Annotated in this window: 52 protein-coding genes (2 of these 52 cut by a window edge); 31 read left to right on the top strand and 21 right to left on the bottom strand. The window is 60.8% G+C overall.

The window, feature by feature from the left end; all coding sequences use genetic code 11:
- The 10 genes from CRN80_RS30110 to pcaC all read left to right on the top strand — a co-directional run.
- Positions 1-395, top strand: the 3' portion of a protein-coding gene (locus tag CRN80_RS30110; RefSeq protein ID WP_098952518.1) for an MFS transporter. 946 nt of this gene lie to the left of the window's left edge; 395 of the gene's 1,341 nt are visible here — the last part of the coding sequence; its start codon lies off the left edge, out of view; it ends in the stop codon at positions 393-395.
- Between the two features lie 248 nt (positions 396-643).
- Positions 644-1,501, top strand: coding sequence for a CoA transferase subunit A (locus CRN80_RS30105; protein WP_014717292.1), 858 nt, complete (start codon positions 644-646; stop codon positions 1,499-1,501).
- A complete protein-coding gene (locus CRN80_RS30100) occupies positions 1,501-2,280 on the top strand; it encodes a CoA-transferase subunit beta (RefSeq protein WP_003189301.1) in 780 nt (259 codons plus the stop codon). The genes CRN80_RS30105 and CRN80_RS30100 overlap by 1 nt, the downstream gene beginning before the upstream one ends.
- Positions 2,277-3,479 (top strand): 3-oxoadipyl-CoA thiolase, encoded by a 1,203-nt coding sequence (pcaF, locus tag CRN80_RS30095; protein ID WP_169855585.1) that lies wholly within the window; start codon positions 2,277-2,279, stop codon positions 3,477-3,479. The genes CRN80_RS30100 and pcaF overlap by 4 nt, the downstream gene beginning before the upstream one ends.
- Positions 3,480-3,500: 21 nt before the next feature.
- Positions 3,501-4,205 carry a protocatechuate 3,4-dioxygenase subunit beta gene (pcaH, locus tag CRN80_RS30090; RefSeq protein ID WP_032893118.1) on the top strand — a complete coding sequence of 235 codons (705 nt, stop codon included), beginning with the start codon at positions 3,501-3,503 and terminating at the stop codon, positions 4,203-4,205.
- Position 4,206: 1 nt separating this feature from the next.
- Complete coding sequence (gene pcaG, locus CRN80_RS30085) at positions 4,207-4,773, top strand: protocatechuate 3,4-dioxygenase subunit alpha (RefSeq protein ID WP_098952516.1); 567 nt, start codon at positions 4,207-4,209, stop codon at positions 4,771-4,773.
- A 211-nt stretch (positions 4,774-4,984) separates the two neighbouring features.
- Positions 4,985-6,280: an MFS family transporter gene (locus CRN80_RS30080; protein WP_003189310.1), complete on the top strand. Its 1,296-nt coding sequence runs from the start codon at positions 4,985-4,987 to the stop codon at positions 6,278-6,280.
- Between the two features lie 10 nt (positions 6,281-6,290).
- Positions 6,291-7,655, top strand: a complete 1,365-nt coding sequence (locus CRN80_RS30075) for a 3-carboxy-cis,cis-muconate cycloisomerase (RefSeq protein ID WP_098952514.1) — start codon at positions 6,291-6,293, stop codon at positions 7,653-7,655.
- A gap of 10 nt (positions 7,656-7,665) precedes the next feature.
- Positions 7,666-8,457, top strand: coding sequence for a 3-oxoadipate enol-lactonase (pcaD, locus tag CRN80_RS30070; protein WP_098952513.1), 792 nt, complete (start codon positions 7,666-7,668; stop codon positions 8,455-8,457).
- Positions 8,458-8,467: 10 nt separating this feature from the next.
- Positions 8,468-8,863, top strand: a complete 396-nt coding sequence (pcaC, locus tag CRN80_RS30065; RefSeq protein WP_098952511.1) for a 4-carboxymuconolactone decarboxylase — start codon at positions 8,468-8,470, stop codon at positions 8,861-8,863.
- 131 nt (positions 8,864-8,994) lie between these two features.
- Here pcaC and CRN80_RS30060 read toward each other — a convergent pair whose 3' ends face one another.
- The 5 genes from CRN80_RS30060 to CRN80_RS30040 form a co-directional block, all read right to left on the bottom strand.
- Positions 8,995-9,894, bottom strand: coding sequence for a polysaccharide deacetylase family protein (locus CRN80_RS30060; protein ID WP_098952509.1), 900 nt, complete (start codon positions 9,892-9,894; stop codon positions 8,995-8,997).
- An 82-nt stretch (positions 9,895-9,976) separates the two neighbouring features.
- Entirely contained in the window at positions 9,977-11,227 is a 1,251-nt protein-coding gene (locus tag CRN80_RS30055) for an OprD family porin (RefSeq protein ID WP_098952507.1), read from the bottom strand.
- Positions 11,228-11,409: 182 nt separating this feature from the next.
- A complete protein-coding gene (gene adeC / locus CRN80_RS30050; protein WP_003189337.1) occupies positions 11,410-12,867 on the bottom strand; it encodes an AdeC/AdeK/OprM family multidrug efflux complex outer membrane factor in 1,458 nt (485 codons plus the stop codon).
- Positions 12,864-16,025 (bottom strand): efflux RND transporter permease subunit, encoded by a 3,162-nt coding sequence (locus tag CRN80_RS30045; protein WP_098952505.1) that lies wholly within the window; start codon positions 16,023-16,025, stop codon positions 12,864-12,866. Before CRN80_RS30045 ends, adeC begins: the two co-directional genes overlap by 4 nt.
- Before the next feature lie 3 nt (positions 16,026-16,028).
- A complete protein-coding gene (locus CRN80_RS30040; RefSeq protein WP_032893110.1) occupies positions 16,029-17,177 on the bottom strand; it encodes an efflux RND transporter periplasmic adaptor subunit in 1,149 nt (382 codons plus the stop codon).
- 265 nt (positions 17,178-17,442) lie between these two features.
- On the opposite strand from CRN80_RS30040, the gene CRN80_RS30035 reads away from it, so the two are divergent.
- Positions 17,443-18,075 carry a TetR family transcriptional regulator gene (locus tag CRN80_RS30035; protein WP_032893109.1) on the top strand — a complete coding sequence of 211 codons (633 nt, stop codon included), beginning with the start codon at positions 17,443-17,445 and terminating at the stop codon, positions 18,073-18,075.
- 1,385 nt (positions 18,076-19,460) lie between these two features.
- Here CRN80_RS30035 and CRN80_RS30025 read toward each other — a convergent pair.
- From CRN80_RS30025 to CRN80_RS30010, 4 genes are all read right to left on the bottom strand, one after another.
- A complete protein-coding gene (locus CRN80_RS30025; protein WP_138183594.1) occupies positions 19,461-20,456 on the bottom strand; it encodes a hypothetical protein in 996 nt (331 codons plus the stop codon).
- Between the two features lie 330 nt (positions 20,457-20,786).
- Positions 20,787-21,842, bottom strand: coding sequence for an alkene reductase (locus CRN80_RS30020; RefSeq protein WP_034134945.1), 1,056 nt, complete (start codon positions 21,840-21,842; stop codon positions 20,787-20,789).
- A gap of 28 nt (positions 21,843-21,870) precedes the next feature.
- Complete coding sequence (locus CRN80_RS30015; RefSeq protein WP_098952501.1) at positions 21,871-23,037, bottom strand: MFS transporter; 1,167 nt, start codon at positions 23,035-23,037, stop codon at positions 21,871-21,873.
- Positions 23,038-23,055: 18 nt separating this feature from the next.
- Positions 23,056-23,367, bottom strand: coding sequence for a helix-turn-helix transcriptional regulator (locus CRN80_RS30010; protein ID WP_054899009.1), 312 nt, complete (start codon positions 23,365-23,367; stop codon positions 23,056-23,058).
- Between the two features lie 155 nt (positions 23,368-23,522).
- On the opposite strand from CRN80_RS30010, the gene CRN80_RS30005 reads away from it, so the two are divergent.
- Entirely contained in the window at positions 23,523-24,101 is a 579-nt protein-coding gene (locus CRN80_RS30005; protein ID WP_032893105.1) for an ACP phosphodiesterase, read from the top strand.
- A gap of 120 nt (positions 24,102-24,221) precedes the next feature.
- Here CRN80_RS30005 and CRN80_RS30000 read toward each other — a convergent pair whose 3' ends face one another.
- Both CRN80_RS30000 and olsB read right to left on the bottom strand, forming a co-directional pair.
- Positions 24,222-25,013: a lysophospholipid acyltransferase family protein gene (locus tag CRN80_RS30000; protein ID WP_032893104.1), complete on the bottom strand. Its 792-nt coding sequence runs from the start codon at positions 25,011-25,013 to the stop codon at positions 24,222-24,224.
- On the bottom strand, positions 25,013-25,768 hold the full coding sequence (gene olsB / locus CRN80_RS29995; RefSeq protein WP_003189352.1) for an L-ornithine N(alpha)-acyltransferase: 756 nt from the start codon (positions 25,766-25,768) through the stop codon (positions 25,013-25,015). Before olsB ends, CRN80_RS30000 begins: the two co-directional genes overlap by 1 nt.
- A gap of 184 nt (positions 25,769-25,952) precedes the next feature.
- Here olsB and CRN80_RS29990 point away from each other — a divergent pair, with 184 nt between their 5' ends.
- Positions 25,953-27,026, top strand: a complete 1,074-nt coding sequence (locus CRN80_RS29990) for a serine hydrolase (RefSeq protein WP_098952499.1) — start codon at positions 25,953-25,955, stop codon at positions 27,024-27,026.
- Positions 27,023-27,337 (top strand): amidase, encoded by a 315-nt coding sequence (locus tag CRN80_RS29985; RefSeq protein ID WP_098952497.1) that lies wholly within the window; start codon positions 27,023-27,025, stop codon positions 27,335-27,337. The genes CRN80_RS29990 and CRN80_RS29985 overlap by 4 nt, the downstream gene beginning before the upstream one ends.
- A gap of 126 nt (positions 27,338-27,463) precedes the next feature.
- On the opposite strand, the gene CRN80_RS29980 is transcribed toward CRN80_RS29985, so the two are convergent.
- Both CRN80_RS29980 and CRN80_RS29975 read right to left on the bottom strand, forming a co-directional pair.
- On the bottom strand, positions 27,464-27,853 hold the full coding sequence (locus CRN80_RS29980) for a hypothetical protein (RefSeq protein WP_032893101.1): 390 nt from the start codon (positions 27,851-27,853) through the stop codon (positions 27,464-27,466).
- Positions 27,850-29,268: a PAAR domain-containing protein gene (locus CRN80_RS29975; RefSeq protein ID WP_098952495.1), complete on the bottom strand. Its 1,419-nt coding sequence runs from the start codon at positions 29,266-29,268 to the stop codon at positions 27,850-27,852. Before CRN80_RS29975 ends, CRN80_RS29980 begins: the two co-directional genes overlap by 4 nt.
- 443 nt (positions 29,269-29,711) lie before the next feature.
- Here CRN80_RS29975 and CRN80_RS29970 point away from each other — a divergent pair, with 443 nt between their 5' ends.
- The 6 genes from CRN80_RS29970 (at position 29,712) to CRN80_RS29945 (ending at position 36,543) form a co-directional block, all read left to right on the top strand.
- Positions 29,712-30,890: a M20 aminoacylase family protein gene (locus CRN80_RS29970; protein WP_098952493.1), complete on the top strand. Its 1,179-nt coding sequence runs from the start codon at positions 29,712-29,714 to the stop codon at positions 30,888-30,890.
- A gap of 169 nt (positions 30,891-31,059) precedes the next feature.
- Positions 31,060-32,370 carry a citrate-proton symporter gene (locus CRN80_RS29965; protein WP_098952492.1) on the top strand — a complete coding sequence of 437 codons (1,311 nt, stop codon included), beginning with the start codon at positions 31,060-31,062 and terminating at the stop codon, positions 32,368-32,370.
- Positions 32,367-33,809 (top strand): amidase, encoded by a 1,443-nt coding sequence (locus tag CRN80_RS29960; RefSeq protein WP_098952490.1) that lies wholly within the window; start codon positions 32,367-32,369, stop codon positions 33,807-33,809. Before CRN80_RS29965 ends, CRN80_RS29960 begins: the two co-directional genes overlap by 4 nt.
- Positions 33,810-33,874: 65 nt before the next feature.
- Entirely contained in the window at positions 33,875-34,633 is a 759-nt protein-coding gene (locus CRN80_RS29955) for a helix-turn-helix domain-containing protein (RefSeq protein WP_098952488.1), read from the top strand.
- Between the two features lie 172 nt (positions 34,634-34,805).
- Positions 34,806-35,384 (top strand): YceI family protein, encoded by a 579-nt coding sequence (locus CRN80_RS29950; RefSeq protein WP_044272720.1) that lies wholly within the window; start codon positions 34,806-34,808, stop codon positions 35,382-35,384.
- A gap of 1 nt (position 35,385) precedes the next feature.
- A complete protein-coding gene (locus CRN80_RS29945; protein WP_032893094.1) occupies positions 35,386-36,543 on the top strand; it encodes a phosphatidylserine/phosphatidylglycerophosphate/cardiolipin synthase family protein in 1,158 nt (385 codons plus the stop codon).
- A 115-nt stretch (positions 36,544-36,658) separates the two neighbouring features.
- Here the strand turns inward: CRN80_RS29945 and bglX are convergent, their stop codons facing one another.
- Entirely contained in the window at positions 36,659-38,950 is a 2,292-nt protein-coding gene (bglX, locus tag CRN80_RS29940; protein WP_032893093.1) for a beta-glucosidase BglX, read from the bottom strand.
- 242 nt (positions 38,951-39,192) lie between these two features.
- On the opposite strand from bglX, the gene CRN80_RS29935 reads away from it, so the two are divergent.
- The 4 genes from CRN80_RS29935 (at position 39,193) to CRN80_RS29920 (ending at position 42,624) form a co-directional block, all read left to right on the top strand.
- Positions 39,193-39,804 (top strand): LemA family protein, encoded by a 612-nt coding sequence (locus CRN80_RS29935; RefSeq protein ID WP_014717327.1) that lies wholly within the window; start codon positions 39,193-39,195, stop codon positions 39,802-39,804.
- Positions 39,805-39,822: 18 nt separating this feature from the next.
- Complete coding sequence (locus CRN80_RS31995) at positions 39,823-40,551, top strand: YgcG family protein (protein ID WP_032893092.1); 729 nt, start codon at positions 39,823-39,825, stop codon at positions 40,549-40,551.
- Between the two features lie 31 nt (positions 40,552-40,582).
- A complete protein-coding gene (locus tag CRN80_RS29925; RefSeq protein ID WP_032893090.1) occupies positions 40,583-41,200 on the top strand; it encodes a TPM domain-containing protein in 618 nt (205 codons plus the stop codon).
- Positions 41,201-41,406: 206 nt separating this feature from the next.
- Entirely contained in the window at positions 41,407-42,624 is a 1,218-nt protein-coding gene (locus CRN80_RS29920) for an SAM-dependent methyltransferase (protein WP_098952486.1), read from the top strand.
- Positions 42,625-43,312: 688 nt separating this feature from the next.
- Here the strand turns inward: CRN80_RS29920 and CRN80_RS29910 are convergent.
- From CRN80_RS29910 to CRN80_RS29890, 5 genes are all read right to left on the bottom strand, one after another.
- Positions 43,313-45,871, bottom strand: a complete 2,559-nt coding sequence (locus tag CRN80_RS29910; protein ID WP_098952483.1) for a TonB-dependent receptor — start codon at positions 45,869-45,871, stop codon at positions 43,313-43,315.
- A gap of 126 nt (positions 45,872-45,997) precedes the next feature.
- Complete coding sequence (locus CRN80_RS29905; protein WP_098952482.1) at positions 45,998-46,966, bottom strand: FecR domain-containing protein; 969 nt, start codon at positions 46,964-46,966, stop codon at positions 45,998-46,000.
- Positions 46,963-47,502, bottom strand: a complete 540-nt coding sequence (locus CRN80_RS29900; RefSeq protein WP_032893085.1) for an RNA polymerase sigma factor — start codon at positions 47,500-47,502, stop codon at positions 46,963-46,965. The genes CRN80_RS29905 and CRN80_RS29900 overlap by 4 nt, the downstream gene beginning before the upstream one ends.
- Positions 47,503-47,699: 197 nt before the next feature.
- On the bottom strand, positions 47,700-48,572 hold the full coding sequence (locus CRN80_RS29895) for a dihydrodipicolinate synthase family protein (protein ID WP_047710279.1): 873 nt from the start codon (positions 48,570-48,572) through the stop codon (positions 47,700-47,702).
- A gap of 30 nt (positions 48,573-48,602) precedes the next feature.
- A complete protein-coding gene (locus CRN80_RS29890) occupies positions 48,603-49,385 on the bottom strand; it encodes an aldolase (protein ID WP_098952481.1) in 783 nt (260 codons plus the stop codon).
- Positions 49,386-49,545: 160 nt separating this feature from the next.
- On the opposite strand from CRN80_RS29890, the gene CRN80_RS29885 reads away from it, so the two are divergent.
- Entirely contained in the window at positions 49,546-50,073 is a 528-nt protein-coding gene (locus CRN80_RS29885; protein WP_032893083.1) for a helix-turn-helix domain-containing protein, read from the top strand.
- Positions 50,074-50,135: 62 nt separating this feature from the next.
- On the opposite strand, the gene CRN80_RS29880 is transcribed toward CRN80_RS29885, so the two are convergent.
- Entirely contained in the window at positions 50,136-51,152 is a 1,017-nt protein-coding gene (locus CRN80_RS29880) for a DUF4917 family protein (RefSeq protein WP_098952480.1), read from the bottom strand.
- 123 nt (positions 51,153-51,275) lie between these two features.
- Here CRN80_RS29880 and yiaY point away from each other — a divergent pair, with 123 nt between their 5' ends.
- On the top strand, positions 51,276-52,424 hold the full coding sequence (yiaY, locus tag CRN80_RS29875) for an L-threonine dehydrogenase (RefSeq protein WP_098952479.1): 1,149 nt from the start codon (positions 51,276-51,278) through the stop codon (positions 52,422-52,424).
- Between the two features lie 668 nt (positions 52,425-53,092).
- On the top strand, positions 53,093-53,767 hold the full coding sequence (locus tag CRN80_RS29865; protein WP_098952478.1) for an NAD(P)H-binding protein: 675 nt from the start codon (positions 53,093-53,095) through the stop codon (positions 53,765-53,767).
- On the opposite strand, the gene CRN80_RS29860 is transcribed toward CRN80_RS29865, so the two are convergent.
- On the bottom strand, positions 53,739-54,215 hold the full coding sequence (locus CRN80_RS29860) for a DMT family transporter (protein ID WP_044272740.1): 477 nt from the start codon (positions 54,213-54,215) through the stop codon (positions 53,739-53,741). The genes CRN80_RS29865 and CRN80_RS29860 overlap by 29 nt on opposite strands.
- Before the next feature lie 68 nt (positions 54,216-54,283).
- Between CRN80_RS29860 and CRN80_RS29855 the strand changes: the two genes are divergently transcribed.
- The 4 genes from CRN80_RS29855 to CRN80_RS29840 form a co-directional block, all read left to right on the top strand.
- Positions 54,284-55,210 carry a LysR family transcriptional regulator gene (locus tag CRN80_RS29855; protein ID WP_098952477.1) on the top strand — a complete coding sequence of 309 codons (927 nt, stop codon included), beginning with the start codon at positions 54,284-54,286 and terminating at the stop codon, positions 55,208-55,210.
- 15 nt (positions 55,211-55,225) lie between these two features.
- On the top strand, positions 55,226-55,642 hold the full coding sequence (gene fos / locus CRN80_RS29850; protein ID WP_032893073.1) for a fosfomycin resistance glutathione transferase: 417 nt from the start codon (positions 55,226-55,228) through the stop codon (positions 55,640-55,642).
- 47 nt (positions 55,643-55,689) lie between these two features.
- On the top strand, positions 55,690-56,331 hold the full coding sequence (locus CRN80_RS29845; protein ID WP_032893071.1) for a LysE family translocator: 642 nt from the start codon (positions 55,690-55,692) through the stop codon (positions 56,329-56,331).
- Between the two features lie 119 nt (positions 56,332-56,450).
- Positions 56,451-56,677, top strand: the 5' end (the start) of a protein-coding gene (locus CRN80_RS29840; RefSeq protein ID WP_003189402.1) for a DUF4142 domain-containing protein. 301 nt of this gene lie beyond the right edge of the window; the window shows 227 of its 528 coding nt (coding positions 1-227); it begins with the start codon at positions 56,451-56,453; its stop codon lies beyond the right edge, outside the window.

Here is a 56,677-nt window from a genome sequence, read left to right as displayed (position 1 = left end):
TGGGCTGGGCGATGGACCGGTTCAACCCGCACAAAGTGATCGGCACTTTCTATCTGCTGGCCGGGGTGTTTGCCTACGCGGTGGGGCAGAGCCTGGGCAACATCACGCTGTTGGCCACCCTGGTGCTGGTCGCCGGGATGTGCGTCAACGGTGCGCAATCGGCGATGCCGTCCCTGGCGGCACGTTTCTATCCTACTCAGGGCCGTGCCACCGGGGTGTCGTGGATGCTCGGCATCGGCCGCTTCGGCGCGATCCTGGGGGCGTGGATGGGCGCTACCTTGCTGGGCCTGGGCTGGAACTTCGAGCAGGTGCTCACGGCGCTGGTGATTCCGGCGGCATTGGCCACGACAGCGGTGGTGATCAAGGGCATGGTCAGCCATGCCGATGCCACCTGAAACCGATCACTACCCCTGTGGGAGCTGGCTTGCCTGCGATAGCGGTGTTGAATCCACAGGTGCCATCGCAGGTAAGCCAGCTCCCACATTGCCCCTGTTCTTGCAGATGATTAGTTAAGTAACAATCGGTTCGATAATCGAACACTCAGTCGATTATCGGATTGTTTGGCCCATTTCCCCGGCTTAATCTTCAAGCACTTCGGCGCCACCTCAGCGCCTTTTTCGATCAACACCGGGAGCCCAACCCCATGGCTGAAATCCTCACCCTGCGTGATGCGGTCAAGCGCTTCGTGAACGACGGCGATACCGTCGCCCTCGAAGGCTTCACCCACCTGATCCCTACGGCCGCAGGCCATGAAATCATTCGTCAGGGCAAGAAAGACCTGACACTGGTGCGCATGACGCCTGACCTGATCTACGACCAGTTGATCGGTGCCGGCTGTGCACGCAAGTTGATTTTCTCCTGGGGCGGCAACCCGGGTGTGGGTTCCCTGCATCGCCTGCGTGACGCGGTAGAGAAACAATGGCCGCAAGCGCTGGAGATCGAAGAGCACAGCCACGCCGACCTGGCCAATGCCTACGTTGCCGGTGCCTCCGGCCTGCCGTTCGCCGTGTTGCGTGCCTACGCAGGTTCCGACTTGCCCAAGGTCAACCCGCTGATCAAGACCGTCACCTGCCCCTTCACCGGCGAAGTGCTGGCGGCGGTGCCATCGGTGCGCCCGGACATCACCGTGATTCACGCGCAGAAAGCCGACCGCAAAGGCAACGTGCTGCTCTGGGGCATTCTGGGGGTGCAAAAGGAAGCGGCGCTGGCGGCCAAGCGCTGCATTGTCACCGTCGAGGAAATCGTCGACGACCTGAATGCGCCGATGAACAGCTGCGTGCTGCCGACCTGGGCGCTGACAGCGGTGTGCCACGTACCCGGTGGTGCGCATCCGTCCTACGCGCACGGCTACAACGAGCGGGATAACCGCTTCTACCAGGCGTGGGACCCGATTGCCCGTGACCGTGGGACCTTTACCGCCTGGATCGACGAATACATCCATGGCACTGCCGACTTCAGTGAATTCCAGGCCAAGCTGGCCGCCGCGCAGGAGGCTAAGTAATGGCTTACTCCACCAATGAAATGATGACCGTCGCCGCCGCACGCCGCCTCAAGAACGGCTCGGTGTGCTTCGTCGGCATCGGCCTGCCATCGAAGGCCGCCAACCTGGCGCGCCTGACATCGTCGCCGGATGTGGTGCTGATCTACGAGTCGGGCCCGATTGGGGCCAAGCCCAGCGTATTGCCGCTGTCCATCGGTGATGGCGAGCTGGCGGAGACCGCCGACACAGTGGTGCCCACCGGTGAGATCTTTCGCTACTGGCTGCAGGGCGGGCGTATTGATGTCGGTTTTCTCGGCGCGGCCCAGGTCGACCGTTTCGGCAATATCAACACCACCGTGGTCGGTGATTATCACCAGCCCAAAGTGCGTTTGCCGGGTGCCGGTGGCGCGCCGGAAATCGCCGGTTCCGCCAAGAGCGTGCTGATCATTCTGAAGCAGTCGTCCCGTTCGTTCGTCGACAAACTCGATTTCATCACCTCTGTGGGGCACGGCGAAGGTGGCGACTCACGCAAGCGTCTGGGCCTGCCCGGCGCCGGCCCGGTGGGCATCATTACCGACCTGTGCATCATGGAACCGGAGGAGGGCAGCCATGAGTTCGTGGTCACTGCGCTGCATCCTGGCGTGACCCGCGAGCAAGTGGTCGCCGCCACCGGCTGGGCGATTCGCTTTGCCGACCAGGTGAGCACCACCGCTGAACCCACCGAGACCGAACTGACCGCCCTGCGTGACCTCGAAGCGCGCACGGCCGCTGCCCACGGCCAAGCACCGGGAGAAGCCTGATGCGCGAGGTTTATATCTGTGATGCCATTCGCACGCCTATCGGCCGTTTCGGCGGTGGCCTGTCCACGGTGCGTGCCGACGACCTGGCGGCGCTGCCGATCAAGGCGTTGATCGAGCGCAACCCGTCGGTGGACTGGAGCGCCGTGGACGAAGTCTTCCTCGGCTGCGCCAACCAGGCCGGTGAAGATAACCGCAACGTGGCACGCATGGCGTTGCTGCTGGCGGGGCTGCCGGAAAGTATTCCTGGTGTGACCCTCAACCGCCTGTGCGCCTCGGGCATGGATGCCATCGGCACCGCCTTTCGTGCGATTGCCAGCGGTGAAATGGAGCTGGCGATTGCCGGTGGCGTCGAGTCGATGTCCCGCGCACCGTTTGTGATGGGCAAGGCCGACGCGGCGTTCTCGCGCAACATGAAGTTGGAAGACACCACCATTGGCTGGCGCTTTATCAACCCGCTGATGAAGGCCCAGTACGGCGTGGATGCCATGCCGCAGACCGCCGATAACGTGGCCGATGACTACCAGGTTTCCCGCGCCGACCAGGACGCTTTCGCCCTGCGCAGCCAGCAACGCACCGCCGCCGCCCAGGCCGCCGGGTTCTTTGCCGAAGAAATCGTACCGGTGCGGGTCGCCCATAAAAAAGGCGAAACCCTGGTGGAACACGATGAACACCCACGGGACACCACCCTGGAAGCCTTGGCCAAGCTCAAGCCGGTCAACGGCGCAGACAAGACCGTCACCGCCGGCAATGCCTCGGGCGTCAACGACGGCGCCGCCGCGCTGATCCTCGCCAGCGCCGAGGCCGTCAAGCAACACGGCCTCACCGCCCGCGCCCGTGTGCTGGGCATGGCCAGTGCCGGTGTCGCCCCGCGGGTGATGGGCATCGGCCCGGTGCCGGCGGTACGCAAGCTGGTGGAGCGCCTGGGGTTGGCGGTCACTGACTTTGACGTGATCGAACTCAACGAAGCCTTCGCCAGCCAAGGCCTGGCGGTGCTGCGCGAACTGGGCATTGCCGACGATGCGCCGCAGGTCAACCCGAACGGCGGCGCCATTGCCCTCGGCCATCCCCTGGGGATGAGTGGTGCGCGGTTGGTGCTGACGGCCCTGCACCAATTGGAAAAAACCGGCGGCCGCAAAGGCCTGGCGACCATGTGCGTGGGCGTCGGCCAAGGCCTGGCCCTGGCGATTGAACGCGTCTGATAACTAAAAGAGGATTGCTCCATGAGTGACAAGCCCGGTTACCGGCGCCCGCAAGCGGGCACCCAACCTGATTACCTGCACCCGGCCTACCAGTCGACGAACCTGCGTTCGCCGTCCCAGCCTTTGGTGTTCCTGCCCCATTCCTTGTCGGAAATCACCGGCCCGACCATCGGCGCCGAACGTATCAACGACAAGGACAACGACCTGACGGCCCAGCATGACGGCGAGCCGCAAGGCGAGCGCATCATCATCCATGGCCGTGTGCTGGACGAAAACGGCCTGCCGGTGCCGGGCATTCTTGTGGAGATCTGGCAGGCCAATGCCGCCGGCCGCTACAACCACAAGCGTGACCTGCACGATGCGCCGCTGGACCCGAATTTCACCGGCACCGGGCGCACCGTCACCGACGCCGACGGCTGGTACCAGTTCCAGACCATAAAACCCGGCGCCTACCCGTGGGGCAACCACCACAACGCCTGGCGCCCGGCGCATATCCACTTTTCGCTGTTTGGCCCCAGTGTGCTGACGCGCTTGGTGACGCAAATGTATTTCCCGGGCGACCCGTTGCTGGAGTACGACCCGATCTACAACTGCGTGCCGGACACCAGCGCCAAGCAACGCTTGATCGCCAGTTTCGACCTGGAAAAAACCATTCCTTCCTATGCCCTCGGTTACCGTTGGGACATCGTCCTGCGCGGCCGCGACGCCACGCCGATGGAGAAATGAGATGACACTCAACGCGACCACGTCCCACACCGTCGGGCCGTATTACCACATTGGCCTGACCTGGCTGAACCGTGAAGACCTGACCGTCACCGCCACCCTTGGCGAACGGGTGGCGATCAGCGGGCAAGTGGTGGACGGCAACGGTGATGTCGTCAACGACGCCATGCTGGAAGTCTGGCAGGCCAACGCCGCCGGCAAATATGCCCACCCCGAAGACGAGCAGGACAAAGCGCTCGACCCGAACTTCGAAGGCTTCGGCCGCGTGCCGGTGGATGCCGAAGGGCGTTTTCGCTTTACCACCATCAAGCCGGGCAGTGTGCCGGGGCTCAAGGGCACCACCCAGGCGCCGCACTTGGTGGTGCTGGTGTTTGCCCGTGGGTTGGTGAAGCACTTGCTGACGCGGATTTATTTTGACGGTGAGGCCTTGAACGGCGATGACCCGTTGCTGGCGTGTGTACCGGCGGAACGTCGTAGCACCCTGATTGCCAAGGCGGATGCGGACGGGGTTTATCAGTGGAATGTGATTTTGCAGGGAACAGATAAGGAAACGGTGTTCTTCGACTACTGAGTTGACGATCGTTCCCACGCTCTGCGTGGTAATGCATCCCGTGACGCTGCGCGTCACCCACGAACGGCAGGACGCGGAGCGTCCCATGCGGCATTCCCACGCAGAGCGTGGGAACGATCATCCAGGCTCCACCTATCCAAAAGTCTGCTTGCGGAACAGGGTTGTTGCAAAGTATGTCTAGGCTATAACCGTTCCCACTGAGTAAAAAAACATGACAACAAAAACCAGCCACTACACCGGAGAAGAACGCAGCAAACGGATCTTTGCGATTGTCGGTGCGTCCTCCGGCAACCTGGTCGAATGGTTCGACTTCTACGTCTATGCCTTTTGCGCGATTTATTTTGCCCCGGCGTTTTTCCCCTCGGATGACCCTACGGTGCAGTTGCTCAACACCGCCGGTGTGTTTGCCGCCGGGTTCCTGATGCGCCCGATTGGCGGCTGGTTGTTTGGCCGGGTGGCCGACAAGCACGGGCGTAAGAACTCGATGATGATCTCGGTGCTGATGATGTGCGGCGGTTCCCTGGTCATCGCCTTCCTGCCCACCTATAACGACATCGGTGCCTGGGCCCCGGCGTTGCTGTTGGTGGCGCGACTGTTCCAGGGCTTGTCGGTGGGCGGCGAGTACGGCACCACGGCCACCTACATGAGTGAAGTCGCGCTCAAGGGCCAGCGTGGCTTCTTCGCCTCGTTCCAGTACGTGACCCTGATCGGCGGCCAGTTGCTGGCGGTGCTGGTGGTGGTGATCCTGCAACAGGTCCTCACCGAAGAAGAACTGCGCGCCTGGGGCTGGCGCATTCCGTTTGTGATCGGTGCCATAGCTGCCGTGATCTCCCTGCTGCTGCGTCGGACCCTCAAAGAAACCACCAGCAAGGAAATGCGCGAAGACAAGGACGCCGGCAGTATCGTCGCGCTGTTTCGCGACCACGGCAAAGCCTTCATCACGGTGCTGGGCTACACCGCCGGCGGCTCGCTGATTTTCTACACCTTCACCACCTACATGCAGAAGTACCTGGTGAACACCGTGGGCATGCACGCCAAGACCTCGAGCTACATCATGACCGGCGCGCTGTTTCTGTACATGTGCATGCAGCCGTTGTTCGGCATGTTGGCCGACAAGATTGGCCGGCGTAATTCGATGCTCTGGTTTGCTGGCCTTGGCACGCTGTTCACGGTGCCGATCCTGCTGACTTTGAAAACCGTGACCAGCCCGTTTCTGGCCTTTGTGCTGATCACCCTGGCCTTGGCGATTGTCAGCTTCTACACCTCCATCAGCGGCCTGGTCAAAGCGGAGATGTTCCCGCCCCAGGTGCGTGCCTTGGGCGTGGGCCTGGCGTATGCGGTGGCTAACGCGGTGTTTGGTGGTTCGGCAGAAGTGGTTGCGCTGAGCCTCAAATCCATCGGTATGGAAAACACCTTTTATTGGTACGTCACCGCGATGATGGCGGTGGCGTTCCTGTTCAGCTTGCGCCTGCCGAAACAGGCGGCGTACCTGCATCACGATCTGTAAGGGATGAGTTATGACGTTGCGCACGAGCAATCAACTGTTCGACGCTTATTTCACCGCTGACAGCATGGCCGAGGTGTTCTGTGACCAAGGGCGCTTGCAGGGCATGCTGGATTTCGAAGCCGCACTGGCCCGGGCGCAGGCGCGGGTCGGGTTGATTCCCCAGGCCGCCGTCGCACCGATTGCCCAGGCGTGCCTGGCGTCGCTGTATGACGTGGATGCCCTTGGCAGCGCAATTGCCACGGCGGGCAACTCAGCGATTCCATTGGTGAAGGCGTTGGGCAAGTTGATCGCCAGTGAAGACGCCGACGCCGAGCGTTATGTGCACCTGGGCGCAACCAGCCAGGACGTGATGGACACTGGCCTGGTGCTGCAACTGCGCCGTGGCGTGGAACTGATCGAGGCCGACCTGGCTCGCCTGGGGGATGTGTTGGCCGCCCAGGCCCAGCGATATGCCAGCGTGCCGTTGGCCGGGCGCACCTGGTTGCAGCACGCGACGCCGGTCACCCTGGGAATGAAAATCGCCGGTTGGCTGGGCGCGGTGACGCGCAGTCGCCAGCGCCTGGCCGAATTGAAGCCGCGCCTGCTGGTGCTGCAATTTGGCGGCGCATCAGGCACGTTGGCGGCGCTCGGCGAACACGCCATGCCGGTGGCCGAAGCCTTGGCCGCCGAGTTGCAACTGGGTTTGCCGGAACAACCCTGGCACACCCAGCGTGACCGTCTGGTGGAGTTTGCCAGCCTGCTAGGCCTGATCGTCGGCAGCCTCGGCAAATTGGGCCGCGATATCAGCCTGTTGATGCAGACCGAAGCGGCGGAGGTGTTCGAGCCTTCGGCGCCGGGCAAGGGCGGTTCGTCCACGATGCCGCACAAGCGCAATCCAGTGGGCGCCGCGGTGCTGATCAGCGCAGCCACCCGTGTACCGGGCCTGGTGGCAACGATGTTCAGCGCCATGCCTCAAGAGCACGAACGCAGCCTGGGCTTGTGGCACGCCGAATGGGAAACCTTGCCGGAGATTTGCCGCTTGGTGTCCGGTGCCTTGCACCAGGCAATTCTGGTCAGTGAAGGGCTGGAGGTGAATGCCGAACGTATGGCACACAACCTCGACCTGACTCAGGGCCTGGTACTGGCCGAAGCGGTGAGTATCGTGCTCGCCCAACGCTTGGGCCGCGACACCGCGCACCATCTGCTGGAACAGTGCTGCAAACGTGCGGTCGCCGAGCAGCGCCATTTGCGTGCGGTGCTGGCGGATGAACCGCAGGTCACCGCCGAGCTGTCGGCGGCTGAACTGGACCGCCTGCTCGACCCGGCCCACTACCTGGGCCAGGCGTCCACCTGGGTTACGCGTGCAGTGACCGAACATTTTGCTTTGACTGCCTGAGGAGAACGCTGTGGCTTTTGTACAACTCGCCGAGGGCGAACTGCATTACCAACTCGAGGGGCCTGCCGACGCACCGGTATTGGTGCTGTCCAATTCCCTGGGTACCGACCTGCATATGTGGGATATCCAGATTCCGGCCTTTACCGAGCATTTTCGTGTGCTGCGCTTTGACACCCGCGGCCACGGCCAATCCCTGGTGACCGAGGGGCCTTACAGCATCGAGCAACTGGGTGCAGACGTGATCGCCCTGCTGGATGCGCTGGACATCCAGAAGGCGCATTTTTGCGGGCTGTCCATGGGCGGCTTGATTGGCCAATGGCTGGGCATTCATGCCGGCGAGCGTCTGCAACGCCTGGTGGTGTGTAACACCGCGGCCAAGATCGGCACGCCCGAGGTATGGAACCCGCGTATCGAAATGGTCCTGCGTGATGGCGCAGATGCGATGGTAGCGCTGCGCGATGCGTCGATTGCGCGCTGGTTCACCGCAGATTACGCCGCCGCCCACCCGCACCAGGCCAAGCAGATCACCGACATGCTCGCGGCCACGTCGCCCGAGGGCTATGCCGCCAACTGCGGCGCCGTGCGCGATGCAGATTTTCGTGAGCAACTGGCGTCGATCAAGGTGCCGACCCTGGTGATTGCCGGCACCGAAGACGCGGTGACGCCGCCAGCCGGTGGCCACTTTATCCAGAGTAATGTGCAGGGCGCCGAGTATGCCGAGTTCCATGCGGCGCACCTGTCCAATGTGCAAGCCGGTGCCGCGTTCAGCGACCGGGTGATCGAATTTTTGCTGGCCCGCTGAGGAGCTGTTTGTGGACGAAAAACAACGTTACGCCGAGGGCCTGCAGGTACGCCGCGAAGTACTGGGCGATGCCCATGTCGATCGCAGCCTCAATGCCCTTACCGAGTTCAACAGCGAGTTCCAGGAAATGATCACCCGCCACGCCTGGGGTGACATCTGGACCCGCCCGGGTCTGCCTCGGCATACCCGCAGCCTGATCACCATCGCGATGCTGATCGGCATGAACCGCAGTGAAGAACTGAAACTGCACCTGCGTGCTGCCGCCAGCAACGGCGTAACCCGCGCCGAGATCAAGGAAGTGCTGATGCAGAGTGCGATCTACTGCGGGATCCCGGCAGCGAATGCGACGTTTCACCTGGCGGAGTCAGTGTGGGATGAGTTGGGCGTGGAGTCTCGCGAGCCCTGAGCTGGAATACGATCTAAATGTGGGAGCGGGCTTGCTCGCGAATACGGTGGGTCAGCTACACATCTGTGGACTGACCCATCGCATTCGCGAGCAAGCCCGCTCCCACAGGGGATCTGCACCTGACTCAGGTATCAGTGGGAATCAGCATCCCACAGCCAATTCCACACCCCCGGCAGATGCACCGGCTCGTTCACAGCCTTGACCGTACGGGCCAGCGCTGCACGTTCCAGCGCGGCATGGTCGGTATAGAACGGCTCTGCCGCGGTCTTCAATCCGTTGACCCGCGCGCTGTCCATCAGGATCTGCAAGTACTCCTGCATATGCCGCGCGGTGTAGCGGTTGATGTCATGGAAGGTCACCACAACCGGTATCACGCCCTCCACCGTCGGCAGCTCACCCACGGCAATACGCTCGCGCACCACCGACAATTGTCGATACAGGTTGGCCCGCCGACGCGGGCTGGCGTTGAAACCCCAGATCTTGCCGTCATTGGCACTCAAATCCGTCAACAGTACCTGCATGCCGTGGCGTTGGTAGGCGGCGAAGGTACGCTTGTCGTAGTTCCAGAAGGGCGGACGCACCAGTACGGGGGGAGCGCCCGTGATGGCGGCAATGTCCGCAGCACCTTCGGTAAGGGTGTGTTCCAGGGTGGCATCGTTCAGCCAGCGATGGTTGGTGTGAAACGCCGTGGCGGTGTGGAAGGCCAGTACATGGCCAGCGGCGAATTCACGCTCCATGGTCTTGCGCCCCCGGGAACTGCCGCCTGAGCGAGCGGCCTCGGTCTGCAGGAAAAACACCGCCTTGATCCCCGGCAGCACCGGGTTATTGGCCAGGTCGGCCACTACCGAGCGGCTCGGGTTGTTGTAGCCGGAGGCGCTAGGGCCGTCATCGAAGGTCAGCAAAAAGCGGATAGGCGCCTGGGTTTGCAGGCGCTGTTCGGTTTGAGGCGTCAGGGCGATGGGCGCGTTGATACAGCCCCCCAGGCTCAAGGCCAGGGCAAACAGTGCGATTGCTGTAGCGAAGGATTTCATGCCGTGCAGGGCCCGAGTAAAGGCCGCTGCTGGGGGGATCAGCAGCGGCAGGCGCGCACCATACAGTAAGTGCTATACCGGGTTACAGCAGACTGATCGGATAGCTGACGATCAACCGGTTCTCATCGAACTCGTTGTTACTGTAATCCCTGCGCATGCTCGAATTGCGCCAGCGCACGTTGAGGTTTTTCAGCGTGCCGCTCTGCACTGTGTAGCCCACTTCGGTCTCGCGGCCCCACTCCTTGCCGTCGGTGATAGTGCCGGTGTGCACGTTGCTGCCGCTGATATAGCGGTTCATCAACGTCAGGCCCGGTACGCCGAGGGCGGCGAAGTTGTAGTCGTGGCGAACCTGCCAGGATTTTTCCTGTGCGTTGTCGTAGCTGGAGTTGTAGCTGTCGTTGGCCAGGGTGCCGCCGCTGGTGCCGTTGACGCGCATCCAGGCGCTGTCGCCGGTGAGTTTTTGCAGGCCGACGTAGAAGGTGTTGCCACCGTACCTGGCCGAAAACAGGCCGGACCAGGTTTTGTTGTCCAGGTCGCCGGCGCGGGCACTGCCGTCGTCCTTGCCGTAGAAAAAGCCCAGGTTGGCGCCCAGGGTCCAGTCGCCCACAGGCTGGCTGTGGATCAGATTGACGAACTGCTGGCTGTAGATGTCCTTGAGCTGGGCATTCCACACGCCGATTTGGGTGCGTTTGTCGTTGAATGCGTATTCGGCGCCCTGGAAGTTGAAGCGGTCGGAGGTGAAGGCGGTTTTGCCGACCATCGACATGTCGCTCATGCTGCCGTCGTCCCGCGGGCTGTTGGCGCGGAACTGGCCGCCATAGAGGGTCAGGCCGTCGATTTCCTTGGAGGTTATCTGCCCGCCACGCAGGGTTTGCGGCAGGGAGCGGCCATCGTCGGAGCGCAGGATCGGCAGCACCGGCATCCATTCGCCCACCTTCAGCTCGGTCTTGGAAAAGCGCGCCTTGAATGCCACGCCCAGCCGGCCAAACTCATCGGCTGGCCGGCCGTCATGGTCCAGCGGCAGCAACTGCGTGCCGCCCGTGCCACGGCCGCCATCGAGCTTGAGCGAGTACAAGCCCAGCACGTCCACACCAAAACCGACTGTGCCCTGGGTGAAACCGGACTTGGCGTCGAGGATGAAACTTTGTGTCCACTCCTGCGCGCCACCCTGGGCTTTGGTCGGGTTGGTGAAGTTGCGGTTGAAGAAGAAGTTACGCAGGTTGAGGTTGGCGCTGGCGTCTTCGAGAAAGCCGTGCTCCTGGGCGAAAACGGGCAGGGCAGAACTGGCGACAGCAGCCGCCAGCAGCAGCTGGCGCGGTTGGAAAGTGCTCATGGTGTGGACCTGTTGTTATTGGGTTTATGCAGGTGACGGCCATGGTGCGCGGCGGTGCGGGGGCGATGAAAGTGGGGGAGGGCGGGTTGTGGGCGATGATCGAACGTAACTTGTGAGGGCAATAACGCAGGCATAAAAAAACCGCTTCCGGTAAGGGAAGCGGTTTTTTCACACCCGCGCTATCAGAACAACTTCAACGGCGGTGCTTGTTCTTTCAACGGCTCGTTCTTCGCGGTCTGCTCGTTCCAGCCACCGCCGAGGGCCTTGTACAGGTTGACCTCGCTGGTGAGCTGCGCCAGGCGGTCGGTGATCAGCGATTGCTGGGCACTGAACAGTTGGCGCTGGGCGTCGAGGAAGGTCAGGTTGCTGTCGACACCAATGCGGTAGCGACGCTCGGCCAGGCGGTAGTAATCCTGGTTAGCCTCGACGAAGCCGCGCTGGGCATCCAGTTGCTGCTTGTAGGTCGCACGCGCGGCGAGGCCGTCGGAGACTTCCTGGAAGCCGGTCTGGATGGCCTTCTCGTAGTTGGCCACGTTGATCTCTTTCTGGATCTTCGAGTAGTCCAGGCTTGCGCGCAGGCTACCGGCGTTGAAGATCGGGATGTTGATCTGCGGGGCAAACGCCCAGGTCCCCGAACCGCCTTTGAACAGGCCGCCCAGGGTAGGGCTGGCGGTACCGGCGCTGGCGGTCAGGCTGATGCTCGGGAAGAACGCCGCACGGGCCGCGCCGATATTGGCGTTGGCCGCCTTGAGGTTGTACTCGGCCTGCACAATGTCGGGACGACGTTGCAACAGGTCCGATGGCAACCCGGCCGGCACTTCGCTGAGCAGGTCATCGGACAGCGGCTTGCTGGCGATATTCGCTGGCAGGCCGGTGCCCAGCAGCAGGGTCAGGCTGTTTTCGTCCTGGGCCACCTGGCGGGTGTAACGCGCCAGTTGCACACGGGCGTTTTCTACCGAGGTGCGTGCCTGGCTGAGGTCGAGGGCCGAGGCCACGCCGACTTCATTGCTGCGCGAGGTGAGCTTGTAGCTTTGCTCGAACGCGGCCAGGGTGTCCTGGGTCAGCTTGAGCAGCTCCTTGTCGGCCTGCCAGGTCAGGTAGGCATTCGCCACGCTGGCCACCAGGCTGATTTGGGTGCTGCGGCGCGCTTCTTCAGTGGCGAAGTACTTTTGCAGCGCTTCTTCACTGAGGCTGCGCACGCGGCCGAACAGGTCCAGCTCATACGAACTGATGCCCAGGCCCGCCGAGTACTGGCTGGCGATGGTCGATTCGCCGGTCTGCGACAGCTTGGCCGGGGTGCGCGAACGGCTGCCGTTACCGGTGGCCGATACCGCCGGGAACAGGTCGGCACGCTGGATCTGGTATTGCGCTGCATAGGCGTCGATGTTCAGCGCCGCGACACGCAGGTCACGGTTGTTCACCAACGCGGTCTGGATCAGTTGTTGCAGGGCAGGGTCATGGAAAAACTGCTTCCAGCCTTGCTCGGCAGCGGCCTGGCTCGGCGCCTGGGCCGACGAATACGCCGGCCCCTGCGGGAACTGCGCGGCCACCGGCGCTTCGGGACGCTGATAGTCAGGTATCAGCGAGCAGCCACTGAGCACGAAGGCGGTGACGGCTAGGGAAAGTAGCGACTTGCTCATTGGCCAGCCTCTTTAGGAGTTTCAGTAGTGTCTTTCTTTTTGCGTTCGCCAGCGGAGGACACGGTTGCGTAGAACAGTGGCACCCAGAAGATCGCCAGGACAGTAGCCGTGATCATACCGCCGATAACGCCGGTACCGATTGCGTGCTGGCTGCCTGAGCCGGCGCCGGTGGAGATTGCCAGCGGCAGTACGCCGAGCATGAACGCCAACGAGGTCATGATGATCGGGCGCAGACGCATGCGGGACGCTTCGATAGCCGCCTCGACGATGCCTTTGCCTTGCTCATGCAGTTCCTTGGCGAATTCCACGATGAGAATGGCGTTTTTCGCCGCCAGGCCCACCGTCACCAACAGGCCCACCTGGAAGAACACGTCGTTGGACAAGCCGCGCATGCTGGTGGCGATCAGTGCACCGATCACACCCAAAGGTACAACCAGAATCACCGCGATCGGGATCGACCAGCTTTCGTACAGTGCTGCCAGGCACAGGAACACGACCAGCAGCGACAGTGCGTACAGTGCTGGCGCCTGGGAACCGGAAAGGCGTTCTTCGTACGACAGGCCTGTCCAGGCGTAACCGACACCGGCCGGCAGCTCTTTGGCAATGCGTTCGACTTCGGCCATCGCATCACCGGTACTGTAGCCCGGTGCCGGGGTACCGAGGATTTCCATCGCTGCTACACCGTTGTATCGCGAAAGCTTGGGCGAACCGTAGATCCACTGGCCCGACGAGATAGCCGACAGCGGCACCATCTTCCCGTCGTTGCTGCGCACGAACCATTTGTCCAGGTCTTCGGGCGACATGCGGCTGGCGGCGTCACCTTGTACATACACCTTCTTCACGCGACCACGGTCGATGAAGTCGTTGATGTAGCTACCACCCAAGGCAATGGCCAGGGTCTGCTGGATATCGGCGAGGCTGATGCCCTGGGCACTGGCCTTCTCGTCGTCAACGGTCAGCTCGTACTGCGGCTCATCGTTCACGCCGTTAGGACGTACGCCGGCCAGCACCTTGCTTTGTGCCGCCGCGCCCAGGAACTGGTTACGTGCAGCCATCAGCTTGTCGTGGCCGACGCCACCCTGGTCTTGCAGGAACACGTCAAAACCGGTGGCGTTACCCAGCTCCAGTACCGAAGGCGGCACGATGGCAAATACCATGGCGTCTTTGAAGGCCCCGAAGAAGTAACCCTGGGCACGCTTGGCCACTTCGAACACCGATTGGGTCGAGTCACGCTCATCCCACGGCTTGAGCATCACGAACGCGAGCCCCGAGCTCTGGCCACGGCCAGCAAAGTTGAAGCCGTTCACGGTAAACACCGACTTCACCGCCTTGCCTTCGCCTGGCTCGCCTTCCTTGTCGTTCAGCAGGAAGGCGCGCATGTCGTCGACGACTTTTTGCGTACGTTCAGCCGAAGCGCCGACCGGTGTCTGCACCTGTGCGAAGATCACACCCTGGTCTTCCTCAGGCAGGAACGCGCTTGGAATACGGGTGAACATCCAGATCATGCCGACCAGGATCAGCGCATACACCAGGAACGCCGGGATCTTGTGTTTGATCATGCCGCCCACGCCGCGCTCGTACTTGAGTACGCCACGGTCGAAGGTGCGGTTGAACCAGCCGAAGAAGCCGCGCTTGGGTTGGCCGTGTTTTTCCGGATCAATCGGCTTGAGCATGGTGGCGCACAAGGCCGGGGTAAAGATCAGGGCTACGAGTACCGACAACGCCATCGCCGAAACAATGGTGATGGAGAACTGCCGGTAGATCACGCCGGTGGAACCGCCGAAGAACGCCATCGGCAGCAGTACCGCCGAGAGTACCAGGGCAATACCCACCAGGGCGCCCTGGATCTGGCCCATGGACTTGATCGTTGCTTCCTTGGGTGACAGGTGCTCCTCGGCCATTACGCGTTCGACGTTTTCCACCACGACGATGGCATCGTCCACCAGCAAGCCGATGGCCAGGATCATGCCGAACATGGTCAGGGTGTTGATGGTGAAGCCGCACGCCGCCAGGATCCCGAAGGTACCCAGCAATACCACCGGTACGGTCATGGTGGTGATGATGGTGGCGCGGAAGTTCTGCAAGAACAGGAACATCACCAGGAACACCAGCACGATCGCTTCGACCAGGGTGTGAACCACACCGGAGATCGATTCGGTCACCACCGGGGTGGTGTCATAGGGCACCACCGCCTTCATGCCAGGCGGGAAGAACGGTTCCAGGGACTTGACTGTTTCGCGGATGGCCTTGCCGGTGTCCAGTGCGTTGGCACCGGCCGCCAGCTTGATCGCCATACCCGAAGCCGGCTTGCCGTTGAACTGTGCACTGATGCTGTAGTTCTGGCCGCCCAGTTCGATACGCGCGACGTCACCCAGGCGAACCTGGGAGCCGTCGGTGTTCACCTTCATCAGGATCTTGGCGAATTCCTCGGTGCTTTGCAGGCGCGTCTTGCCGATGATCGTGGCGTTCAGTTGGGTACCAGGCAGGGCAGGCAGGCCGCCCAATTGGCCGGTGGCCACCTGCACGTTCTGGGCCTTGATAGCATTGCTGACGTCCACTGGCGTGAGCTGGTAGTTGTTCAGCTTGGCCGGGTCGAGCCAGATACGCATGGCGTACTGCGAACCGAACACCTGGAAGTCACCCACCCCCGCAGTACGGGAGATCGGGTCCTGGATGTTGGACACGATGTAGTTGGAGAGGTCGTCCTTGGTCATGCTGCCGTCTTCCGACACCAGACCGATCACCATCAGGAAGTTCTTCACCGACTTGGTCACACGGATACCCTGTTGCTGCACTTCTTGCGGCAGCAGTGGGGTGGCCAGGTTCAGCTTGTTCTGTACCTGAACCTGGGCGATATCCGGGTTGGTACCCTGGTTGAACGTCACGGTGATGGTCATGCTGCCGTCGGAGTTACTGTCCGAGGAGACATAACGCAGGTTGTCGATACCGTTGAGCTGTTGCTCGATGACCTGTACCACGGTGTCCTGCACGGTTTGTGCGGACGCGCCTGGGTAGGTCACCTGGATATCAATGGCTGTTGGCGCAATGGCCGGGTATTGGTTGATGGGCAACTTCAGGATCGAGAGTGCCCCGACCAGCATGATCACCAGGGCAATTACCCAGGCGAAAATGGGACGGTCGATAAAAAATTTCGACATGGATTACTCCCCTTGACCAGCAGCGGCAGCAGGCGCAGCAGCGGTACCGGCGGGTTTGGCGTTGGAGGCTTCCGTGACCTTCACCTCGGCGCCCGGCTTGACGTACTGCAAGCCTTCGGTGATGACGCGATCACCGGCATTGAGGCCTTTTTCCACCAGCCAGTAGGCACCGGCGGTACGGTTGGCAACCAGTTCGCGTTGCTCGACCTTGTTGTCCTTGTTCACGATCAGCGCCGTCGGAATGCCGCGCAGGTCGCGGGTCACGCCTTGCTGCGGAGCCAGGATGGCCTTGCTGTTCACACCGGCCAGCAACTGGGCGTGCACGAACATGCCCGGCAGCAGCACGTGGTCAGGGTTGGGGAACACGGCACGCAGGGTCACGGAACCGGTGGTCTGGTCGACCGACACTTCGGAGAATTCGAGCTTGCCGTCCTGGGCGTAGGCCGTGCCGTCTTCCAGGGTCAGCTTGACCTTGGCAGCGTTGTCGCCGGCTTTTTCCAGTTGGCCACTGGCCAGGTCGCGGCGCAGCTTGAGCATTTCAGCCGAAGATTGCGTGACGTCGACGTAGATCGGGTCCAGTTGCTGGATCACCGCCATGGCGTCGGCCTGGCCGTTGCTGACCAGTGCGCCTTCGGTCACCGCAGAACGGCCGATACGCCCGGAGATCGGCGCGTACACCTTGGTGTAGCGCACGTTGATCTGGGCGGTTTGAACGTTTGCCTCGGCCGTCATGCGGTTGGCAACGGCGGTGTCGTATTCCTGGCGGCTGACGGCTTGCTCATCGACCAATTGCTTGTAGCGATCGGTGATGGACTTGGTCTGGGTCAGGCTGGCTTGCGCGCTTTTGAGCGTGGCCTCATACACCGATGGGTCGATCTGGTAGAGCTGTTGCCCTTCCTTCACGTCGGCGCCTTCCTTGAACAGGCGCTTGAGAATGATGCCGTTGACCTGCGGCCGAACTTCCGCAATGCGGAAGGCCGTGGTGCGGCCTGGCAGCTCGGTGGTCAGGGTATAGGCTTGCGGTTGAATGGTGACCACGCCGACCTGAGGGGTTTGAGCGGGCGGTGCCGCTTCTTCCTTTTTACATCCGCTGAGCAGCGATGCCAGGGCGACGGCAGTGACCAGAGCGGTAACAGCTGGCTTAAGTTGCATGAAGATCCTCGGGTCAGGCGCGCAGAGTGCGCACAAGAAGTGTGGAAGGGTAAAAAACAAGCCGTGAGTGGATAAGTAGCTTGCTACGCAATATACTTACGTTCATGGTTGTTTGTAAACTCTTGACAGGCTTCGCGCAATGCTGACAAAGCACCGCCGCAAGCCTCGATTCTAGTACGTTCGGCGCCCATGACGGCGTCGTCCCACAATTATTCAGATGATGGTCAAGTACCATCCACAGTGTCCTGATTGAGGTTTTACTGCCATGGTTCGTCGCACCAAAGAGGAAGCTCAGGAAACGCGCAGCCAGATTCTCCAAGCCGCCGAGCAAGCCTTTTATGAGCGTGGTGTGGCGCGCACCACCCTGGCGGACATCGCCGCGCTGGCGGGCGTCACGCGCGGGGCTATCTATTGGCATTTCAGCAATAAGTCCGATTTGCTCCAGGCCTTGCTCGACACGCTGCACGAACCCCTGGACGAATTGGCCCGGGCAAGTGAAAGCGAGGATGAAGTCGACCCGCTGGGCTGTATGCGCAAGCTGCTGATTCATCTCTACCATGAAGTGGCCCTGGACCCGAAAACCCGGCGCATCAACGAGATTCTGTTTCATAAGTGCGAGTTCACCGACGAAATGTGCGACATGCGCCGCCAGCGCCAGACCCACAGCCTGGAATGCAACCTGCGTATCAGCCTGACGTTGCGTAACGCGGTCAATCGCGGGCAACTGCCTGAAAATCTCGACACCACCCGTGGGGCTGTCTGCATGCATGCCTTTATCCACGGTTTGATCGGCCAGTGGCTGCTGGTCCCCGATAGCTTTGAACTGCACCAGGACGCCGAGCGCTGGGCTGATATAGGGCTGGACATGCTGCGCCTGAGCCCCAGCCTGCGCAATTGAAACAAAATGCGTAATTGCAACCCGTTGTGTCAACAGTAAAGCCTAAAGACGGTCAATCGTCCTTCTGCCTGATTTGTGGGGTGACTTTATATACGCCATGGCGGGCGGTTGATAGGTAGCCGGCTAAGTATTTTGTAGCGATATTGTTGCCGTTCTGTGAAGCGATGTTTCTAAGGCACCAGGCGCGGTAAAAAAATATGGGAGGGGGCTCACTCCCGTGACGATCGGATAGCCGACGCTTATCTACCCGACACCCCGCACTCCAACTGTGGGAGCGGGCTTGCTCGCGAAGGCGGCCTGGCAGTCAACACAGTTGGATTGTGTACATATCCATTGCTGCGGTAACGGCTACTTAGGGTTCCGCCCTGACGGCGGCTCACTTTTGAAAAGCGCAAAAGTAAGCAAAACGCTCTTGCCCCACCACTCGGCACCTCGCTTAGGCTCGGTGTGCCCGAACGCAGGCTTGAATTCGTGGGCCGCCGCCACGCGCCATCCATGGCGCGGGGCGGCTAACCCGGCGTCCTGCCGGGTTACCCACGAATTCAAGCCTGCGTTCGGCCAGCGTGGTTTGACGGGGCGCCTAAGATCAAAAGCAGATCAAGATCAAGAGCGGCTCGCTTCGCATCGTGGATGCCGTCGATCGCTACAGAGTTGTATAGATACCTATGGCCATCGAGGGCAAGCCCCCTATCCAGTAGGTAAGCTTTTATGTCATCTGCTGAATCAGGGGATTACCAATTGTCCAAACATTCAATTGAATCTAAGTCTCTGGCTTGCGCAAGCCAGCGGCGTGAGCGCCAAATCAAACTGAAACGAGGCACTCCTAGATTAACATCCATGAAGTTCCACTTTATCAACATGCATAGCTGCTGGTCGTAGCCGGACAGGTCCATCTTCACGAGGATTTGCTGGCCAGGGTATAAGATAATATTTTGAGGTTTATTTACGATCCGTGGTTCTATTCGTCTTTCTCCTGCTTGAAGCCAAATACTTATTTTTCGAGGTGAAACCCTAATCACGGAACTAACAAGCACAGGCTTGGTTGTGGTGTTTTTCAGTCTTATCATAAAAAACTGGCATTCAACACTTTGTCTTGAGCTCGCAGAAGGCTCTACTACCATCAAAGGGCGAACTGATAACCAGGTTCTTACGGCTAGCCATGAACTCAGGCTAGCCCCCCATATTGCGGCAATAGTTTTCCAGTCTATATCCAATGTACTTCTCCTTAAGTCGGTTGTATCCTAGATCCAAGGTCGTGATTGTCTGCTTTCAAAGTCTCTTGATTTTAAAAAGTGGTTTGCTGGTAGCTCCTTTCAGCTTCAATATATTCAAAGCACGGGTCAGCAAGGGGGGGGCTAGTACCGGAATTAAGATTCGGCTTTGGCTTATGGTGCCATACGAAGGCCAGAGGCATTGTATTTTTCCCGGATAGATTTATCGATTGCATCTACGACTCGACTCGCCGCTACCTGGAGTGACTCACCGGAGACTTGATGGATCGCGTTTACGATCTCCGCCCTGAGATCTCTGCTTGCAAACAGTTGGACCGTTATAAGCAGATTGGGCATTGCGCAAAACTCGGAAATCAAACGGTGCTGAACTTTCACTTCGCGCTCCAAAACGCTCAGTCCTGTAAGTTCATTGATGACCGATTCAGCTATCACCAGATCATCGTTGGTCAATCGCTTCTTGTCTGGAATATTCTGGAGTTTGTGTAAGAAGGTATAAAGCTGCTGGGTGTATGCCATTTTTTCTAAGTCTAACCATGGGCCAAGACCCTTTAGGGTTCCGCAGTCACGGGGATACCAAGAGTTTTCAGTCACCGTCTTACCGCGGTCATCCTTCCCCTTTTTAATAATCAGGTATTCACAGTTTACTTTCAGGGTATTGCGCTTCCAGCGATCAATTAGAGCCCTAACCAGTTTCAGCGGCAGTATCGTGAGCACCCGATCTGCCTCCGCTTGTAAAAACTTTACTTCCCACAGTATGCGTTTCACGTTGCTCGTTAACTCATCCCTCGTTGCTAGCAAATTTTCAATTTTGGCGCGCCGCATAGCATCGCGCTCGTTGGCCGACAGCTGCCTGAAATCATTTTTAACCTTTTCATCGTCTAAACCGAGGTGGTTAAGAGCGCAGCAGTGACCAATAAGAACTTGCTTGTCATCGCATGTCTCGACAACGAAGCCGTGTTGGTGCGCCTGCCCACAGTTCTTGCTCTTCTTCAGAAACTGGCACTTAGCGTCAGCGCTAATCAGTTCGTAGGATCGCAGTGGGCGGCGGTATGACTGCTTTGTGAGCACATAATCTTGCTCAATTTTGAACAGATGGTTGACTTCTTCAAGGGTTTTTATTTCATTGATGGTAGAACCCGTTGAAAACATCGCAGTTACCCCGTAGTGGCAGAGTGCCGGACTGGATCTAATTTGGATCCTAATCGCTTGGGTCTGGATATGCAACCAGGCTGTTTGCGTATACAGATAATTTCCAGCGGCCATCTCTATGATGGCTACTACGGAGCCCTTGAAAAGGCACATCTAGCCGGCAGTCCTCAGCACCGAATTCCCCCAGATTGGCCCATCACGAGTTTCGGTGATCTGCTTGCTAGGCACTTTTGCAGACGTAAGTGTGCTGCTTAAAGGGCCTCTCCGAGAGACCCATTTATTTGAGCTATTGGAGGCAAGTCACCTCCCACATTGGTTTTGCGGAGCAGGTTAGATCGGCAGCGTCGGGTAGTCGATATATCCCACCGGGCCTTTGCCATAGAAGGTTTCCGGGTGCGGCTCGTTCAACGGCGCATCAGCCTTCAGCCGCGCCGGCAGGTCCGGGTTGGCGATGAAGGGAATACCAAAGGCCACCGCATCCGCCTTGCCCGCCGCCAGCCAGGCATTGGCGCTGTCTTTGGTGAAGCGCTCGTTGGCGATGTACGCACCGCCGAAGGCTTTTTTCAGCTGTGGGCCAAGGCTGTCTGCGCCTTCTTTTTCACGGGAGCAGATGAACGCGATGCCACGCTTGCCCAGTTCGCTGGCGACGTAGGTGAAGGTTTCGGCGAGGTTGTCGTCGCCCATGTCATGCGCATCAGCCCGCGGTGCCAAGTGCACGCCCACGCGGCCGGCGCCCCAGACTTCGATGGCGGCGTCGGTGACTTCCAGCAACAGGCGCGCACGGTTTTCCAGGGAGCCACCGTACTGGTCGGTGCGCTGGTTGGTGCTGCTTTGCAGGAACTGGTCGAGCAGGTAGCCGTTGGCGCCGTGGATTTCCACGCCGTCGAAACCGGCGGCCTTGGCGTTCTCGGCGCCGGTGCGGTAGGCGTCGACGATGTCGGCGATTTCAGCGGTTTCCAGGGCGCGCGGGGTAGGGTAGTCGGCCAGCGGGCGAACCAGGCTGACGTGGCCTTTAGCCTGGACTGCACTCGGGGCCACCGGGGTTTCGCCGTTCAGGTAGGACTCGTGGGAGATGCGGCCAACATGCCACAACTGCAGGAAGATCTTGCCGCCCGCGCCATGCACGGCCTTGGTGATGTTGGCCCAGCCGCGCACCTGATCGTTGGACCAGATGCCGGGGGTGTCCGGGTAGCCCACGCCCATCGGTGTCACGGAAGTGGCTTCGCTGAGGATCAGCCCGGCGGAGGCGCGTTGCACGTAGTACTCGGCCATCAGCGCATTGGGCACGCGCCCGGCATCCGCGCGGCAGCGGGTCAGCGGCGCCATGATGATGCGGTTCGACAGCTGCACGTCGCCCAGTGTGATCGGATCGAAAATAGTCGTCATGGAAAAAACACCTTCTCTTTTAAGTTGATCAGTGGGTCGCGGGGGCCAGGTCGGCATTGCCGCCCTGACGGAAAGTGATCAGGGTCACCAGCAGCGCGAGAATCGCCAGTGCGGCGGCCGCCAGGGGCACGCTGGTCAGGCCGAAGCCGTGGGCAATCACGCTGCCGCCGACCCAGGCGCCGAGTGCGTTGCCAATGTTGAAGGCACCGATGTTCAAGGTGGATACCAGGTTCGGCGCGGCCTTGCCGAAGGTCACCACGTTGATTTGCAGCGCCGGCACGGCGGCGAACGAGGCGGTGGCCCACAGGAACAGGGTGATCTCGGTTGGGATCACCGCAACGCTGGTCCAGCTCAGCAGCGTGGACACCACCGCCATGCTGATGAACACGCCGATTAAGGTGGCCGCCAGGCGCTTATCTGCCAGTTTGCCGCCGATGATGTTGCCCACGGTGAGGCCCAGGCCGATCAGCAACAGGGTCCAGGTCACGCCTTTGGGCGATACGCCGGTGACATCGCCGAGCAGCGGTGCGACATAGGTAAAGAGGGTGAACATCGACGCGGCAAACAGCGCAGTCATGCTCAGCGACAGCCAGATACCGGCACCCTTGAGGGCGGCCAGTTCGGCGCGCATGTCGAGTTTTTCTTCGTCACGCTTGGCGGGTAAAAAGCGAATAAGGCCGACCAAGGCGATCACGCCAATCACGGTCACGGCCCAGAAGGTCGAGCGCCAGCCGGCTTCCTGGCCCAGCGCCGTACCCAGGGGCACGCCCAGCACGTTAGCCAGGGTCAACCCGGTGAACATCAGCGCCACCGCCGACGCACGTTTGTTGGCCGGCACCAGGTTGGCCGCCACCACTGAACCAATCCCGAAGAAGGCGCCGTGGCACAACGCCGTTACCACACGGGCAAACATCAGCACGTTGTAGTCGCTTGCCAGGGCACAGAGCAGGTTGCCGATAATGAAAATACCCATCAACGCTACCAGCGCCGCCTTGCGTGGCAGCTTGGCGGTAGCCAGTGCCATGAACGGTGCGCCGATGGCCACGCCCAGGGCGTAGCCGGTCACCAGCCAGCCGGCGCCGGGAATCGACACACCCAGGTCCGTCGCCACATCGGGCAGCAAGCCCATGATGACGAACTCGGTGGTGCCGATGGCGAAGGCGCTCAGGGCCAGTATGAGTAGCGAGAGGGGCATGGGGCGTGTCCTTGGTGATTACGGTGCGCTGAGTTCGGTAATGAGCGCAGCGAGAAAGGCTTGGATCACTTCCTCATTGCGCTTGAAAAAGTGCCACTGCCCGGCCTTCTGGCTGCTGATCAACCCCGCCCGTTGCAAGGTGGCCAGGTGGGCCGACACGGTCGACTGGGACAAGCCGCAGCGCTGGTCGATCTGCCCGGCGCAGATGCCGTATTCGTGGTTGTGCAACTGCTCGGGGAACTGCACTTTGGGGTCTTTGAGCCAGGTGAGGATGTCTCGTCGTACTGGGTGCGCCAGGGCTTTTATTATTTCGTCGAGGTCGATGGACATGGCAGGGTGCTCGGTGTCGTAAAGCGTTATATCGCGATGAGGCGAACTTTAAATCGTCATATCCCGATATACCAATATGATTTTGATCTGAGGTCAAAGCGAATCGGTATATCGGGTTATAACGATATGTTGGTGGCAGTGGTAGACTGTGCGGCATGAATTATCTCGCACATCTGCACCTGGGCGGCCAACTTCCTGGGCAATTGCTGGGCAGCCTCTATGGCGACTTCGTCAAAGGCCGCCTGCAGGGCCAGTTCAGCCCGCAAATCGAAGCGGCGATCCAGCTGCATCGCTCCATCGACCGGTTCACCGACAGCCACCCCTTGGTGGGGGAGGCGTTGTCGCGTTTCAGCCAGACCCGCAGGCGCTATGCCGGCATCGTCCTCGATGTGTTTTTTGACCATTGCCTGGCGCGCGATTGGGCGCTGTATGCCGACCAGCCCCTGGAGCGTTTTACGTCCCAGGTGTATCGGGTGTTGGCGGCCGAACCCGCGTTGCCGGGGCGGCTGGCGCAGATCGCACCCTATATGGCAGCCGATGATTGGTTGGGCTCGTACCGCGAGTTTGCGGTGATGGACCAGGTGCTGCGGGGGATTTCGCGGCGGCTGACACAGCCTGAAGAGTTAGGGTATGCGATGCAGGAGTTGCGGGTTTTGTATGAGCCGCTGAGTGAGGACTTTCGACTGTTCTACCCAGAGTTGCAGAAGTTTGCACAATCTCAACTGACTACATGAGATCTGAATGTGGGAGCTGGCTTGCCTGCGATAGCGGCCTACCTGTTGAGAATGCTGTGGCTGACCCACCGCCATCGCAGGCAAGCCAGCTCCCACATTTTAGAGGGTGTTCACATTGCTTCAGGCGGCGAATGCTGGCCGAGCAGCCACTTGCTCAGTCTCCGGCACCGGCCCGAACAACGCCTTCTGCACCGCCTGCTGCGCCTGATACGCCAATGCCGCACGTTCCTGCCCAGCGCAAGCAATCGGCTTGAGCACATGAATCTCCACATCGCCGCGGTCATTGGAAAACAAGCGCATCAGGTGTGAGAGCAAATCATCATCGCCAATAAAGGGCGCCAGCGGGTCGACTTGGCCGTCGCGCAGATACCGAATCGCTACCGGCTGCAATGACACATCCGCATCGATCGCGCTGGCCAGCAAGCGCCCATGAAACGTGCGCAGGCCGCGCCCGTCGGTGGTGGTGCCTTCGGGGAACATCAGCAGCGGGTGCTGTTGCTCCAGATGACGGGTCATCTGCTTGCGGATCAACTGGCTGTCACCTGAACCGCGACGAATAAACAGGCTGCCCGCCTTGGCCGCCAGCCAGCCCGCCACCGGCCAGGTACGCACCTCGGCCTTGGACAAAAACGACATCGGCGCCACCATGCCCAGCAACGGGATATCCGTCCAGGACACGTGATTGCTCACCCACAGCATCGGCGTTTGCGGCAACTCGCCGTGCACCGTCACGCGAAAGGGCAGGGCGTTGGTCAGTCGCGCCATAAAAAAGCGCGACCAACGCTGGCGCCGCACCATCGAGTTAGCCACCCCCAGGCGCTCGAACAGGCCAAATACACTGGCCATGCTCAACCCCAGCCCCACCACCAACAGCACGCGGGCGATGCGCCCGTAAATGCGCAGGCGGTTCATCACATGGCCGCCTTGAAGTGGCGCGCATAACGCGGGCACAACTCGTCGCGCTTGAGCAGGATAAACACGTCGGCCACCTGGAAGTCTTCATCCCAGCACGGCTCGCCGCAGATCTTCGCGCCCAGGCGCATGTAGGCCTTGAGCAGCGGCGGCATTTCGGCGATGACGTTAGACGGCAAGTCCAGGGCCGGCAGCGGTTTTTTTGGTTCGGCGCGCAGGTGTTCGTTGCACAGGTAGCGCTCGCGCAAGCGCTGCATGATCGCGTGGGCCTGGATGCCGCCATCGTGCATCGGGATGCTCGCGCAGCCCATCAGGTAGCTGTAGCCACCTTGGTTGAGCACTTCGGCCAACTCGCCCCAGAGCACCGCGATGGTGCCGCCGTTGCGGTAGGCCGGGTCGACGCAGGTGCGGCCAATCTCCAGGATCGGGCCCTGCAAGTGCAACAGGCCATGCAGGCTGAATTCTTCTTCACTGTAGAACCGGCCCAGGGTGCTGGCCGCCTGGTGGTCGAGCAGACGGGTGGTGGCGACAAGTCGGCCGCTGTTCAAATCCCGCACGCCGATATGGCTGCAGTGAACATCATAGTCATCCATGTCCAGACCCAGTTCCGCGCCTTTCAGCTTGGCGTTGAACTCGCCGCTGAACACGTTGAACCGCAGGGCCTGGGCTTCCTGCAATGCCTGCGCGCCTACCAGGCGTTCGGCTTGCAGACGGCGTTCATTGCCTTTGTCGCTGATGCGGGCGATCTGAGTCATAGCGAGTCTCCGGGTGCCGGCCAGGTTGCGGCCAGTCGACTTTGTTGTCCAAAGTCAGGCTATGTAGCCTCGGTGTCAGCTCCATGAAGTTACGGTGACGGTTGGATGACAGGCCCCTTGTCGCAAATCTGTCACTGGCGTGGGCTAGGCTCGCGGGCTTGAATGCTCCCTTGAGTTCGCGTCCATGCTCCGAGGCCTGTTGTGCGTTGCCCTGCTGTTTGTCACCGTGAATGCCCGCGCTGAAGTCTGGCCTGAAAAGGAATGGGCCATGGGCACGCTTCTCGCCGGTCCCGCTGTCGATGCCCTGGACGCCTACGCTTTCCCACCCCGCGACGATGCCACCCGCACCGGTATTCGCACCGATGCGTTGCTGGTCATTCGGGATGGCGAAATCATTTATGAACGCTACGCCGCGCCCACCACTGCCAGCACGCCGCACCTCACCTGGTCCGTCAGCAAAAGCCTGATGGCTACCGTGCTGGGCGTGGCCTATGGGCAAGGCCGCTTCAAACTCAGCGACCCCGCTGCACGTTTCTATCCGCCGATGAAGCAGCATCCCAAGGTGAGCATGGCCGACCTGCTGCACTGGGCCTCGGGGTTGGATTGGCAGGAAGACTACGAATACGCCCCATTGAAATCTTCGGTGGTGGCGATGCTTTACACCCGTGGCCACACCGACATGGCGCAATTCGCAGCGGATACCTATGCGGTCGCCGCCCCTGGCCAGGCTTTCCGTTATTCCAGTGGCGACAGCACTATCCTGTCCGCTGCGCTCAAGGGCATGCTCGGCCACAAGGCCTACATGACCTACCCGTGGGACGCGCTGTTCCAGCCCCTGGGCATTCGCGACGCAACCTGGGAAACCGATGCCGATGAGACGTTTGTCGCGTCATCCTATGCCTACCTCACGGCCCGCGATCTGGCACGAGTAGGGCTACTGATGGCGCGAGATGGGCGCTGGGGCGAGCGGCAACTGCTGCCCCAGGACTGGGTCGCCTTCAACCGCAGGCCCTTCGACCACTACAAAGCCGGCCAGGATGAAGCCGTGCCAGGCGGCCATTGGTGGCTCAACACCGGCGCCCCCCAACCCTGGCCCGACGCACCGGCCACCACCTTTGCCGCGCTGGGGCACTGGGGCCAGGCGCTGTTTGTGTTGCCTGACGAACACTTGGTGATCGTGCGCTACGGCGATGATCGCGATGGCAGTTACCGGCATAACGAACTGCTCAAACGCGTGCTGGCGGCGGTGCGCTCATGATTCGCCGTCATCCGTTCATCAGCGTTTTACTGGTGTTGTTTATCGCACTCTTGGGCTGGGTTTGGCATGAACGCGTCAACCTGCAAGCCTTCCCAGACATCATCGCGGCGTACACCGCCAAGGAGTACTGCTCGTGCCGGTACGTGGCCAACAACCCGGCGGACTATTGCCTCGGGTATGTGAAGCAGTACGTGCCCATCAGTGCGTTTATCGATAAGCCGGAACGCAGTGAAGTGACGGCGAGTGGGTTGGGGCGTACGCATACAGCGCGATGGATGGGCAACCGCCAAGGCTGCCGCCTGACTCCTTGACACCCCCCATCACCCCTTGTGGGAGCGGGCTTGCTCGCGAATGCGGTGGGTCAGTCAACTTACGTATTGGCTGGTATTGCGCCTGATTCTTTGCTGATGTCGGGCCTCGGATGAGGCCCGTTTGGGTTACCTGAACGTCGCCAGAATGTATGCCGCCGCCAACCAAATAAAGGCCGTACAGATCAGCGTCGTAGTGATTATGAGAAGACGTTTTAGATAGGGTGGGAAGTTTTCAAAGTCCACTGGATCCAAGTTGCCATGCCGGATATGCACCTTTGGCATCAGTATCATTCCGGCTATTTGTGACATTTCCAAAAGGGACCAAATCAAACCGCGATTCCCCAGGCTGTCTCCCCAAAGATAGATATAACGGCTGTTTTTCAAAGCCTCTTTTATGGCATCCATGTGACAGTGAGTAAGATATAGGCTAAGCGCGAGACCAGTTAATCCAAAAAGGAATGGGCTGGCCAAAAGCCAAATTTCTAACCAGGCGTTCCAAGACTCATCCGTTGTCATGGCAAAGTTTTCTCGTACAGTTTTTCTCCTATCTGTTCTCCACGCGTACCGCCGATAGTCGTGCCTGCCCATGCGCCTGTGCCAACCAGAGCCGCCACACAGATAACGCCCCCTATACCTGTCGTAACACCCAGCCCCAGGCAGATCGTACTACCAGCAATACCACCGACCCACCCGCCAACAGCACCAACGCCAACCGAGCCGGCGAACTTTCCTCCTTCTGTAAACTTGATCTTTTCGCAAGCCGCGCCGGAATCGTTATTGCAAACCTGCTGTATTGCCAATGAGGCGGATACGCCGCCAAGGGCAATTCCGATGTAACCCCCTGCCTTCATGTATCTGGCCGCACGGCTGGTCGCTTCCACATGCGCCGAATAACCCGGAATCTGCCCAGGCCCACCCGCTTTGTCCCAATGATGTACCAAGCTGCGACTGGAAATGCCGAGGGCTGTTTTCAACTTGGGGTGGTCGCCCAGGGTGGTTTGGCCACGCAGTCGAGTGGAGTTCAACAGATGGGCATCCAGCTGGTTCATAAGACGCTGTCGATCCGCGAAGAACTGGGGCGATTTAAGGTGACCGTTCTGACGATAATTTTGTTGATGCAGGCGCTCGATGGCTTGGAGGGTGTCGCGCAGGTTGTTCAGGTGAGTTTCCATCACCACAGCGCTGACGCCGAGCCAGGTTGAGGTATGGCCGATAAAGCCAGCGATCTCGGCACCGTGGCGATAGAGAAAGTCAGCCTCGTCCGGCGTCAGCTCATCCAGTGATGCGCTGACGTGTTGAGCCGCCTGCATCAGTTGCGCTTCCTGATAGGTGCAGGAGGTGTTGTTCGGGTCGCTGAGCACGATCATCGAGCCGGCTTTGACGGGCCCTGTGTTGGGATTCAGCGATTGAAACTTGCGCATTACAGCCGGGTCGAGCGTCGGAAAAAGTGTGGCTTCCAGCGCCTCGCGGCTCATGCTTTTGGGCACGATGTAAAAACCCGGCTCTTCGCCTATGAGCGCTTTAAATGCGGCAAATGCGGATTGGGGCGACTCACTTGGCGAGGTGGAGGTGCGTTGAGAGGACGCTGCCCAGTGGGTTACTGGCTGGACCGGCTCAGCGGCCAGTCTGTTGGCGCTTACGACCGAGCCACCTCTGCCGTGGTACTCGCCGAATAACGCCAAAGGAATCAGCTCGGCTTTACAGGGACAGCCGCTGTAACTATCCACCGTACCGGCAACAAGCCGGCCATTGCTCTCCATGAAGGAAATGCCGCCGATGATCTTGTACGTTTGCCCATCCTTGCCGCAGGTAACTGGGTCACCTTCGCAGGCACGAAGACGGCCATTCATGTGGGTTGTTTGATCTACGCCCAGCACTTCCCCGCCGCAACTGGTTTTGTCACCTTGACAGATGAAATGACCTACGCTCATTTTTTCGCCTCTTATCCATGTTTTTTTAGCCGTGCTTTCCTGCTCGTCTCGATAAGAAAACTGACGCGTGGCGCCTTTAAATCGAGGTAAACGAGTAAGGAAAAGTCACGTAGCAAGCCAAACTCTGGAGAGGGATTTACTTAGGGTAAAGTCAGACGATTCCGTGAGTTTCGTCGTATAAATCTGATAGGTCTGCGGCGCCACTTGTGGCGAGGGAGCTTGCTCCCGGTAGCGGTGGGGCAGTTACAAATGTTTGGCTGACACTCCGCCATCGCAGGCAAGCCAGCTCCCACCTATGGATGTGTGTGGGTCCACGGAAAAAAGCTCGACCCTGAGGTTCCACAGAGTGGAACCACCTTTGATTGTCCTCACGCGCACATCGCGCTTAGCTGTCGATGTGTTGCAAACAAGAACGGGACCACCCGCCTGTGAGGAGAATCACCATGCGCCCGCACCAGCACATCCTGGATTGGCTCAGCGACGTTGCCAGCGACTTGCACGCTGTGCGTCACGATATCCATGCCCATCCCGAACTCGGCTTTGAAGAGAACCGCACCTCAGCGTTGGTCGCACAGTCACTTAAAGAGTGGGGTTACGAGGTGCACACCGGCATCGGCAAGACCGGTGTGGTCGGCGTGCTGCGCAATGGCAACAGCTCGCGCACGTTGGGGATTCGCGCCGACATGGACGCCTTGCCCATCATCGAGAACACCGGCGCGGCCTATACCAGCCAGCACGCCGGCTGCATGCATGCCTGCGGCCATGACGGCCACACCACCATGTTGCTCGGCGCCGCGCGTTACTTGGCGGCGACGCGGCAATTCGACGGTACCTTGAACCTGATTTTCCAACCCGCCGAAGAAGGCCAGGGCGGCGCCGAGGCGATGCTGGCGGACGGTTTGCTGGAACGTTTTCCCTGTGATGGGCTGTTCGGCATGCACAATATGCCGGGCTTGCCGGCGGGGCATCTGGGCTTGAGAGTGGGGCCGATGATGGCCTCTCAGGATCTGCTTACCGTGACGCTTGAAGGCGTAGGTGGCCATGGCTCGATGCCGCATTTGACCGTGGACCCGCTGGTGGCGGCGGCGAGCATGGTCATGGCCTTGCAGACGGTGGTGGCGCGCAATATCGACACCCAGGAAGCCGCCGTGGTCACGGTCGGCGCCTTGCAAGCGGGGCAAGCCGCCAATGTGATTCCCCAGCAAGCCCTGCTGCGCCTGAGCCTGCGCGCACTTAACCCCAAGGTGCGTGAACAGATGCTGGAACGGGTCAACGCGATCATCCAGACCCAGGCCGCCAGCTTCGGCTGCACCGTGCAGGTCGAACACCGCCCGGCCTACCCGGTACTGGTCAACCACGCCGAAGAAACCGAATTCGCCCGCCAGGTCGGCGTGGCCTTGCTCGGTGCCGACGCCGTGGATGGCAACACCCGTACGCTTATGGGCAGCGAAGACTTCGCCTGGATGCTGCAACGCTGCCCCGGCAGTTACCTGTTTATCGGCAACGGCGTGTCGCGGCCGATGGTGCACAACCCCGCCTATGACTTTAACGACGACATCCTGCTGACCGGCGCCGCCTACTGGGGCGCGCTGGCCGAGAGCTGGCTGAAGCCAGCCGGCTAACCCGAACCCTTGTAGGAGCGAGCTTGCTCGCGAAAAACCCACAGGCGACACGTGCTCCCTAATAGCGCTGCGTCATCGTTGACGACCTTCGCGAGCAAGCTCGCTCCTACAGTAACGTCTTTTTCTGCCGCTGGACCCTTTCCCTGATCGGTTGAATGGAGTGTTCCTCATGCAGACTGCAAAACCTGGTGTCTCGCGCACCCGCCAAGTGGTGGCGGCCGTGATCGGCAACGCGTTGGAGTGGTATGACTTTATCGTCTACGGCTTTCTGGCCAGCATCATCGCCCGGCAGTTCTTTCCCTCGGAGGACGAGTACGCCTCGCTGCTGATGGCGCTGGCCACCTTCGGCGTGGGCTTTTTCATGCGCCCGGTGGGCGGCATCCTGTTGGGCATCTACGCCGACCGCAAAGGCCGCAAGGCGGCGATGCAGTTGATTATCCGGCTGATGACCGTGTCCATCGCGCTGATCGCCTTCGCGCCGAGCTACGCCGCCATCGGCATGGGCGCGCCGTTGCTGATCGTGGTGGCGCGCATGCTCCAGGGCTTTGCCACTGGCGGTGAGTACGCGAGCGCCACGGCATTTCTGGTAGAGAGCGCGCCAGCCCATCGCAAGGGCTTGTATGGCTCCTGGCAATTGGTAGGGCAGTGCCTGGCGGTGTTCGGCGGGGCCGCGATGGTGGCGCTGGTCACGCATTTCTTTTCGCCTGAGACCCTCGACCTGTGGGGCTGGCGCCTGCCGTTTGTGCTGGGCTTGTTGATCGGCCCGGTGGGGTTGTGGATCCGTCGGCACATGGAAGACCCGGAAGAATTCATCGAAGCGCGCAAGCAAGCCACCGGCCCGGCGCCGAGCCTCATGCAAGTGCTGCGTGAGCATCGGCGCAGTATCTTGGTGTCGATGGGCCTGGCCTGCGGGGCGACGGTGTCGTTTTATGTGGTGCTGGTGAACATGCCGACCTTCGCCCACAAGAACCTCGGCCTGCCGCTGGACCAGGTGTTGATGGTGCAGATGTTTGCGGTGGCGCTGATGACCGTGGTGATCCCCTTGTCCGGCCTGCTCTCGGATCGGTTGGGGCGGCGACCGGTGTTGATGGCCTTCACCCTGGCGTTCTTCGTGATGGTCTACCCCTTGTATGTGTGGGTAGCCGCCGCGCCGTCCATCGAGCGCTTGCTGGTAATGCAGGTAATGTTGTGCACGGCGATTGGCGGGTTCTTCGGGCCAGCGCCGACGGCATTGGCCGAGCAGTTCCCCATTGAGGTGCGCTCCACCGGCGTGTCGGTGGCCTATAACGTGGCGGTGATGGTGTTCGGTGGTTTCGCGCCGTTGATCGTGACCTGGCTTAGCAAAGTGCTGGGCACACCGGTGGCGCCGTCGTTTTATGTATTGTTTGCGTGCGTGCTGACGCTGCTGGGCACTTATTGCATGCGCGAGGCACCGCGGGCGAGCAAGCCGTTGCCGTTTTCCAGAGAGGTGAAGCCTTGAGTATTGTTGATTGGGATGCCACTGAGCTGTCGCGAGCCATTCATGGGCGGCAGGTGTCGTGTGAAGAAGTGATGCAGGCGTATCTGGCGCAGATCCAGCGCTTTAACCCCGGCGTGAATGCGCTGGTGTCACTGCGCGACAGCGAGGCCGTGCTGGCCGAAGCGAGGGCCTGCGATCGCGAGTTGGACCAGGGCCACTCCCGTGGCTGGATGCATGGCATGCCCCAGGCCATCAAGGACCTGGCGGCCACCCAGGGCTTGCGCACCACCTTGGGCTCACCGCTGTTCGCCGAGCATGTGCCGGGCGAAGACGCCATCAGCGTGGCGCGGGTGCGGGCCAGTGGTGCGATCATCATCGGCAAGACCAACGTGCCGGAGTTCGGCCTGGGCTCCCACACCTACAACACGCTGTTCGGCACCACCGGCAATGCCTATGACCCACGCCTGGCGGCGGGTGGCAGCAGTGGCGGGGCGGCGGTGGCTTTGGCGCTGCGTATGCTGCCGGTGGCCGACGGCAGCGACATGATGGGCTCACTGCGCAACCCGGCGGCGTTCAACAACGTGTTCGGCTTGCGCCCCTCCCAAGGGCGGGTGCCCCACGGGCCGATGCCGGAGCTGTTCGTGCAGCAACTGGGCACCGAAGGCCCGATGGGGCGCAGTGTGGCGGATGTGGCGCAGTTGCTGAGTATTCAGGCCGGTTACGACCCCCGCACGCCGCTGTCCTCCCAGGCCGATCCGGCGGTGCTGGGCCAGCCGTTGCAGCGCGACTTCAAGGGCGCACGCCTCGGTTGGCTGGGGGACTACAACGGTTATCTGCCGATGGATGATGGCGTGATGAGCCTGTGCGAGGCGGCGCTGGACGATTTCGCCAGGCTGGGCTGTGAAGTGCACAGCTGCCAACCGGACTTTTCCATGGCGCGCCTGTGGCGCTGCTGGCTGGTACACCGCCATTGGCTGGTGCACGGCAACCTCGGCGCGGCCTACGCCAACCCGCAAAAACGCGCACTGCTCAAACCCGAGGCCCAGTGGGAAGTGGAGGGCGGCCAGGGTTTGAGCGCTCAACAGGTGTACCAGGCGTCGGTGGACCGCAGTGAGTGGTACCGCGCCTTGGCCAAGTTGTTTGAACGTTACGATTTCCTGCTGTTGCCCACGGCCCAGGTGTTCCCTTTCGATGCACAACAGCCGTGGCCACGCCTCGTCGGCGGGCGTGAAATGGACACTTATCACCGCTGGATGGAAGTGGTGATCGGCCCGACCCTCGCCGGTTTGCCGAGCATGAGCATCCCCGTGGGCTTCAACCCCCAGGGCTTGCCCATGGGCCTGCAAATCATTGGCCCGGCCCAGGCCGACAGGGCCGTGCTGCAATTGGCCTATGCCCATGAGCAACTGACCCAATGGGTACAACGCCGGCCGCCGGCGTGCCTTGCAACGACCCGCTGAGCGCTGACCGGGCCTGTATCTTGCTGTGAAAAAAAGATCATCCACCGGCAACAGGGAGATCGAACATGGAGACAGGCACCGTACGCTCGGTTGAGCGCGCACTGGCAATCGTCGAGTTGCTGGGCGAGCACCAGGCCCTGGGGCTGGAAGAGCTGCACTACCTCACGTGCCTGCCCAAGGCCACGGTGTCGCGCATGTTGCTGACCTTGCAGGAGCAGGGTTGGGTCTATCGGGGCCTGAGTGATCGACGTTACCGCCTGCGTGCCCGGCGCTTGTTCGGCGATACCCAGCAACGCTTCAAGCGCCAGGTGGTGGAGAGCGCCGCGCCCTGGTTGCTGGAGCTCAGCGAGCGCACCGGGCTGGTGGTGGATTTGTCGTGCTTCGATGGCGAGCGCCTGGAGGTCATGGAGAGCGCGATTCCCAGCGTGTTGCGCAAGCTGTACCCGAACAACTGTCAGATCGTCGGCCAGTACGCCAGTCTATTTCACTCGGCGATGGGCAAGGCGTGCCTGACGCAATTGCCGGCCGAAGAAGTACAGCGCCTGGCAGGCCGCAATCATATGGCGGCGGACGAGCACTATCGCGCCTGCGAGCAAACCCAGCACCAGGGCTTCGGCCAGCGTACCGAGGGCTATTGGGAATATCCTGTGCGTTTGCCGTTCCTGATCCGGGCGGTGGCGCTGCCGGTGCGCGCCAATGGCCGCCTGGTGGGGAGCATGGCGTTGCATTGGCCGATGCATCAGGCGCCGGTGGAGCGTGTGCTGAATTTGCATATGGGCAGCCTTGAAGAAACGATCTGCGAAGTGCAGCGAGCGCTGGTTTGATAGTCACCGCCGAATAAATGTGGGAGCGGGCTTGCTCGCGAAGGCGGTGTATCAGCTACACATGTATTGACTGGCACTGCGCTTTCGCGAGCAAGCCCGCTCCCACAATGAATTTGCGCCGTTCATGAGATTGCGCTTATGGTTCGCTCAGGTTTTCCCCCGCGAGTCTTCAATGTCAATCAAACCCTTGGCCTTCGCCCTTTTGGCCGCTGCAGCAGTGCCCGCCCACGCCGACTGGTACCTGGATAACGAATCCTCACGCCTGTCCTTCGTCACCACCAAAAACACCGAGATTGCCGAAGTGCAGCGCTTCCTGGTGCTGCACGGCAAGGTCGATGCCAAAGGCGCGGCTCAGTTGGAAGTGGAACTGGAGTCGATCAACAGCGGCATCCCGCTGCGCGACGAGCGCATGCGTAGAGAGCTGTTCGAGATCAAGACCTTCCCCGAAGCGCAGATCAGCGCGCAGATCAATCTGCAACCCATCAACGACCTGGCGTCCGGCGCGCAGTTGGAATTGCGCCTGCCCCTGAGCGTCACGCTGCACGGCAAGACCCAGACCTACAGCGCCGAGCTGTTGGCCACGCGCCTGGATGATCGACGCTTCCAAGTGGTGACCCTGGAGCCTGTGGTATTGCATGCCGAGGATTTTGACCTGGCACCGGGTGTAGCCGCCTTGCGCAAGGCAGCGGGGCTCAAGTCGATCAGTTTGTCAGTGCCGGTGGGTGCGGTGCTGATCTTCACGGCGCGCTGACATGAGCGGCGCAGTGTTCCCATGGCGCAGCGCCAATCAGTTCGAATTGCTGATCGACGGGCCGAATTTCTTTCCGCAGATGCTGGTGGGCATCGCCCGGGCCGAGCAGCAGGTTGACCTTGAGTTGTACCTGGTCGAAGCCGGGGCCTGCGCCGAAGCGATGGTGCAGGCACTGGTGCTGGCCGCCGAACGCGGCGTGCACGTGCGTTGCCTGTTCGACGATTACGGCAGCCTGGCGTTTACCCTGGGGCTGCGCAAGCGCTTGACCGATGCCGGCGTGGAGTTGCGCTTTTACAACCGTCTGAGCTGGCGGCGCTGGATGCGCAACCTGTATCGCGATCACCGCAAGTTGCTGCTGATTGATCAGCGTGTCGCCGTGGTCGGTGGTACGGGCGTCACCGACGAATTCTGGACGCCGGGCCAAGACACCGCCGACTGGCACGAAGTGATGGTGCAAATCAGCGGCCCGCTGGTGCTGGACTGGCAGGCCCTGTTCGACCGGCAATGGCACGCTAACGCCGCGCGCCGAGAATGGAAACCGGCGACCCATTTCGGTTTGCCCCGCTTGCCCAAGGTGCCCGCTACCGGGCCGGGGCTGGGCCGCGTTGCGTATGCCGATGCGCGTCAGCACCGCGACATTCTGCAATCGTTGATTCGCGCCTTGAACAGCAGCAAATCGCGTATCTGGCTGGCGACCCCGTACTTCCTGCCCACCTGGAGCGTGCGCCGTGCCTTGCGCCGGGCGGCTGGGCGCGGTGTGGACGTGCGTCTGTTGCTCACCGGGCCGCGCACCGATCACCCGTCGGTGCGTTACGCCGGGCACCGTTATTACCCGCGCCTGCTGCGTTCAGGCGTGCAGATCTTTGAATACCAGCCGTGCTTTTTGCACCTGAAGATGGTGCTGGTGGACGATTGGGTGAGCATTGGCTCATGCAATTTCGACCACTGGAATCTGCGCTTCAACCTGGAAGCCAACCTGGAAGCACTGGACCCGCAATTGACGGCAGCGGTGGTGGGCAGTTTCGAAGCGGACTTTGCCCAGAGCCAGGCGGTGAGCCTGGAGGCATGGAAGGCGCGGCCGTTGTGGCGGCGGGTGAAGCAGCGAGTGTGGGGCTGGATTGATCGTCTGGTGGTGAACCTGCTGGATCGACGCGGCTAGGCGGGCCACCTCAACCCCAATGTGGGAGCTGGCTTGCCTGCGATGGCGGTGGTGAATATTCCACCGCTATCGCAGGCAAGCCAGCTCCCACCCAGACCGTGTTTACAGCTTCAGATCAGAGCAGTTCGAAGGTTTGTTGCTGCACGTCCTGGGAATCCAACCCGATCTGCACATTGAACTCACCCGGTTCGGCCGCGTACTTGAGCTGGCTGTTGTAGAACTTCAGATCGTCCTCGGTAATGGTGAAGTGCAGCGTGCGCGCTTCGCCGGCCTTGAGCATGACCTTCTGGAAGTTCTTCAGCTCCTTGATCGGGCGGATCATCGAACCGGCCACGTCCTGGATATACAACTGCACAACCGTTTCGCCGTCGACCTTGCCGGTGTTCTTCACGGTGACGCTGGCGTCGAGCTTGCCGGTCTTGTTCAGGGTGGTGGACGACAGCGCCATGTCCGAGAGGCTGAACGTGGTGTAGCTCAGGCCATAGCCAAACGGAAACAGGGGGCCTGTGGTGTCATCGAAGTACTGCGAGGTGTAGTTGCCCGGCTTGCCTGGGGTGAATGGCCGGCCGATGGTCAGGTGGTTGTAGTAGGTCGGAATCTGCCCAACGGAGCGAGGGAAGGTGATCGGCAGCTTGCCCGATGGGTTGTAGTCGCCAAACAGCACGTCGGCAATGGCGTTACCGCCTTCGGTACCGGAAAACCAGGTTTCCAGGATCGCATCGGCCTGTTGGTTTTCTTCCAGAATCGACAGCGGACGGCCGTTCATCAGCACCAGCACCAGCGGCTTGCCGGTGGCTTTGAGGGCCTTGATCAAGTCGCGCTGGCTTTGCGGGATGTTCAGGTCGGTGCGGCTCGACGACTCGTGGGACATGCCACGGGACTCGCCCACCGCCGCGACGATTACGTCGGCGTTGTTCGCCGCCTTCACCGCTTCATCAATCAGCACTTGGGCAGGGCGCGGGTCGTCCACCACTTCCGGGGCGTCGAAGTTGAGGAAGTTGAGGTAGTCGAGCACCGCCTTGTCGCCGGTGATGTTGGCGCCACGGGCGTAGATCACTTTGCCTTTTTCGCCGATCACGGCGTTCATGCCGTCGAGCAGGGTCACCGATTGCGCAGGCCGGCCGGCAGCAGCCCAACTGCCCATCATGTCGATGGGGGCCTTGGCCAGCGGGCCGACCAGGGCAATGGTCGCGGATTTTTTCAGCGGCAGGGTGTCGTTGTGGTTTTTCAGCAACACCAGGCTGCGGCGCGCAATGTCGCGGGCCTCGGCCCGGTGCAGGCGGCTGTCGGCGTAGGTGTCGACCGGGTCATCCTCGGCCTTGCCGATGCGCAGGTACGGGTCCTTGAACAGGCCCATGTCGTACTTGGCGCCGAGCACTTCGCGCACGGCGTTGTCGATGTCGCTCTGCTGGATCTCGCCGGACTTGAGCAGCCCAGGCAATTCCTTGCCGTACAGCGAGTCGTTCATGCTCATGTCGATGCCGGCCTTGATCGCGAGCTTAGCGGCTTCACGCCCGTCCTTGGCCACGCCGTGCTTGATTAGCTCGAAAATTGCACCGTGGTCGCTGACGGTCAGGCCCTTGAAGCCCCAGTCTTTGCGCAGCAGGTCGTTCATCAGCCAGGTGTTGGCAGTGGCGGGCACGCCGTTGATCGAGTTGAGCGCCACCATCACGCCGCCGGAGCCGGCCTTGATCGCCGCGTGGTAGGGCGGCAGGTAGTCCTGGTACATCTTGACCGGGCTCATGTCGACCACGTTGTAGTCGCGCCCGCCTTCCACCGCACCGTAGAGGGCAAAGTGCTTGACGCTGGCCATGAGGCTGTCGGCATTCGCGGGGCTGGTGCCCTGGAACGCCTTGACCATGACTTCGGCAATGCGTGACACCAGGTAGGTGTCTTCACCGAAACCTTCGGAGGTGCGGCCCCAGCGTGGGTCGCGGGAGATATCGACCATCGGCGCAAAGGTGATGTCGAGGCTGTCGGCAGCGGCTTCCTGGGCGGCGATGCGCCCGGAGCGGCCGATGGCGTCCATGTCCCAGCTGGAGGCCAGGGCCAGGCTGATCGGGAAAATGGTGCGGTGGCCGTGGATCACGTCGTAGGCGAAGAACATCGGGATCTTCAAGCGGCTGCGCATGGCCGCGTCCTGCATCGGCCGGTTTTCCGGGCGGGTGATGGAGTTGAACGTGCCACCGATGCGGCCGGCGGCGATTTCCTTGCGGATCAGCTCGCGGGGCATTTCCGGGCCGATGCTGATCAGGCGCAATTGGCCGATCTTCTCATCCAGGGTCATTTGCTTGAGCAGGTCGCTGACAAAGGCGTCCTTGTCGTTAAGCGCAGCAGGCTTTGTTTCTGCCCAGACGGGGTGGGTGGCCAGCGTGGCAACAAGGCCGAGCAAACACAGCTTTTTCATGAATATCCTTGTTCGGCTACTGCGCAGCATTCAAAGCGATGCTGTCGGCCAAAATGTGGGGAACGTCTATTGTTGTTCGGGTGTTGTTCAGATAAATGCAGCACACTCTGAACTCTTTTTCGCGCTGGGCATCTTTGTAGCTGATTGGCTCGAAGCATTCCAGTGGTGGCGGATTATGCCCCAAGCGCGTGGTTTATAGGGTTAGTCGTCACATTCCATCCAGATTGGGCAGGAGAAACACCATGCAAGCAGCACACACTTATCGCTGGGGCTTCAAGGCTGCGGCGCTGTTACTGATCAGCAGCGTGCTGAGCGGTTGCGGCATCAACAACATCCCGACCCTGGACGAACAGGCCAAGGCCGCCTGGGGCCAGGTGCAGAACCAGTACCAGCGCCGTGCCGACCTGATCCCCAACCTGGTGGAAACGGTGAAGGCGTATGCCGCCCACGAACAGGAAACCCTCACCGCGGTGATTGAAGCGCGGGCCAAGGCCACCTCGATCCAGGTGGATGCCAGCACCCTGGACAACCCCGAGAAACTCAAGCAGTTCCAGCAAGCCCAGGATGGCCTGAGCGGCGCACTCAGCCGTTTGATGGTGGTGTCCGAGCGTTACCCGGACCTGAAGGCCAACCAGAACTTCCTGGCCTTGCAATCGCAACTTGAAGGCACCGAGAACCGTATCGCTGTGTCTCGCCGTGACTTTATCCAAGCCGTGCAGGCTTACAACACCGAGATCCGTACTTTCCCGGGCCGCCTGTGGCACAGCGTGATGTACAGCGACTTGCCGATCCGCGCCACGTTTGAAGCCACCAGCGCCGATGCCGATAAAGCGCCGCAAGTGAAGTTCAAATAAGGCTGCACTGAGGTGTCGATGCGTTTATTACGGATAGGCCTGGCGCTGTGGCTGTTGGCCTGCGTGGGCGTGGCCCAGGCGGCGCTGACCTTCCCGGCGCTGACCGGGCGGGTGGTGGACAGCGCGCAGATGATCGACCCGGCGGTGCGCGAGCAACTGACCCAGCAATTGCAGGCGCTGGAGCAAACCTCGGGCGACCAGTTGGTGGTGGTCACCGTGCCCGACCTGCAGGGCGTGCCCATTGAGGACTACGGTTATCAATTGGGCCGCCAGTGGGGCATTGGCCAGAAGGGCAAGGACAACGGCGCGCTGTTGATCGTCTCCCGTGATGACCGCCAGTTGCGCATCGAAGTCGGCTATGGCCTGGAAGGCGTGCTGACCGATGCGCAATCCTGGGTGATCATCAACCAGGTGATCCTGCCCAAGTTCAAGGCCGGCAATTTCAGCCAGGGCATCAGCGATGGCGTGGCCGCGATGATCCAGGTGGTGGGCGGTGAGCCCTTGGCGGTGCCGGCCCATGTGGCGGATGCCAACTTCGCCATGGATAATCCCGGTTTTTCCATCGGCCTGTTTATCCTGCTGATCGGCGTGTTGTGGTTGTGCAACCGCATGGGCTTGCCGGTGGGTGCCATTCTGCTGGCGATTCTCAACAGCAGTGGACGCGGCGGCGGTGGGGGCGGCGGTGGCGGTGGTTTCCGCGGCGGCGGCGGGGGCTTTGGCGGCGGCGGGGCTTCGGGCGGCTGGTAATGACAATAACGAAAATAGAGCATCTACAACCATGGCATTACTGACTGAACACGAGCAGCGCCAAGTCGCCGAAGCGATCGCCCGGGTCGAGAAAACCACCGACGCGGAGTTGGTCACCGTGCTGGCGGCGCGCGCCGACGACTACGCCTACATTCCGTTGCTGTGGGCGAGCTTGATCGCGTTGGTGGTGCCTGGCGTGGTGCATTACCTGTCGGGCTACCTGACCATGTACACCTTGCTGGTGGCGCAGTGGGCGACGTTCATCGTGCTGTGCCTGGTGTTCCGTTTGCCCAAGGTCACCACCCGGCTGATCCCGCGCTCGGTACGCCACTGGCGTGCATCCAACCTGGCGCGGCGGCAGTTTATGGAGCAGAACCTGCACCACACAGTGGGCAGCACCGGGGTGCTGATTTTTGTCAGCGAGGCCGAGCGTTATGTGGAGATCCTGGTGGATGAAGGGATTTCCAAGCGCCTGGATGACAGCAATTGGGACGCCATTGTCCAGGCGTTTACCCAGCAAGTGAAACAGGGGCAGACGCTGGCCGGGTTTATCGCTTGCGTTGAAGCCTGTGGCGAGTTGCTCAAGGTGCATGTGCCCGTTACCCAAACCCGCAACGAGCTGCCCAATCGCCTGGTCGTACTCGAATAACCGCTTTTTTGTAGGAGCGAGCTTGCTCGCGAAAAACTCATCGACGCCGCGTTCATTCAGGACACCCGCGTTATCGTTGACGTTTTTCGCGAGCAAGCTCGCTCCTACACAGGGCAGCTGATTGACCGTTGATCAAATAACCCCGTGCCCTGAACCCCCATCCCGCCTAAAATGCCCGGCATTCTTTACCCGAGGCGTTTTTGTTCATGTCCGTCACCGCTCAACCTGCCCGCCCTGCGCCGGATCATCATGCCCAGTTCATCGAACTGTTGAGCGCAAGCCTGGCGCAGAACGCTTTTATCAAGCTGGTGCTGGCCAAGTACGTCGGTGAAGAAGCCGAGCTGCAGCGGCTGATCATCAAGCCGGTGGTGGTCAAGGAGCAGCCCTGCCTGTCGTTCGTCTATCGCTACAAGACCCGCGATATCACCAAGAACTTTCCCGTGGCCGACGGCGTGGCGGCGATTGCCGAGCTGTTGCCCAGCTCGTTCAAGAACGCGCACTTGCTGGCGCTGACCGACGAAGCCCAGTTGGAATACAGCAAGAAGAACAAAAGCTCGCTGTTCAAAAGCAAACCGCAGCAACTGCGCGAAGCGCCGTCGGCCGAGCATAACCGTGAAAAAAATCGCTTCCTCGACCTGAGCCGGCCGTTCCTCGCCGACCTGGGCGTGACCGACGCCAAGCAGGCGCTGATCCCCTCGATGTCGCGCAAGTGGAAGCAGATCAACAAGTTCATCGAAGTGTTCAGCCATGCGCTGACGTCGTCGCCGTTGCAGCTCGACCGCCCGGTGCGTGTCGCCGATTTCGGCTCGGGCAAGGGCTACCTGACCTTCGCCATTCACGATTACCTGCGCAATACCCTCAAGGCCGAGGGCGAGGTCACCGGTGTCGAGTTGCGTGAAGACATGGTCACCCTGTGCAACAGCGCCGCCGCACGCCTTGAACACCCGGGGCTGGTGTTCAAATGCGGCGATGTACGCAGCGTGGCGCCCAGTGAGCTGGACGTGATGATTGCCTTGCACGCCTGTGACATCGCCACCGACTATGCGATCCACACCGGCATCCGTTCCGGTGCGTCGATCATCATGTGCTCGCCGTGCTGCCACAAACAGATTCGCCTGCAGATCCAGAGCCCGGTGCTGCTCAAGCCGATGCTGCAATACGGCCTGCACCTGGGCCAGCAGGCGGAAATGGTCACCGACAGCCTGCGTGCGTTGTTCCTTGAAGCCTGTGGCTATGAGACCAAGGTGTTCGAGTTCATCTCGTTGGATCACACCAACAAGAACAAGATGATCCTGGCGGTCAAACGTGCCGAGCCTGTGGACAATGCGCAGCTATTGGCAAAAATCCAGGAGCTCAAGGCGTTCTACCACATCACTGAGCACTGCCTGGAAACCCTGTTGCGCGGGGATGGCTATCTGGCCTGAAATGGGCGCGGTTCGCTGTGGGAGCTTGCTCCCGTGACGGCCCCGGCGGCCAGTGCATATCTACCTGACGCCCCGCGATCCAAATGTGGGAGCTGGCTTGCCTGCGATGACGGCCTGCCAGCCGACACCTATCTAGCTGACGCCCCGCGATCAAATTGTGGGAGCTGGCTTGCCTGCGATGGCGGCCTCCCAGCCGACACCTATCCACCTGACACCCCACAATCCAACTGTGTGCGGGCTTGCTCGCGAAGGCGGCCTGGCAGGCGACACAGTTGGATTGTGTACATATCCATTGCTGCGGTAACGGCCGCTTAGGGTTCCGCCCTGACGGCGGCTCACTTTTGAAAAGCGCAAAAGTAAGCAAAACGCTCTTGCCCCACCACTCGGCACCTCGCCTAGGCTCGGTGTGCCCGTAATCCGCCAGTGATTTGGGGGGCCGCCGCCACGCGCCATCCATGGCGCGGGGCGGCTAAACCGGCATCCCTGCCGGTTTACCCCCCAAATCCCTGTCGAATTCCGGCCAGCGTGGTTTAACGGGGCGCCTGAGATCAAGATCACAAGCAGATCAAGATCAAGAGCGACTCGCTTCGCATCGTGGTTAGCGGTGGCTGCGGCGAACTGCACAGTTGTGTAGATACTTATGGTTATCGCAGGCAAGCCAGCTCCCACATTTGGAATACGTGTGTGCTTAGAAGAACCGCGTCACGCTGATCTTCGCATCACGCCCCTTGGTGTACGCCCGGTCGCCGCTCAAGGCTGGGCGGAAGTTTTTGTTGAACAGGTTGTCCACCGTGAAGTTCACCTCGGTGCCTTTGAGGTACGCCTGTTGCGGTGTCCATTTGGCGAACAGGCCCTGGGTGTTGTAGCGCTTGTTGCCGTATTGGTCGTAGAACAGATCGCCGATGCTGGAGCCTGGGCCGCCGGAGTATTTGTCGCTGGGCAGGCGGTCGGTGGCGCCGATGAATTGGCCCATCCAGCCCACTTGGGCATCCCAGGCCGGGATGTGGGTGCCCAGGACCAGCACCCATTTGGTCGGCGGGATGTCTCGTGCGGCTACGTCCGGGCCCCAAGGGTTGGTGTAGGCGCCTTGGTGCTGGCCCTTGGCATAGGCGAACGACACCGAGCCAAACAGGTAGGTGGAGTTGTAGATCGACTCGAGCTCAACGCCCTTGATGGTCAGGCTGCCGATATTGCGGTAGTTGGACATCGGCCCAGGTGGGCACGCTGAAGCGATGCTGCCGCCGTTGACAGCCTGGTTCTGGCAGCCTACGCCGGTGGCCTTGAAGATCTCGTCTTCGACCTTGTTGTGGAACAGGGTGGTGCGCAGTTGCAGGTTGTCGTCCTGGGCGATCAGGTTGTCGAAGCTGGTGATGTTGCCCAGGGTGATCGAGGTAATGCGCTCCGGGTCCAGGTCGACGCTGGTGGCGGTGCGGCTGCCCACGCCCTGCACTTCGTATTGTTCGTCGATCACTGGGGCGCGCCAGGTCTGGCTCCAGTTGGCGAACAGCCCCACATTCGGCGTCACGGTCCAGAACAGCGCCAGGCGTGGCGACCAGCCGGTGTAGGTGCGGTCGCTGTAGTCGTGACCCACTGCTGGGTTGGGGTTGTTGTAGTAGGGCGCATCGTTGCCTTCGCCGCGGTTGCGCACATGGTCATAGCGTAGCGACGGTGTGATCGTCACGTCGCCCAACGTCACCGCGTCCTGGATAAAGAAGCTGTTGGTATCGACTTTGCCGTGGGGCATGAAGCCCGGCTGGAAGTGCCCGTAGTTGTAGCGCGGCGTGTTGTAGGTGGCGCCGGGCATCCACATTTCGGTTTCGCGGGTGTGCTTGCGCACTTGCCCGCCGACCGTCACGGCATGCTGCAAGGGGCCGGTGTCGAACAGGCTGACGTTACGGATATCCAGGAGCTTGTCGGTGTAGGCGGTGTCCATCTTGCGCCCACCGGTGGCCAACTGGAAAAACGCCGTGGCGTCACGCTCATCGGTCTGCTCGGTGTTGGACTGGGAGTACTTGATGGTCAGGTCCACCAGCGGGTTGTCCAGCGGCTGGTATTCATACTTGCCCGACCAGGTGGTGTCGACCGTGTCACGGTGGGCGAGAAAACGTTTCAACGCGCCTTCGTAGCCGTAGCGGTCGATGTTGAACTGGGTGGGCGGCGTGGGGTAGCTGGCGGCGGAAAACGGGGTCCAGCGGTTGCTGTGGGAGCGCGAGTACGACAGCCCGACACTGTGCTCATCGGTAAAATGCGCGTTGACCTTGAACAGCTTGCCGTCCACATCCTGGGCGCTGTTGGGCAGGCGTTGGGGGTTGATCGGGTACTCATTGTTGTCGTTGGGCAACTTGGCGGCCACTTTCATATCGCCGCCGTCGCGTTGGGTCAGGTAGGCCAGCGCATCGAAACGGCCATCGTCGGTACGGCCGTACACGGCACTGCTGTAGACCTGCTCATGGTCGTTGCTGGAGTAACCATATTTGAGCATCGCACCGCTGTTGCGGCCGTCCTGGAGCAGGTCGGGGGCGTCCTTGGTGACCATGTTGACCGTGCCGCCGAAGCCGCCATTGCCGGTGAACGGCGAGTTGGGGCCTTTTTCCACTTCGATGCGCTTGATCAGCTCGGGCTCGATAAACACCGTGCCTTGCTGGTAACGCTCAAAGCCTGTCTTGGTGGCACCGTCAACGGTCAGCGGTACGTCTTCGGCATCGCCGAAACCACGGATGTTGATGGTCTGGCCACCGGGTTTCAGCGAGCCGCCCTGGCTGACACCGGGCAAGGTCTGCAACAGGCTGGGGATGTTATTGGACTGGTAGCGGTCGATGTCGGCCTGGGTCAGGGTGGAGCGGTTGACGGTGCTGGCGTTTACCTCATTGCCGGTGCCGATCACGCTCAAGGTGTCCAACTGGATCGCGCCACCGCTGGTGGTTTTGCCCGCATCGGGGCGCACCACGTAGGTACTGCCGACCTTGAGCAGGATGAGTTCGCCGTTTTTGAGCAGGGAGCGAATGGCCACTTCCGGGGTGTAGTCACCGTTAAGCGCCAGGGCCTGCACGTTCTTGAGCAGGGTTTCATCGAACAGCAGCTGGATTTTCGCCTGCTGGGCCACCTGGCTCAGGGACGTGGCCAACGGCTGAGCCGGCAGGTGCAGCTTGAACGACTCGGCCTCGGCGCTGAGGCTCAAGGCCAGGCACGTAGCCATGAGTGTCGGTCGAAGAAACAGGTGCGAAGCGTGGCAAGGCGCGCGAAACATGAAATCCCCCGGAGCGGCTAAATAGCCAAAAAGGTGTGCGTATCAAACACAGACAGGAGGAAGACGGGGCAGGCAAAAAAAACCACACATGCGAATGCAAAATATTCTCATGTGTGAGGTTGCCGTCTATTTGCTCGGCTCGATTCTTATCGTGCCATCGGCCGAGAGTACGGTTTTCACCGGCAACAGCGCGGGCAAGGCGTTGAGCAGGGCGTCTGGGTCATTCACGTCAAGGTTGCCCGATACCTTGAGTTGCGCCACGGCCTTGCTCACCTGCAACGACGTCTGCGGGCGGTACAGGCTCAGCTCGTCGATCAGGCTGGCCAGTTCGCGATTGCGAAATGCCAAGTGCCCGCTGCGCCAATCGGCGACCTCTTCGGCGCTGAGGCTTTGCGGTTGCACGGTGCCTTTGGCGTAGTTGTAGGAGGCCCGCTGCTGGGCGCCGAGCAGGGTGGCGGGGCTTTTGCTATTTGGCGCGAAAGCGACCTGGCCATGGGCAACGCTGACCACCAATTGCTGCTGCCCACGGCGCACATCGAAAGCAGTGCCCACCACCCGTACGCTCGACTCGCCGGCTTGTACGTAGAGGGGGCGTTCCTTGTCGGCCGCCACTTCGATATACAACTGGCCTTTGTCTAGGTGCAGCACCCGTTGATGGGCGTTGAAGTCCACGCGGATATGGGTGTTGGCATTCACATACAAGGTACTGCCATCCGGCAGATTCAACGTGCGCATGCCTTTGGCATGGGTGGCCACCTGGCTGTGATACAGCTCGCGCGGTGCGCCGATAGAGGTCGCCAACACCGCGCAGAGCACGGCGGCGGCCACCGCCAGGGCAGGGCGCCAGAGGCTTGGCTTACGCTTGGGCAGTGCCACTGGTTTATTTAGCTGTTGCAACTGGGCGAGATCGGCCCACAGCTGTTCGAATTCGGCATAGGCGCGCGCATGGGCGGGCACCGTTTGCCAGGCGGCAAAGGCTTTACGGTCGGCGCGGCTGACTTCGTTGCGGTTGCGCGCAAACCAACTGGCGGCCTGGGCGTCGATGCAATCGCTCGCTTGGCTGTCCAGCGCGTTGGTGTCGCTCGGGCGGTTCATTCTGGCTGCTCCGTGCCGGTGTCGGGTTGAAGGCGTCGCTTGCAGTGCAGCAGGGCAAAGGCGATGTGCTTTTCCACCATACTGGTGGAGATGCCCATGCGCGTTGCGATCTGCGCCTGGCTCAAGCCTTCGAAGCGGTGCAGCATAAGGGCTTCTCGGCGGCGGGGCGAGAGTTCGGCGAGGACTTCTTTCAACTGCTCCAGGCGTTGCAGGCGCAGGGCGGCAGCCATGGGGTCGTTGTGCTCGTCAGTGACCGGCTCGGCATCCATTTCGGCATGATCAGGGTGGATGGTTTGCCGTACTTTCTGTTTGCGCCAATGATCGCGCAGCAGATTGCGCGCCATCTGGAAAAGAAACGCCCGTGGTTGCTCGACCTTGGCCCGGTCGCGGTAGCCCAGCCATTGGGTAAATACATCTTGGGCCATGTCCGCTGCGTCGCTGGCGTTGTCCGTGCGTTTACGCAGGAAATACAGAATGTCTGCATAAAACCCGCGACAGGCATCGGCCGACGACGGGTCGGGCTGGGGACGAGACATGGATATCCTTCTTGACGAAGCACGGCTTGGAAAAGTCGTGAATGATATCGAGAACTATTGTCATTTGTCTCTATGCAAGTGCCATCTCCTGGTAGGAGCTCGCTCGCGAAAAACCAACAGGCGACACGAGCACCCGATGGGCTGCGTTATCGTTGGCGTTCTTCGCGAGCAAGCTCGCTCCTACAGGGGGCGGGTGTTTACTTCAGAAGTGTTTTCAGTTGCTCGATCCCTGCTTCGCCCAGAGGGAATACCGGGAGGCGTGGGTTACCCACTTCCAAGCCGGTCAAGCGCAACCCGGCCTTGATCGTCGCCGGCAGTCCGCCTTTGAGGATGAATTGCAGCAAGGGCAACTGTCGGTAGAACAGCTCCCGTGCCTTGTTCAAGTCATCGGCCAGTACGGCCTGATACAAGCTCAGGTTCAGTTGTGGGATCAGGTTAGGCGCGGCGGTGCACCAGCCTTTGGCACCCGCCGCGAAGGCTTCCAGTGCCAGCGGGTTGCAGCCGTTGTAGAACGGCACGTCACTTTGCAGTTTCAACTGGTGCATGCGCTGGATGTCGCCAGTGCTCTCCTTGACCATGGTCACATTCTCGACCTGCTTGAGAATCCTCAGGATCAGCTCCACCGACATGTCGGTGCCGCTGGTGGCCGGGTTGTTGTAGAGCATGATTGGCACGCCGATGCTGTCGCCGATCGCGGCGTAGTGGGCGAGGATTTCCGCTTCACTGAGTTTCCAGTACGAGGCCGGCAGCACCATGACCACATCGGCGCCGTGCTCTTCGGCGTAGCGGGCGCGGCGCACGGCTTTGGCGGTGGTGAGGTCGGACACGCTGACAATGGTCGGCACGCGCTTGGCGACCTTCTTGATGCTGTAGGCGCTGACTTCATCCCACTCGGCATCACTCAGGTAAGCGCCTTCGCCCGTGCTGCCCAAGGGCGCGATGGCGTGGACGCCGCTGTTGATCAAGCGGTCGATGGAGTGCCCGAGGGCGTCGAGGTCAACGCGTTGGCCGTCGGCACTGAAGGGGGTGATGGTGTAGCCGATGATGCCGTGAATGGTTGGGCTGGACATGGGGAAAACTCCGGTCGAAAAAGGGGGCAATCAGTTCAGGCAATCGGCGTGCTTGCGCAGGTTTTGCCGGGCGTAATAGTTGAACGCGGCGCCGTGGCGCTTGGGCTTGGAGATCCAGTCATGGGCCTCGCGCCCCAGCTGCGGCAGGATCGGTTTGACGCTGCCCGCAGACATCGCCAGCAACTGCAACTTGGCAGCCCGTTCGATCAGCTGCGCAATCACGCAGGCTTCTTCGATGTTGGCCCCGGTGGACAGCTGCCCGTGGTGCGAGAGCAAGATGGCGCGCTTGTCGCCCAGGGCCGTGGTGATGATTTCCCCTTCTTCATTGCCCACCGGCACGCCGGGCCAGGCTTCCAGGAACGCGCAGTCTTCGTACAGCGGGCAAAGGTCCATGTGCGACACCTGCAGCGGTACTTCCAGCATCGACAGCGCGGCGATGTGCGTGGGGTGCGTGTGGATGATGCAGTTTACATCCGGTCGGCCGCGGTACACCCAGGTGTGAAAACGGTTGGCGGGGTTGGGAATGCCGTGGCCTTCCAGCACCTCCAAGTCTTCGTTGACCAGCAGCAGGTTGCTGGCGGTGATTTCGTCAAAACCCAGGCCCAGTTGCTGGGTGTAGTAGGTGCCGGGCGTCGGCCCGCGTGCGGTGATCTGCCCTGCCAGGCCGGAGTCGTGGCCGTACTCGAACAGGATTCGGCAGGTCAGCGCCAGCTTTTGCCGGTCGGTCCACGTATTATCTGCCAGGCTGTTTTGCATCTGGCTCAGTGCTTGCTTGACCAGTTGGTCTTTTGGGAGTGCTAATGTCTTGGCCATATCGGTATCCTTTGGGTGGTTCAATGGACGTCGGATTTGCTGGTCGCCCGCTGCTCGCAAGGTCGTTGGGTGAATGCAAATGACACTAAAGATGCTATATGACACTTTGTGTCATTGGCAAGCCTGTCTCATCGCTTTCTGCATGGATTAACCGCAGCACATGTCTATCCGCTTGAAAATATTAAGAAAAAAACTTGGCGTGACCCTGGAGGCCCTGGCCGAAAAATCCGGGATGACCAAGAGTTACCTGTCGAAAGTCGAGCGCGGGCTCAATACGCCGTCTATCGCTGCGGCGTTGAAACTGGCCAAGGCATTGAACGTGAAGGTCGAAGAGCTGTTCAGCGAAGACAACGTCAGCCTCGACAGCTACAGCCTGGTGCGCAGCCATGAGCGGCCCGACACCTCGCCGGGTTATGCGGTGCTGGCCCATCAAGTCAGCGAACGCAGCCTGTTGCCGTTCATCATCTACCCGCCGGCTGAGTTCACCGACAAGACCTTCAAGGAGCACCTGGGGGAGGAGTTTTTATTCGTGCATGAAGGCCAGGTGGAAGTGGATTTCATGAACGAGCGCGTGCTGTTGGAGCGCGGCGATGCGCTGCATTTCAACGCGCAGAAACCCCACCGGATTCGCTCGGTGGGAGAGGTGCAGGCACAGCTGTTGGTGGTGGTGCACAGCGCTGAGGAGTGACCCTTCTTACTCATTGAAATGCAGTCAATGTGGGAGCAGGCAAGCCAGCTCCCACATTTTGATCAGCGTTCCACAGGGACTGACAGTGCCGGATTGCCCAGCGGATGAGTGCGCGCCGCAAAGAATTTCAGCGTTACGCCACTGCCCTCGAACAGCTCCGAATACCGCCGCTTCTGCTGACGAATAAACCCATCACTGCGCCCCGACACCGAGATCGCCAGGGTGCTGATGCTGGCCTGGCCAATAGCATCCACCAGGTGTTTATCCTGCGGCCCCAAGTCATGGCCGAAGATGCACAGCGCGCCATCGTGGCTCAACAGCTGTTCATAACAGAACGACAAATAATCCGAACTGCGGATACTTTTGAGCTTCTCCTGCACCTTGCCTTCACTGACGAACAGCGGCACATCGTCGAGGGTTTTGATCGTGTTATTGATGGCAAAACTGCTGAGCAGGGTGCTGTCAGTGGACGGCAATTTACGCGCCGTGCCGTCAAGGTTACGCACCAGATGCAAGCCGCCGTGCAGGTACAGGATGCGGGTGATGTCGGTGCGCGTATTGAGCAGGTCGAAGCTTGAGTCGGCGCTGCGAAACAGGTCGTCGATACCCGGTGCGTGCAGGGTCGCCCAATAGTTGAGCAAGTCGTAGTTACTGGTGAAGACGGTGGCGTAGGTGGCCAATTCTGCGTGGATCGTCGCCAGCGTCGACGGCTGCACCAGGCGCCAGGGAATGTGCACGGTATGGATGGTGTTGATCAGCGCTTCCTTGATCGCGTAGTAGCGGTTACGCGGCGCCGCCGAACTGACCGCCAGAGCCTTGTTGACCCGGCTGGTGGTTTTCAAGGCGCCCAGGGCTTGCTCGAAACTGCGGGTTTGCAAGGCGTCGAACACGCTGAGTTCGGAGGGGCTCAGGGGCTTTTCTTCGACGGTACGGGCGTTTTCGAACAGCGAGTCGTAGGCGAAGTCTTCCCAAATCGTGCGGCTGGCGCCGTTACCGATCAGAATCCCGCTGAAGTCCACGGCAGCGCGCAGGGCGCTCCAGTCTTCAAGGTGGGCGTCAATATCCTGGAAATCCTTCATTGCGGCGGGTCTACTCGAAATCGGCTGGGGGGTGACTTTATCACGAGCCGGCATTGATCCTGATCAAGATGCGCCACGCGGTACAGGTTGATTCTGTCGGCATAAAGCCTTTGAGGATTGACCATGAGCAGCACGTTCTTCATCCCCGCCGTCAACATCATGGGCATCGATTGCCTCGACGAAGCGATGACCGCCATTCGCAACTACGGCTTCGGCAAAGCGTTGATCGTCACCGACGTCGGTCTGGCCAAAGCCGGTGTGGCTGGCATGATTGCCGAGAAGCTGGCGATGCAGGATATCGACTCGGTGGTCTACGACGGCGCCAAGCCCAACCCCAGCGTGGAAAACGTCGAAAAAGGCCTGGCGTTGCTGCAACAGAGCGCCTGCGATTTCGTCGTGTCCCTGGGCGGCGGTTCGCCCCATGACTGCGCCAAGGGCATCGCCCTGTGCGCCACCAACGGCGGGCGTATCGGCGACTATGAAGGCGTCGACCGATCGAGCAAGCCACAACTGCCGCTGGTGGCCATCAACACCACCGCTGGCACGGCCAGCGAGATGACGCGTTTTTGCATCATCACCGACGAAAGCCGCCACGTAAAAATGGCCATCGTTGATCGCAACGTCACGCCGCTGCTGTCGGTCAACGACCCGGCCCTGATGGTCGGTATGCCCAAGGGCCTCACTGCCGCCACGGGCATGGATGCGCTGACCCACGCCATCGAAGCCTACGTGTCCACCGCCGCGACACCGATCACCGACGCCTGCGCGATCAAGGCCATCGAGTTGATCAGCGCCAATCTGCGCCTGGCGGTCCGCGACGGCACTGACAAGGCTGCACGGGAGAACATGGCCTATGCGCAATTCCTCGCGGGCATGGCCTTCAACAACGCGTCCCTGGGTTTTGTGCATGCCATGGCCCACCAATTGGGCGGCTTGTACGACCTGCCCCACGGTGTGTGTAACGCGGTGTTGTTGCCCCATGTACAAAGCTTCAACGCCAGTGTTTGCGCCAAGCGCCTGAGCGATGTGGGCCGGGCCCTTGGTGCGGATATCAAGGGCATCACCGTAGAAGAGGGCGCCCAGGCCGCGATTGCGGCGATTCGTCGGTTGTCTCAGGACGTCGAAATCCCTGCTGGTTTGCGTGAGCTTGGCGCTAAGTTGCAGGACATTCCGTTGCTGGCCAGCAATGCGTTGAAAGATGCCTGCGGGCTCACCAACCCTCGGCGGGCGGATCAGCGTCAGATTGAGGAGATCTTTCGGAGCGCTTTTTGATAGGCATAGGTACCTACACAATGTTGGCGCGATGCTGGACTTGCTCCCGTGACGCCCTGACAGCCGACGCTTGTCTACCTGCCGCCCCGCGATCAAACTGTGGGAGCTGGCTTGCCTGCGATGGCGGCCTGACAGTCAACACCAATCTACCTGACACCCCGCAATCCAACTGTGGGCTTGCTCGCGAAGGCGGCCTGGCAGGCGACACAGTTGGATTGTGTGTATATCCATTGCTGCGGTAACGGCCACTTAGGGTTCCGCCCTGACGGCGGGTCACTTTGGAAAAGCCCCAAAGTAACCAAAGGGCTCTTGCCCCACCACTCGGCACCTCGCTTTGGCTCGGTGTGCCCGTAATCCGCCAGTGATTTGGGGGGCCGCCGCCACGCGCCATCCATGGCGCGGGGCGGCTAAACCGGCATCCCTGCCGGTTTACCCCCCAAATCCCTGTCGAATTCCGGCCAGCGTGGTTTAACGGGGCGCCTGAGATCAAGATCACAAGCAGATCAAGATCAAGAGCGGCTCGCTCCGCATCGTGGTTAGCTTCGGCAGCAGCAACTCTTTGTGTAGATACCTATGTTTTGATAAGGGCAGCCTTCAGCGGCACGGGTTAAGCTACACGCCTAATGCATTCGAGCATCAAGCGTGCGGCGTGCCGCTGAGGTCCTTTCATGAGAGTTCTGTTATTCGGCGCCACCGGCATGGTGGGCCAGGGTGTGCTGCGCGAGTGCCTGCTGGCGGCCGATGTGCAGGAAGTGGTGGCCGTGGGCCGCACGCCCTTGACCCAGGAGCACGGCAAGCTGCATCAGGTGTTGCACAGCGACATGCTGGATTTCCAACCCCTGGAAAACCTGCTGCAAGGTTTTGATGCGTGCTTCTTCTGCCTGGGTGTTTCGTCGGCGGGCATGAAGGAAGCGCGTTATACCCACCTCACCTATGATCTGACCCTCGTGGCGGCCAGTACCCTGGCGCGGCTCAATCCGCAGATGACGTTTATCTATGTGTCCGGCGCCGGCACGGACAGTTCCGAAGCCGGCAAGTCGATGTGGGCGCGGGTCAAGGGCAAGACCGAAAATGCCTTGCTGCGCTTGCCGTTCAAGGCGGTGTATCTGTTCCGTCCGGGGATCATCCAGCCGTTGCACGGTGTGCGTTCGAAGACGCCGTTGTATCAATCTTTCTATAGCGTGCTCGGGCCGGTGCTTTCGTTTGTGCGGCGACTAAAGCCGGGCTGGGTGGTGAGCACCGAGACCGTCGGCCGTGCGATGTTGCAGGCGGCCAGCCAGGGCGCGCCGCAGCCGGTGGTGGAGCAGGCGCAGATCAATCGCCTGGCGGCTGAGCGCCGCTGAACTGAATCAATGCCACGCCGCCGATCAGCAGCAATGCGCCCAGTACCCGCGAGGTTGTCAGCTGGCGTTCCACCAGGCCGAACAGGCCGAAATGGTCCAGCAGCAACGAGGCAAGAATCTGCCCGGCCATGGCCAGCGCAATGAAGCCTGATGCGCCGAGCTTAGGCAGCAGCATCAACGCCAATGAAATGAAACACACGCCAAAGGCACCGCCGGCCCACATCCACAATGGTGCCTTGCTGATAAAGGCCAGGCTCGGCAGAGGCAAACGCAGCGCCACAATCACCGGCAGCAGCACGATGATGCTTACCAGCAACGACGCCAAGGTGGCCCACAAAGGATGGCCGAGCCCGCGCCCGAGGTTGGCGTTGATCGCACTTTGAAACGGCACCACTGCACCGGCGAACACCGCCAGTGCCAACAAACCTACCCACTGCAACACAGTCATTTCGACGCTCCCAGAAGTTTTGCTGGACTCTAGGTTATTCGTCGCGCAAATTTAAATTCCAAATTCTTATGCTGGGCATGCAGCTGATGAATGATCTGCGCCGCATCGACCTTAACCTGCTGGTGATCCTCGACGCCTTGCTCAGCGAGCAACACGTCACCCGCGCCGCCGAGCGCCTGCACCTGAGCCAGCCGGCAGTCAGCCATGCGTTGGCGCGGCTGCGCGATATGCTAGGCGACCCGCTGCTGATGCGTCAGGGCGGCACACTGGTGCCAACCGCGCGCGCCCTGGAGTTGGCGGCACCCTTGGCCGAAGCCCTGGCTCAGGTGCAGGCATTGCTGGCGCCGAATCGTTTTGATCCCACTTCTGCCAAGCGCCGCTTTCGCGTGGCGATGTCTGACTACAGCGCAGCGATTTTCCTGCCCGGCTTGGTTCGCGTCCTACGCCAGGAAGCGCCCGGTATCGACTTGCAGATCATCCAGGCCAGCCGCGAAGGCATGGTCGACGGTGTGCTCAATGGCGACCTCGACCTGGCTGCGGGCGTATTCCCCGACATGCCCGCCGAACTGCGCACTACGCCGCTGTTCGAAGAGCATTACACCTGCCTGGTCGACCGCGACAGCCTTGCGCCCAGTGGGGTGCTGGACCTGCCGGCCTACCTGTCGCGCCCCCATGTACTGCTGGAGATGCGTGGCAGCGGCACGCCGGAAATCGAACGGGCACTGACGGCCATTCGTGAACGTCGGCATGTGGCGATCAGCCTGCCGCATTGGGGTGTGGCGCCGCAGTTGATTCAGGGCACAGATTTGATTCTGACGGTGTCGTCCCGGGGTTTATTGAATATCGACGCTCGGCAATTGCTGGCCGTGCCTCCGCCGTTTCATATCCCTTCGTTTGCCTTTGAGCTGGCTTGGCATACGCGGCGGGGTGGGGATGCGGGGTTGCAGTGGTTGATTGGCCGGGTGGTGGGTGTATTGTCCGCAGACCAACGATAATGCGAGAAAACCTACATGCTCAGCGGTTTCAACCACCTGACCCTGGCCGTCACCGATGTACCGCGCAGCGTGAGTTTCTATCACGATCTGCTGCGCCTGCAGTTGGACGCAACCTGGGACAACGGTGCCTACCTCTCACTGCCTGGGCTTTGGCTGTGCCTGTCGCTGGACCCGTTGCGTTCGACTGCTGCGGCGGTGGACTACACCCATTACGCTTTCACCGTCGATGCGCCTGATTTCACCGCCTTGGTCGAACGCCTGCGCGCCGCTGGCGTACAGGAGTGGCGAGACAACCGCAGCGAAGGCGCGTCGTTTTATTTTCTCGATCCCGACGGCCACAAGCTGGAGGCCCATGTCGGCGATTTGGCCTCGCGCCTGCAAGCCTGCCGTGCCAAGCCCTATGCCGGAATGAAGTTTTACCCACCGCGCTGAAACATGCAGAATCAATCACCTTTTAGCGTCTGTCGGAGCGTCTATCCATGACCCCATCCTTGCTGCTCGCCGTGCTGGCTTCGGGTTTTATCTACGGCATTACCCCAGGCCCCGGTGTCCTGGCCGTATTCGGCATTGGGGCGGCCCGTGGCCGGCGTGCAGGGGCGGGTTTTTTGTGCGGGCATTTGCTCGGGGATGTGGTGTGGTGCAGCACGGCGCTGATTGCCATCGTCGGTGCGCGGGAAGTCGGCAGCAGTGCCTTTGATGTGCTTGGCGTAATCAGCGGGGCGTATCTGTTCTGGCTGGGCTGGCGTGCGATCCGTACCCAACGCCGCAGCAGCGATGCCCCTCAGGGCGCCGCGCGGCACCCGTTCTGGCACGGCATTCTGTTTGGCTTGACCAACCCCAAGGCCTATCCGGTGGCCGTGGCGACCTTCACTGCGTTGCTGTCCAGCCGGGCCGAGCTGTTGACCTGGTCGATGCTGCCGACCTTGATTCTGCTGAGCTTTATCGGTGGCTTGCTGGCCTACGCGATCCTGATTGGCGTGGTGGGTGCCCAACGGGTGCGCACGCTGTATCAACGCCATGAAATTCTGATCACCAAGCTCTGCGGCGTGATGTTTATCGGCTTCGCCCTCAATGCCCTGGCGCACGCATTACCGGGACTGTTCGGCAGCAAGGCTGCCTGAGGCGGCGACGACCGTTCGTCGCACGGGGAAGTTTTTTCTAAACCTTTGCCGCCCTGAAAATTCGAATTCAGGGCGGGGTGTATGCCCCCGCACCTATTTTTGCCCTGGAGGAACCCATCATGAGCCGCATGGCTATCCGGTTACGCACCGCCAGTTTCGCGATGCTGCTGGGCCTCGGCGCCAGCAATGCTTTCGCCCAGTCGCCTGCAGAATTCATCGAGCAGGCTTCGGCCAAAGGCATGGCCGATATCGAAACCAGTCGCATGGCCCACGCCAAGACCTCATCCCAGGAAATCAAGGACTACACCATTGAGGTCATCAACGAGCGCACGCTGGCCAACCAGCA

It is taken from the genome of Pseudomonas sp. FDAARGOS_380 (assembly GCF_002591235.1).
GTDB lineage: Bacteria > Pseudomonadota > Gammaproteobacteria > Pseudomonadales > Pseudomonadaceae > Aquipseudomonas > Aquipseudomonas salmasensis.
The sequence above is the reverse complement of the archived record's forward strand: the minus strand, read 5'-3'. Positions and strand labels throughout refer to the sequence as shown.

Coding starts and splice junctions, on each gene's coding strand:
- CRN80_RS30105 (WP_014717292.1), top strand. CDS start 644: ATGGCTGAAATCCTCACCCTGCGTGATGCGGTCAAGCGCTTCGTGAAC.
- CRN80_RS30100 (WP_003189301.1), top strand. CDS start 1,501: ATGGCTTACTCCACCAATGAAATGATGACCGTCGCCGCCGCACGCCGC.
- pcaH (WP_032893118.1), top strand. CDS start 3,501: ATGAGTGACAAGCCCGGTTACCGGCGCCCGCAAGCGGGCACCCAACCT.
- pcaG (WP_098952516.1), top strand. CDS start 4,207: ATGACACTCAACGCGACCACGTCCCACACCGTCGGGCCGTATTACCAC.
- CRN80_RS30080 (WP_003189310.1), top strand. CDS start 4,985: ATGACAACAAAAACCAGCCACTACACCGGAGAAGAACGCAGCAAACGG.
- CRN80_RS30075 (WP_098952514.1), top strand. CDS start 6,291: ATGACGTTGCGCACGAGCAATCAACTGTTCGACGCTTATTTCACCGCT.
- CRN80_RS30060 (WP_098952509.1), bottom strand. CDS start 9,894: ATGAAATCCTTCGCTACAGCAATCGCACTGTTTGCCCTGGCCTTGAGC.
- CRN80_RS30055 (WP_098952507.1), bottom strand. CDS start 11,227: ATGAGCACTTTCCAACCGCGCCAGCTGCTGCTGGCGGCTGCTGTCGCC.
- adeC (WP_003189337.1), bottom strand. CDS start 12,867: ATGAGCAAGTCGCTACTTTCCCTAGCCGTCACCGCCTTCGTGCTCAGT.
- CRN80_RS30045 (WP_098952505.1), bottom strand. CDS start 16,025: ATGTCGAAATTTTTTATCGACCGTCCCATTTTCGCCTGGGTAATTGCC.
- CRN80_RS30040 (WP_032893110.1), bottom strand. CDS start 17,177: ATGCAACTTAAGCCAGCTGTTACCGCTCTGGTCACTGCCGTCGCCCTG.
- CRN80_RS30035 (WP_032893109.1), top strand. CDS start 17,443: ATGGTTCGTCGCACCAAAGAGGAAGCTCAGGAAACGCGCAGCCAGATT.
- CRN80_RS30025 (WP_138183594.1), bottom strand. CDS start 20,456: ATGTTTTCAACGGGTTCTACCATCAATGAAATAAAAACCCTTGAAGAA.
- CRN80_RS30020 (WP_034134945.1), bottom strand. CDS start 21,842: ATGACGACTATTTTCGATCCGATCACACTGGGCGACGTGCAGCTGTCG.
- CRN80_RS30015 (WP_098952501.1), bottom strand. CDS start 23,037: ATGCCCCTCTCGCTACTCATACTGGCCCTGAGCGCCTTCGCCATCGGC.
- CRN80_RS30010 (WP_054899009.1), bottom strand. CDS start 23,367: ATGTCCATCGACCTCGACGAAATAATAAAAGCCCTGGCGCACCCAGTA.
- CRN80_RS30005 (WP_032893105.1), top strand. CDS start 23,523: ATGAATTATCTCGCACATCTGCACCTGGGCGGCCAACTTCCTGGGCAA.
- CRN80_RS30000 (WP_032893104.1), bottom strand. CDS start 25,013: ATGAACCGCCTGCGCATTTACGGGCGCATCGCCCGCGTGCTGTTGGTG.
- olsB (WP_003189352.1), bottom strand. CDS start 25,768: ATGACTCAGATCGCCCGCATCAGCGACAAAGGCAATGAACGCCGTCTG.
- CRN80_RS29990 (WP_098952499.1), top strand. CDS start 25,953: ATGCTCCGAGGCCTGTTGTGCGTTGCCCTGCTGTTTGTCACCGTGAAT.
- CRN80_RS29985 (WP_098952497.1), top strand. CDS start 27,023: ATGATTCGCCGTCATCCGTTCATCAGCGTTTTACTGGTGTTGTTTATC.
- CRN80_RS29980 (WP_032893101.1), bottom strand. CDS start 27,853: ATGACAACGGATGAGTCTTGGAACGCCTGGTTAGAAATTTGGCTTTTG.
- CRN80_RS29975 (WP_098952495.1), bottom strand. CDS start 29,268: ATGAGCGTAGGTCATTTCATCTGTCAAGGTGACAAAACCAGTTGCGGC.
- CRN80_RS29970 (WP_098952493.1), top strand. CDS start 29,712: ATGCGCCCGCACCAGCACATCCTGGATTGGCTCAGCGACGTTGCCAGC.
- CRN80_RS29965 (WP_098952492.1), top strand. CDS start 31,060: ATGCAGACTGCAAAACCTGGTGTCTCGCGCACCCGCCAAGTGGTGGCG.
- CRN80_RS29955 (WP_098952488.1), top strand. CDS start 33,875: ATGGAGACAGGCACCGTACGCTCGGTTGAGCGCGCACTGGCAATCGTC.
- CRN80_RS29950 (WP_044272720.1), top strand. CDS start 34,806: ATGTCAATCAAACCCTTGGCCTTCGCCCTTTTGGCCGCTGCAGCAGTG.
- CRN80_RS29945 (WP_032893094.1), top strand. CDS start 35,386: ATGAGCGGCGCAGTGTTCCCATGGCGCAGCGCCAATCAGTTCGAATTG.
- bglX (WP_032893093.1), bottom strand. CDS start 38,950: ATGAAAAAGCTGTGTTTGCTCGGCCTTGTTGCCACGCTGGCCACCCAC.
- CRN80_RS29935 (WP_014717327.1), top strand. CDS start 39,193: ATGCAAGCAGCACACACTTATCGCTGGGGCTTCAAGGCTGCGGCGCTG.
- CRN80_RS31995 (WP_032893092.1), top strand. CDS start 39,823: ATGCGTTTATTACGGATAGGCCTGGCGCTGTGGCTGTTGGCCTGCGTG.
- CRN80_RS29925 (WP_032893090.1), top strand. CDS start 40,583: ATGGCATTACTGACTGAACACGAGCAGCGCCAAGTCGCCGAAGCGATC.
- CRN80_RS29920 (WP_098952486.1), top strand. CDS start 41,407: ATGTCCGTCACCGCTCAACCTGCCCGCCCTGCGCCGGATCATCATGCC.
- CRN80_RS29910 (WP_098952483.1), bottom strand. CDS start 45,871: ATGTTTCGCGCGCCTTGCCACGCTTCGCACCTGTTTCTTCGACCGACA.
- CRN80_RS29905 (WP_098952482.1), bottom strand. CDS start 46,966: ATGAACCGCCCGAGCGACACCAACGCGCTGGACAGCCAAGCGAGCGAT.
- CRN80_RS29900 (WP_032893085.1), bottom strand. CDS start 47,502: ATGTCTCGTCCCCAGCCCGACCCGTCGTCGGCCGATGCCTGTCGCGGG.
- CRN80_RS29895 (WP_047710279.1), bottom strand. CDS start 48,572: ATGTCCAGCCCAACCATTCACGGCATCATCGGCTACACCATCACCCCC.
- CRN80_RS29890 (WP_098952481.1), bottom strand. CDS start 49,385: ATGGCCAAGACATTAGCACTCCCAAAAGACCAACTGGTCAAGCAAGCA.
- CRN80_RS29885 (WP_032893083.1), top strand. CDS start 49,546: ATGTCTATCCGCTTGAAAATATTAAGAAAAAAACTTGGCGTGACCCTG.
- CRN80_RS29880 (WP_098952480.1), bottom strand. CDS start 51,152: ATGAAGGATTTCCAGGATATTGACGCCCACCTTGAAGACTGGAGCGCC.
- yiaY (WP_098952479.1), top strand. CDS start 51,276: ATGAGCAGCACGTTCTTCATCCCCGCCGTCAACATCATGGGCATCGAT.
- CRN80_RS29865 (WP_098952478.1), top strand. CDS start 53,093: ATGAGAGTTCTGTTATTCGGCGCCACCGGCATGGTGGGCCAGGGTGTG.
- CRN80_RS29860 (WP_044272740.1), bottom strand. CDS start 54,215: ATGACTGTGTTGCAGTGGGTAGGTTTGTTGGCACTGGCGGTGTTCGCC.
- CRN80_RS29855 (WP_098952477.1), top strand. CDS start 54,284: ATGCTGGGCATGCAGCTGATGAATGATCTGCGCCGCATCGACCTTAAC.
- fos (WP_032893073.1), top strand. CDS start 55,226: ATGCTCAGCGGTTTCAACCACCTGACCCTGGCCGTCACCGATGTACCG.
- CRN80_RS29845 (WP_032893071.1), top strand. CDS start 55,690: ATGACCCCATCCTTGCTGCTCGCCGTGCTGGCTTCGGGTTTTATCTAC.